Source organism: Nostoc sp., from assembly GCF_036917135.1.
In the GTDB taxonomy this organism is placed as follows: Bacteria; Cyanobacteriota; Cyanobacteriia; order Cyanobacteriales; family Nostocaceae; genus Nostoc.
The window spans coordinates 173,015-219,272 of the sequence record NZ_JBALEA010000077.1 but is presented as its reverse complement, the minus strand read 5'-3'; the positions used below and the strand labels follow the sequence as shown (position 1 = coordinate 219,272).

The following is a 46,258-nucleotide window of genomic DNA, read 5'->3' as shown; positions in this document are numbered from 1 at the left end:
AAATTATATTTGCTGATAGTTCATCCACAGGATTTTCTGTGGTGTCCATCTGAATATATGTAGAGTCGTTTGTTGCGACATCTTCAAACAGCAGTCGCGGATTTTCATCGAAGGAGTCAAACAAATCACTTGACTCTACTTGGGATGATGCTGAATCGGAAGTTTCCCCAAAAATTATATTTGCTGATAGTTCATCCACAGGATTTTCTGTGCTGTCCATCTGAATATATGTAGAGTCGTTTGTTGCGACATCTTCAAACAGCAGTCGCGGATTTTCATCGAAGGAGTCAAACAAATCACTTGACTCTACTTGGGATGATGCTGAATCGGAAGTTTCCCCAAAAATTATATTTGCTGATAGTTCATCCACAGGATTTTCTGTGCTGTCCATCTGAATATATGTAGAGTCGTTTGTTGCGACATCTTCAAACAGCAGTCGCGGATTTTCATCGAAGGAGCCTAATGAATTAACTTCCAGATCAACAGCAGATATCTCTGGAGGCTGATTAGTAAATTCTGGAGCAAAATCTAAAGCTTCTGGTTGTTGCGGCCTGATAATTTCTTCCTCTGGATGGGGCGCAAACAGAGGCGTTTCAGGGATAAAGGCATCGTTGATTGCAGGGGAAATAGTTGAGTTACTTGGTGCTAGCTCATCAAATAAATTACTTTCAGAATCTGATGATAATATCAAGTCTAGCTGTTCTTGGTGCTGGAAATTAATATCAAAATCTTCTTCTATGTCAAAACTGCCTATAGTAGAAGGTATGGGCTGCTGACTATCAGCAAAAATGTCATCAGCCGCCGGAGTAAACAAACTCTCCTCTAAAGCACTTTCCACATTCTGCCCAATTAAGGAATCGAATTCTTTCTGTTTCTCCGTGGTTTCTTGGTTCCAGAAGTTGCTTGGATCATTTTCAGATTGAGAAAACTCAGGTGCTGTGGCTGGAGATATATCAAATAAATCACCGATTTCTGGTTCACTTGTCGGCAGTAGTGTCTGTTCTTCCATATCAGCAAATAAGTTGTCCAAAGACAAGCCAGTTTGCTGGGGTAATTCTATGTAGTCACTAGGGGAAATTTCTTCTACCCAATTTGCCTTTCTAGTTTCTAAGAATAAGTTATCAAAACTGTTTTGTTGGTTGGTAGATAGTTCTACAGCGACAAATGGCTCAGTTTCCGGTTGAATTGCTTCAACTGTTGGCAATAGTTCTTCATCATCATCAACTATATTATTTTGGGAAATCTCGCCAGGAGCCTGGTTTGGATCGCTAGGAATATCAATAAACTCTTGTAAATTTTCAGAAGAAGAAGAGTCTAAATTTATATCAAATTCGTTAATATCACTCAAATCGAGAGTGGTAGCAGATGTATCTTGATTTTGCGGTTCTGAATTCTCTTTTTCTAGGAAATTGTCGCCAAATAACAGGGATAAATCTTCTGTTGTGGCTGTGGTTGTTGGCTGCTGCGCGTTGCTTGTCTCTTGATCAAAGGAGAGGAAATCGGATAAATCGCCATCAGCAGCCTCAGCGTCAGTGCTGCTGAAATCAATTCCAAAATCATCGGTGGCAACAATATCTAAGGTTTCTTCTTGATGCCAGCTTTCATCTAGTTCGGGACTCTCACCATCAAATAAATCGGCAAGGGTATTTAACTCAGCTATTCCTACCTCTGGCCCATTGGGGTCAAGATTGTTACTGATTGGATGTGCTTCGTCATGTGTGGTGAAAGCAAGACTGGTGTGAGTTGCAGCGTTTAGTGGTGTTCCTTGTAACTGAATATAGGGGCGATCGCGATCGCTACTATTCTCGTTTAGATTCAGTTCTTCAGTTGTCTGGGCTAACGGTTCGGCGTTACTAGATGGAATTGGCTCTGATTCTGTCAAAGGCGCAGAATCTTCATTAAATAAATCCGGGTTAATTTCTAATAACTCAATTTCTGCCAAGCTCAAAAGTGCTTCTAGTTGCTGACTAATTGCAATTTCGGCTTCCCTACCTTGCAGAACTAATTCTTGAGCTTGCTTGATTTCGGTAATGACAATTTTAGCTAAAGTTAGATAAGTATTTTCGGGATTAGCGATCGCACTAGCTGCTGCTTGACACAAACCACACCACTTGGACAACTTCCAAGTTTCACCAAGTTTGACTAACTGGTAACAGCATTGCTGGAGATTTTGCCGAGTTGACGGGGTTGTGGTTTGCTTAAATAGTTGCAACATTTCCCGCAATGTTTGCAGCACTTGGGCTTGAAACTCGCCCCAGTTATTATTTTCTTGAGCGGTAACTGGCGATCGCCCAGCGTTAGCGAGTCTGGGAGTATCTCGCATCTCTTGGGGTTGGGGTGCTACCGAGTCTGAAGATTCCTGATGGGTGTCTTCTGCCAAACTGGGAATATCTCGCCGCAGGAAAAGTTCTGTAAGTGTGGAGACATTCTCTACAGAATTTGTGTGTAGTTCTGTTGCGGCGACTCCACTGTTCGCTTGTTGTACAAGTAGTTCCAGATGCTGATACAGCCATTGAAAGACTGGCTCAGTTTCAGACATCAAAGTATTAGCTGCATCTTCAGAAAGACCATAAGGGCCGCTCAAATGCTCTAACAGCGATTTTAGGGTATCAGATACACCAAGAAATAAAGACTCTAACTTTTGGTCAATCTGAACCGGATTATCTTTAAGAACTTTAAAACAATCTTCCAGACGGTGGGAGGTATGCTGGATGCTAGTCAATCCCAGCATCGCCGCTCCTCCTTTGATAGAGTGAGCCGCTCGGAAGACCTCACTGATCATTTCCGGGTCGTTCAGGGTACCCTCTAAATTCAGCAAGCCTTGCTCAATGGTATTCAGGTGATCCCTGGCTTCTTCAATAAAGTAACCCAAAATCCGCTGTTGTTGTTCCGGCAGCATAGCAAAAGTTATGAGTTATGAGTTATGAGTTATGAATTATGAGTTATGAATTATGAGTTACGAGTTGTGATTTTTATTTCTAACTCCTCACTCCTAACTCCTAACTTTGTTACCTGGTTTCCATAGTTTCCACTCGGAAACGTTCAACGGAGGCGATCAAGTCACGGGATACACCTACTAAGTGTTGTAGGGCACCTGAAACTCGCTGTGCTTCCTGGGAAGTTTCTTGTGCAGTCAGTTCTACTGATTGCATTACGTGAGCGACGGCGCGGGAGGTTTCAGTTTGTTCCACAGTGTCGCTAGTAATAGAGCGCACAAGAATATCGATGCGATTCGCTACTTGAATAATGTTTTCGAGCGATCGCTTGGCTTCTTCTGCCAATTTTGTCCCTTTAATTACTTGTTGTGTGCCTTCTTCCATTGCGGTCATTACTGAACCTGTTTCGCTTTGGATTTGCATCACAATTTGTTCAATTTCCTTCAGGGATTTAGCAGATTTATCTGCTAGCTGGCGCACTTCATCTGCCACGATCGCAAACCCGCGTCCAGCTTCTCCGGCTCTTGCCGCCTCAATACTAGCATTGAGTGCTAACAAGTTTGTTCTGGAAGCAATTTGAGAAATCAACGCCACAATTTTAGAAATTTCTTGGGAAGATTCCGCCAACCGCTTCACTTTGCGAGTGGTTTCGGCAACGGTTTCCCGAATTTCTAAAATCCCTGCTACGGTATTTTCTACTGCTTCGCCACCTTTGAGAGCGATCGTACTAGCATCGCGGGCAACGATTTCAGCTTCCCGCGCCGCCTCTGCTACCCGTTGAATCGAGTCAGTCATCACCTGTACAGAATTCAGCGTCACTACCAACTCTTCTGCTTGGCGCAAAGCATCACTAGATAAGGCTCTAGCAAAGGTTTCGGAGTTGGTTGCACCTTTTGTTACATCCTTCGCCGCCACTTTTACCTGTTGAACGATATCCCGCAAGTTTTGAATTGTCAGGTTAAAGGCATCAGCTACGGCTCCCAGTACGTCGGCTGTCACTTCAGCTTGGACTGTTAAATCGCCTCTAGCAGCTCCTTCCACATCATCCAAGAGACGAATCACCTGGCGTTGGAGGTTTTCTTTGGCTTCCTCTTGTTCATCGGCTTTCCGTTGGGCTTCACTTGTGGTTGTGAAAATTACCCGCGCCATTTCATTAAAGGCACTGGCTAAATGCCCCAATTCATCTTCGGAAAACACTGTGGCTTGAGCATTGAGATTTCCTTGACGTACAGCCTCAAACTGATTTTGCAGATCATCAGTTGTGCGCCGAATTTGTTTAAGCGCCAGATTACCCATGAAGCCTGCGGTAGCAAAACCTGCAATCCCAGCTGCTAGTGACATTGCCCAACCGGTATCGCGTACAGATTCTCGTTGTTGGGGTGGCGAAAATGTGGTAGCAACAAAGCTAACTGTGGCGACAACCAACGCCGAAACAATGCCCACACTTCCAGCAATTAACCATTGCTTCCTCTCAATGGAGGCATTCTCTAATGGTGCTAACCATCCTTGTTCGATGCTGACATTGGGTTCTAGTTTTGAGACATCTGTTTGGCTAAAGACTGGAACCGCTTCATGGGAACCAGTCATTGAGAATAGTTCTTCTTCGCGATCGGCTGTATTACTTGAAAAACCCTCTGCTACTTGAGAGCGTCCACTGTCACGAGCTTCTGCTGGAGAAGAATGCATTGCTAGATCGCCGAAGCTAGAATCTCCTTCGAGCATATCAAACCCGGGAATATTGCCTAAATCGTCAAATTCCTCAAAGTCATCTAAAAACTCGATATTGCTCTTAGAATTTTCTCCATTTAGTATAGTAGCTGAGTCTTCATAAGAGCTTAAACCCTCTGAACCAAAGGCAGACTCAAATGCTTCCATATCAAAATTTTCATCGCCATCTAAGCTATTTTGGCTGATTAATTCATCTGATTTAAACTGCTTTTCTTTTTGAGGTAACTTGCTACTAAAAGATGAAGATTCCTTAGATAAATCTGGCTGGAAAGCTTCCTCTTTTTGAAAATTTGTTGGTTTCAACCAATTATGCGCTTCTGTTTCAGGTAAATTATCCTGACTGTCGTATTCCAATTTGTTTGTTGTTGGCGAATCATTTCTCAGTTCTGCTGCAACAATCAGTAAGGTTTCGTCCCCAAAACTAGATTTGTTATATTCTAAATTGACAATACTCTGCTCTGGTGACTTTGACTCACTCAACAAATCAGGGAAATTATTCTCGCTATTACTAGGTTGTGAATTAGAAACCGAAGAGTTATTATTGTCAATAGTTGAATTTCCGTAAGGAGAATTTATCTCATTATCTGAGAATTGACTATTTACTAATGATTCTTCCAGAATATCTTCTGAGATATCTTCCTGCCAAAAAGCAGGCAATTCTAATTCTGTGTTCTCCTCCAAATTGCTATTTGTCCCTTGTTCCTGTAATTCTTCATCCAAGGCAAAGGGATCGTCACCAAAAGGTGTAGAAGAATCTGATATTTTTACTGTTCCAATACTATCTTCTGTAGGCAGATCAAATGGACTTTTTGAAGATAGCTCTTCAACCCCATTCACAGTCTCTTGATGCTCTCCAAAAAAGTTCAAATCCAGGTTCTTGCTGTCAAACTCTTCACTAGCCCCCAAATCTTCTAATTCTGGTTCGCTATATGCCAGTGCATCAGAAATCTGTGAGGAATTTATTTGTTCTTCACTTTCTGATGTATCAATCTCACCACTGAATGACTGTAAATATTGATCGATATTCTCAATTCCATTATTGGCAAAACCAATAATTTCTTGATCGTTAGTCAAGCCCAATACCTGTTGATATTCTTCTTTTGCTACATCATACTGCTGTAAAACATAGTAGATGTGACCCCTTAACAAATGGGAGTTGGGGTCATCTGGTAAATTTTGCACCACTTGGTCAACTAAAGTGGCGGCAACCTCATAATCCCTTTGAACATAGGCGGTCATCGCCTGTTGATATGTTGGCTCGTAATTATCAATACTTGCTGCCATTTCCTCCTCCAATTTCATCCTGCCCACCTAGCACTCCGTACAATTGCCATTTGATCGAGCAGTCGTAAACACTGATTGTTTTTAGTACCTAATGACCACTCTCCACGTAAAAAGGGAGCCATAGTATCTGGAACACCAGTTGGTGGCATGAGATTTTGGACATCTAACCAGTCCATACCACCGATTTCCTCTACTGCTAAACCCACTATTATGTCTTGCTCTTCAATGGCAATCACCGAAATTTCAGCTCTATCCGTGTTTAATGCACTTGCTTCCCCCAGAAATTGACCCAAGTCGGCCACCCAAATAACTCGACCTCGTAAATTTAGAGTACCCAAAAGTAAAGGAGAAGCATTAGGAATCGGGGTGATTCTATCAGGACTTAGTTCAATTACCTCCCGGATGCCAGTCGCTTGTAGTGCAAACTCCTGATGCGAGGGAATGTAAAACCTCAAATGTAACTCACCTTCAGGACTTTCTACTTGTAATTCTGGTCGGAAGTGGTCTTGACCGTTGCCACCTAAAAAGTCCGGTTTGCTGACCATGTTGTTTTTATCCTTATCCTCGCAGCAGTTGTTTGACTGTTCCTACCAACTCGGTTGGTTGAAACGGTTTGGCTATGTAAGCGTCTGCACCCTGCTTCATCCCCCAGTAGCGATCAAATTCTTCGCCTTTAGAAGAACACATAACCACAGGGACATTTTGGGTTTTTGGATCGGATTTTAACCGCCGACAAACTTCGTAGCCATTCATCCGGGGCATGACAATATCCAATACCACTAAATCGGGAGGTGCTATTTGAATTGCCTCTAATGCTTCTAATCCGTCACTGGCGTGGGTGACTGTTAGGCCAGTTGCTTTCAGGAGGTCTGTAATCATCTCCCTTTGCGCGATACTGTCTTCCACAATCAGAACTGTACTCATAAGTATCTATTTACCTCCTGATGTAGACGTTCCTAATTGGAACATTCCCTGATTCCTCCGCAAGTATTAACTGTATAAATTAATTGTAGGTTCTCACTATTTTCCTGGATATTGACATTTCACGAAGTTAGCTGACTCTGTGATAACATCTTTTAACTCATCTTTTAGTAGATCAACAAATCTTTGATCTCTTTATATGCCCCATAGATGAGGAAGACTAGGGAGATGAGGGAGATAAATTAATTCAAAATTCAAAATGACGCTCTCTTCAAGACGCTAAAAGCGTAGCTTGCTTCTCTGAAAGAGTACGCGGACTCGCTTGCCGTCGGCGCTAACAAAATTCAAAATTAAAGAACTTCTGCCCAATGCCCCATGCCCAATACTTCTCTACGAGAGGCTGCGCCAACGACTTCTCTACGAGACGCTACGCGTAGCTTGCTTCCCCATTCGCGTAGCGTCCCGTAGGGAAGGGGTACGCTCAGTACAAGTGCCCAATGCCCAATGCCCTATTTTCATTGGTTGTTGATATATTTCTCTACAAGCATGAGTAACTCAGTGTCTGTAAACGGTTTTGTTAAATAATCTGTTGCCCCGACCATACTAGCTTTGACTCGATCAATAAACCCATCTTTCCCAGTAAGCATGATAATTGGTGTGAGTCGAAATGCTGTTGAATGTCGCAGCATGGCGCAAACCTCGTACCCCTCCAATTCCGACATAGCAATGTCGCATAAAATTAAGTCGGGTTTGAGTTGAAAAACCAGACTCAATGCCTCCAAAGGATTGGTGAGAGCGATCGCTTCATAACCTTGTGGTTGTAAGATGGAATTTATAGTCTCACCGATGGCGATCGCATCGTCAATACATACTATCCGCCCCATCGGTTTTCCCTTCAATTCCCAACTATCCGTATGGGCATCTGTTTTGTTTGTCTCTGAATATACTAACTGTAGCCAACTTTGTTGCAAATAAGGATATATTGCCTTAGCGACTGTCAAAATATCTCGGTTGAGATGGCGAGCCAGTTGACGCAAGGATGTTTTACCATCAGCCCAATGTTTTAGCTTATTCACGGTTGCTTCTGGTAGGGAAGATTGCAAGTGAACTTTGTCAGATAGTACTGGCAATTGTTCTGGGGACTGAATGTGTGGATAGAGTTGCTTCCACTCTTGCACCTGTTTGGTAATTTTTGTCACAAATGGAGAAATCTCAAAAGTGTTTAATTGCGGGGCAAGTGCCACACCCTGATGGAAAATGAAGTTGCCTTGGCGTAAACTCAGCAGGTCAAAGAGAGTTTCATGCACCAAGCCCTGAATGATACTACCAGCGATTTTTGGGTTGATAATATTCCGCTCCAAGAGTGCCCAAAGATAGGCATACTCTGGCGCGTCGGTTGGTGGTAGGGAGGCAATTTGTTTGTCGGTGAGTCGCATTTCAACTTGGTAATGACGTAAATAATCGCTAATTCTGGCTAAACTACTCTCACCTTCTTGGCAATAGATAATTTGACCATTCAAGAAAAATACGAACCAAGACTGTTGTTTCGGGGGATAAATGCTTACTCCCTCTCCACCCAGTTTGTTGTTATAGTGGCAACTATGAGCTTCCACCCATAGTTGCCCAGTTCGCTGTCCCAACTCAATCAATTGCAAGATACTGCAAATATCAATTTCACTTAAATTTCCCTGCATTTATCTAAAAAGTACTCCTTAAGTATTGCTGAATTCTCAATTCTGAATTCTGACTTCTTCTTTAAGTATTGATTATGTAGTATTGGAAAGATTTTTACTCTCTTCCTTGTTCTCACAGGAGAATACATTAAACTATAAACCTTTATTTTTCGTAATACACTTTGACAAAGCTAGTGTTAACACGGAAGTCATCATCACTGTCATCAGTACAAAATATAAAGGCGCGACTAGGTCGCTTGTATAAGTATCAAGACGTAATATCTCACGTCTATAGTTTTGTCTGTCTTGTTCTCCTAAACCTCGGTTCAGTGAGACAAGTTAACAGAATTATTTAAGATATATCCCAAAAAATGAAGTTTAAGTGCATCAATAAAGGACTAACGGTGTGCTGTATTTAGCAGAAGTACAAAAACAGAAAGGTGGTTTACTCAGTGGCGGTGCCAAAACCGAACTGAAACTGCTAGCTTGTCAGCGAACTGACCAGAATTGGAGTACTGTGTCAGAAGAAGTGATTGCAGCTGAGGACGCAAGCAAGTTAAATGATGGCGCTCTGGTATTGGTTGAACTGAATCCGAATCGTCAAGTGCAACGGGTTCAAGAAGCAGGGCGGCCATTAGTCAATATTTTGCAGAATTTTTCCCGCCAGTTGGAGAAGTTTAAGCTCAAGGAAGATGAGATTGATCAGTGGAAACAGTCGCTAACGTTTCAGGCGCAAGAGTTGAATCGCCGTGAAATGGACATGGAGGTACGCTCAGAACAGTTGCAAGAAATGGAGGATGAGTCGCAACGTCTGGAGGAGCAAAAACAGGAAGTTGACACCTCGCGCCAGGAAATTGAACGATTGCAAGCAGAAATTGATCGCAACCGCCAGGAGTTGGAAGGCGCTTGGGATCATTTACGGGGTGAACAGCGTCGCCTAGATGAACGTCTTGCGGATTTTAAATCAGGGACGGTTTTGGATGAAGAACAAAGTCGGGTAATGAGTGAGTTGCTCGATCGCTTGTCTAGTCGTGTTGTTCCCACGGAAAAAGTCAGAGAACATCTGCATTTGGCCTTTGAATTGGTGGAAAACCAGCAAGCTACTCTTACCCCACACTGGCAAAAACTGGAGGAGCAAAAAACCGCGATCGCTCAACAGCAAGAAGAAGTAGAGCGTTTGTCACAAACTTTTAGCGATCGCCAAAATGCATTACAAGAAGCCCAAAATTCTCTAGTTCAGCAAACAGCCCAATTGGAGATAAATACAGCAAACCTTACTAACAAGCAAGAGTATGCTCGGATCATCAAAGAGCAGTTACGAAACGCCGAAGAGTTATATCAACAAATGCACTCTTTAGCTGCAACATCTGGTGATGTAGTTCTCGGCCAGCAAGTTGATGTGGAAGCTTTGAATAAATTGCCTTTAGAAGAACTACAAAAAATAGTGCAAGACTTGCAGCATAAGGTGCAAATAGACGCTAGCTTTGTTCACGATCAAGAACAAGAACTGATATATAAACAAGAAGCTATAGAAGAACTCCAAACTAAAATAAATAAGGCATCTGACCATGACCACATTAATTTGGAACTCGAACTAACGGATGAAAAAGACCTCTATCAGATGCTAAATTCCAGTTTGGTGGGACAACGCCGCAATATGCTACAGCATCAGAAGTTTCTCAAGCAACACCAAGCTGTACTGCTGAGACGGCAAGGACATACTGTTGCTGAGGAAGCAGAAAGTAACAACAAAATTAATTTAGAACCGATTCTGTTACAAATTGAAACCCAGCGACAACAATATTCACAGGAAATCCAAAAACTGGAACGCGAGATTGAGCAGATTCGTTCTGGTATTGAGCTAAATCAGGGAATGATTGACAATCAAGCTCACGATTTAGATGAAAAGCGTCGTGAACTGAAAGCGATCGAGGAAAACTTGCTATCTCTACGAAGAACAACTGCTGAATACTTTGGTCGAGTGAATCTTTATCAAGAAGCATTACAACCAATTCAGGATTCTTTAGATGGATTACGGCAAAAGTTGCAAGGAATTGGCGAATCTTTGGATCAATTCCAAGAAACTGGTGATGATCAAGTCCAAGCGATCGCACAGTTGCGCCATACTCTCCAGAGTTTAATGCCTCAGCCGGAATTACTGGCGTCTTAACAAGTTAGGAGTTAGGAGTGATGAATTCAAGAAACTTCATAACTCAAATCTCAAGACAGAAAACCAAAAACTCATAACTTTTAACTCCTAACTCCTAACTATTTCAAACAGATCCAGTCGCCTTCTACTTGAGCGATCGCACCACCGGGAAATGGATCAGTTTGCGATCAGGCTTCAGCCCTAACTTATTTTTTTGTGCTAAAGCCCAAGTACGAACTACGAGCTTAGTTATTCCATGAATAAACTAGATTCTACATGAAAAAAGTCTCCCAGTCTACGCGCTTGTTCTGTATTTATCTTCTCTTGTCCATTTAAAATCTTATCAACCAAATATTCTGTTCCTAAAACCGCTACTAAATCATTTCTGCTTCTCTCAGATTCCTCTAAAATAAATAACAACATAGATAGAGGATTATTCTGCTGGCTTGGTTGATAATATTCTTGTTCAAATTTTTCGATTAAAGTAATTAATAACTGATAAAGTTCGTCTTCTTCTGGGGTGCGTTGCCGGTGCATTAAATCTTCTACTATCGCTAAAGCTTGCTCATTTTCAGCTTCACTTTTTATCAGCTTGGGAAGATAAGCTGTTAATAGTTCTTTGTATTTATCTGGATTAAAAGTAAGGGTCATTCTTCCAGTTCTCCTTATCGTATTCCGCATGGGTGAGGATATACTTAATATAAATTAACTGCCCTTCATAATCTATACTAACAATCAAGCGATATTTATTTCCTTTAATATTGAAAACTGTAAAATTACTAACAGCTTCAGCTTTAGGAAAAACCTGCTGTACTTCAACTAAATTTGGCCATCTCGCTTTAGTAGCAACTTTATACCAATTGCTTAATGCTTCCTGACAATCTGTATGGCTTTCCGCATATTCTCTTAATATCCTAAAACTGATAATGTGCATCGTCCCCGATCGCAAAAAGACTTTAAATAATTATTTCAAACAGATCCAGTCGCCTTCTACTTGAGCGATCGCACCACCAGGAAAGGGATCAGTTTGCGATCGGTTCGGCGCTATAATTAAAGCCGTTAATTTTTCGATGTGTTCAAAACTAGGGGCATCAGTCAATATTTGCTGCAATACCTGACGCATTACCCGACGTTGCAGTGCCAGTGGTGCTTTCTGCAATACCCGACGATTTAGCCTCAAGGGAAGAAGAGTAAGGGAATCTTCTTCATCCCCCATACTTCGGCTTACCTCGGCTTCGCTCGGCACAAGTCGCTCAGTACAAGTGTCCAATGCCCCATCCCGTAACTGCTGGGCAGCTTTTTCTAAATATTCCACTTCCGCTTGGAGAAGTTCTGCTGTTTGGGCTAAAGCTGATTCTACTTGGGGGTTGAAATTATCTCGCAAATATGGTATTAACTCTTGGCGAATGCGGTTGCGGGCATATTGCAAATCTTGATTGGTGGAATCTTGCCAAATTGGTAATTTAAATTCTTGACAAAATTGCTCTGTTTGTATTCGCGTGATTTCTAAAAGTGGACGCACTAACATAATCTCTGTAGTTAGAGGACGTTGCCAAGTTAGGGCTTGTAAGCCATCAGCACCAGTACCGCGAATTAAATTGTAGAGGAGAGTTTCGGCGCGATCGCTGGCGGTGTGTCCTGTAACTATATATTGATAATTATTTACCTGTGCGATCGCACTTAAAGCTTGATACCGCCAATCCCGTGCAGTCGCTTCACTATTTATCGGTTTGTTGGCTGTTTCTAAATAAAAGGATATACCCCAAGTTTTCGCTAAATTTTCGACGTGGTGAGCATTCGCTTGGGAGTCAGAACGCCAGCGATGATCGCAGTGAGCGATACCTAAAGACCATCGCCATTTGGATTGTAAATCTAAAAGTAACTTTATTAAACACAGAGAATCTTGTCCGCCGGAGACAGCGATTAATAGGCGCTGGTTGCGGTCAAATAAGTGGCGCGATCGGATGGTGCGATGTATTTTTGCATGTACGGGAGTCCATACCATATAGAAATAATTTACTCGTAGCTGAATGTGTGCTAATTAAAACCGAGTATATATCTCCCACCCAAGGCTGAGGGACATTATACATCATAAATTTTTGTTGTAATTAGTGCAGAGTAAAACTAGCGTCAAGTGGACAATTTGACAATCTTTAATACTAAAACTACTTAGCGTATAGTCATAATCTGTCCGCATGCAAGAAGAACGCAAGACACTTAATATATGGTTCAGAATCTCGAAAGAACACGCCAGAGTGCAAGGTTTCCAGAAACGGCACCGGCTGCTAATCCCGTATTTTTTAGAACCTATAGCCGCCGTACCAAGGCGGGACTAAGGGAAACATGGGATGAGGTGTGCGATCGCACTATACTCGGCTTAATTGAGTTAGGAAAACTAACTCCAGAAGAAGTTGCCATCCTATCCAGGATGCAGCGTAACTTAAAAGCCATGCCCAGTGGACGCTGGCTGTGGGTTGGTGGTACAGACTGGATAACCAAGCCAAAGAACTTTTCCGGGGCTTATAATTGCACCTCCACCAATCTCGAAGATTGGAGTGCCTTCGGATTAATGATGGATTTGGCAATGATGGGCTGTGGTACTGGAGCCGTTCTAGAACCACAATTTATTAACGTCACTATTTACGTTGGAGATAGTCGTGAAGGTTGGGTTGAATCATATCAAACCCTATTAGAACTCTCTACTGATGAACAATTTTCAGCAGAAGTTGAAGTATTAGTTGATATCAGTGATGTTAGAAAAGCCGGAGAAACTCTCAGCAGCTTTGGAGGAGTCGTTAATCCTGTAAAATTGCCTGGACTTTATCAGCGTTGTGCTTTCATCCTGAATAAAGCTATGGGAGGACAATTAAATTCAGTTGAATGCTGCCTGTTAATTGATCAAGCTGCTGTACAGTGTCTGCATGGAAAGCTTGTTGCAGAACAAGCTAACTTCTTAGCAACTGTTACTGCGGGAAAGTCAGCCTACATAAATAAGCAGAGTCAGTCTGGTGTTTATCAGGCTCCCAGACTGACTCCTAAGTTCAAAAACATAGAAGGACTGAACGATGATGAAACCTAAAATTCCATCTACTATCCAACCCCATTTAAAGGTTAAACCAATGGAGACAGAAAGAAAAGCCCCAGAGGAACCCTTCTGGAAGAAACTTCCAAAACCCATTATTAATGCTACCGTTATTGGTTCATTGGCTGCTTTTGTAATAGCACTCTCAGCTTTGGGAGTGTTGGCAGGAGCCAACTGTGGGAGCCTGCACGTTCAACTTAGCCCTTTTGAATTGCAACTCATAAAAGGAAGTTGTACGCTATCTGGTCAACAAATGAAATAACCTTCTGCTAGGGCAGGTTTATGATGCCTGCCCTTACCTGGGCGATCGCTCCTTAGTTTTAGGGGGTGGTTTTGGCTAAAGATCAATGTTGATCCGATCGGATTGTGCAGTGTATTTTTGCATGTAGGGGAGTCCATACCATATAGAAATAATTTACTCGTAGCTGAATGTGTGCTAATTAAAACCGACTATATATCTACCACCCAAGGCTGAGGGACATTATACATCATAAATTTATGTTGCAAATAGTCCGGTCTAGAGGTAGCGTAAAGTGGACAATTTGACAATCTTTAATACTCAAACTACTTAGCGTATAGTCATAATCTATCCGCAAGCAAGAAGAACGCAAGACACTTAATATATGGTTCAGAATCTCGAAAAAACACGCCAGAGTGCAAGGTTTCCAGAAACGGCACCGGCTGCTAATCCCGTATTTTTTAGAACCTATAGCCGCCGCACCAAGGCGGGACTAAGGGAAACATGGGATGAGGTGTGCGATCGCACTATACTCGGTTTAATTGAGTTAGGAAAACTAACTCCAGAAGAAGTTGCCATCTTATCCAGGATGCAGCGTAACTTAAAAGCTATGCCCAGTGGACGCTGGCTATGGGTTGGTGGTACAGACTGGATAACCAAGCCAAAGAACTTTTCCGGGGCTTATAATTGCACCTCTACCAATCTCCAAGACTGGAGTGCCTTCGGCTTAATGATGGATTTGGCAATGATGGGCTGTGGTACTGGAGCGGTTCTAGAACCACAATTTATTAACAAGTTGCCCTCCATCCGTAATCAACTGAATGTCACTGTACAAGGTGAAATTGGCAGCACTCCTGTGCAACAGCGACGTGAATATACTGAAACTAATATAGAAGACAATAAGGTCACTATTCACGTTGGAGATAGCCGTGAAGGTTGGGTTGAATCATATCAAGCCCTATTAGAACTCTCCACTAATGAACAATTTTCAGCAGAAGTTGAAGTATTAGTTGATATCAGTGATGTGAGAAAAGCCGGAGAAACTCTCAACGGCTTTGGAGGAGTTGCTAATCCTGTAAAATTGCCCGGACTTTATCAGCGTTGTGCATCTATTCTGAATAAAGCTTTAGGACGACAATTAAATTCAGTTGAATCTTGTCTGTTAATTGATCAAGCTGCTGTCACAATTGTTGCCGGTAACATTAGGCGATCAGCTGGGATGAGGCAAGGTTCTAACGAAGATAGTTTGTTCGCCGATGCCAAAGATAATTTATGGCAGCAAGATGAAAGTGGCAATTGGCGAATCGATCCAGAGCGCGATGCTCTAAGAATGGCAAATCATACGAGAGTTTTTCACCGCAAGCCAACCTTAGAAGAATGTATTGGTGCTGTCGGCAAACAATATTACAGTGGCGAGGGAGCGATTCAATGGGCTGGTGAAGCTGTGGCGCGATCGAACATTGATTTGCTGCCAACTCCTAACTTAAAAATTGATTTCTTGAAAGCTTATGAACAGGGAACAGCAAAACAATGGTTACAGGAACGCTATCCCCAACTCGATGCTAATGAGCTAGAACATCGTTTAGCTCGTTACGCTTTAAATCCGTGTGGTAAGTGATTTTGCCTCACGTTAAAAACCTCGCAAAAACGGGGAAAGCTGAGATGCTAATCCCGTGGTAATCAAAGGAAGTAAAAAGCCTTTGACACCGTACAGCGTAGAGAGTGAAACTAGATTACATTGAAAATTGGTGTCTAGAATATAATCTCTCCAAGAGTGCGGGGGCGGATGTGAAAAAAACTTTTATGATCTAAAGTCACATCTGCAAAATGTACGCGGAGCTACTGCAAATAATCAAGCAGTAGAACTAGGGGATAAAAAGCCTCTAGGGTAACAAGTCTGGAAATCATCGGTAGTAACTTCCACTGTAATTTGTCAGAGGTTCACCTGAATCAAATCGACCCACATAATTACAAAGAACAAGAGGAAGCTTTCACTGCTGGGGCATTATCTGTAGCAGCACTTTTAAATCACAAATTCCTGGAACCACGCTATCAATACAGCCGTGAATTAGACCCGATTGTGGGAGTTTCTTTTACTGGCTTATTTGATTTCTTTGTCCATGCATTTGGTGTTGATTGGCTGCGCTGGTGGGAAGCAGGAAGACCTGCTACTCCACAAGGATTAGCTTTCAAGCGTGAGGAAGAGAAATACCTAAGTTCTTGGAAAGATATTGTACATCGGGTGGTTTGGGATTACTGCGATCGCCACAATCTCAAACGTCCAAATCGCTGTACCACAGTCCAACCCAGTGGTACTAAGGCTTTATTAACTAACGCTAGTTCAGGCTGGCATCCCCCCAAAGCCCAAAGATTCATTCGCCGGATCACTTTTGGGAAAAATGACCCAGTAGCCTTAGCTTGTATTGACTATGGTTATAATGTCATTCCCTCACAATCTGACAAAGATGAACAAGGCAATTTGCTCAACGATCCCTTTGATCCACGGGTGACTGAGTGGCTAGTAGAAATCCCTGTTTCTGTAACTTGGGCTGATTTATCTGGGGCTGATGAAATTGATATTTCTAAGTTTTCAGTCTTATCCCAATTTGATTTTGTCCTCCAAGTTCAGCGTTGGTACGTGACTCACAACACATCAGCTACTTTGGAACTTCGCTCTGATGAAATCGAGCCTTTGGGACAGCGCATCTACGAAACCATTCAGAATGATGAGGGATATATTTCAGCAGCTCTTTTAGCCCGTTTTGACGATTTGCAATCATTCCCACGTTTACCGTTTGAACCAATAGATAAATCAACCTACGATCGCTTAACTCAAGAGGTGAAAGCGCGGCGCAAAACAGATGACTTCTGTGCAGTGTTAAGCCGCTACGATTTAGGCGAAATGGCAGAGGCCGGCCCTAGTGGCTGTGATTCTGATAAGTGTATGTTTCCCGATCAGCAACCAAGCTCATAAGGAGTAGGGAGTGGGGAGTGGGGATGAGGGAGATGAGGGGGATGAGGGAGATTACTTAATAATCAATGCCCAATACAACTCTTGGAGAGGCTGCGCCAACGACTTCTCTACGAGACGCTACGCGAACGCGGTAGTTGAGCGTAGCGATGCACTGAGCGTAGCCGAACTGTCAAACTCAGTACAAGTGCCCAATACTTCGACTCCTTTCGACTTCGCTCAAGGCAAGTCGCTCAGTACAAGTGCCCAATGCCCCATACCCAACATCCCTCAACACGTTACGATCAATTAAGAAGTAATAATTTTTTACGGCAGTGCCAGGAGTCTTTATATGTTCATTAATGAATTGTCACCTATATTCAGAGAATTTACTCAGCATCCAGTCTCATTTGTGAGTGGGTTATTCTCTGGTGTGCTTCGGCTCAATCTGGCAGACGATCCCGTTAAAAGCTGGCTGGATAAACAGATCCGCTCAAATAGCTACGCCAGCACCACAACAGATGCACATAACGGCAAAGCCAATAGCCCTCAGCAGATTTCCATTGACTAAAAACTCCAACCATACATAGTTGAATTTACTACAAAACAGAGATTCAGTAATGCCGACGGCATTACTGAATCCTACCTTATACAAGGATTATTTAATTTTTTGGACGTCACTTAGGAACTAACAAATAAAAAACATCCCAAATTTTCTTGTGGGATGGATGTCCGCACTACGTGCCGCTACGAGAACAGTTGTCGTATATTCAGGGCGCTCATGTTGCCCACCCCACAAGAGGGGTAATTTATTTTTTGGAAATCACTTACTAGTTGATTGGCACTCTGAGCATGAGGGCACCCACTTGGTCTGGTGTGGGGCCGGGCTTGAAATTGACATGGCAGAGCGCACATTCCGCCCTGAAGTTGCTGAGGGGGATCGAGCGTCGATAGTACCATTGAGCATTCACACGTTGTACGGACGTGTATGGCTGCCCCGCCATCGCCAGCGTGTTTGCCTGACGCTCAAAGTCGTCGCTGGGGCGATCGTTTTGCCGAAGCGGGCCAACGGTGCCGACTAACCGCATATCTTTGTTTTGATCGTTAAATATCAGCGAAATGGAGTGTTTACCCTGCTCCACGTTATTCACCGTAGTCTCGTCGAACTCCTGCGTCAGCGCTGCGAACAACGTGTTGAACATGAGATCGCTCGTCTGTTGGGCGATCGCAACCTGCCCAGTTGGAGGTGGATAGTCAAAAGCACGGGCAATTCCCGTGAAACTGAAGCCGATGACGAGCATCAGCACAAAAATTCCATAGCTGACTAGCTTTTTCAGACGCATTCTCTTACTCTTTTGGTTTTGTATTGTTTCTGACTCATACCAATTCTGTGTGAAGATACACATAACAAAATCCCTATGTAGTCTTCCCTTGGCAAGGGGAACATAGCTGGGGGTAGATATATGCAACTTCACAAAGAAACGATATCAGTAACTCCGTGTTACGGACAAAACCTTTACCGAAGCAAAGCAGAGAACACAAGAGAAGAATTTATTTTTTACTTGCCTAAAGGGTATGTTCGCGTAGTATCTCGTACAATCTTATCATATCGCTCAGGGAAAATACTAGTACATAACTGCGTAAATCTAACTACCATCTCAATTAACCTCAATTAACTAGACAAGACGCAGACAAGCAGCTTGAGCAACTGGTTAAAGCTAGGCAAACTTCCGTCACAGTGTACTAGTTGCCTGTCTGTTTGATACCGCAAGTCCCCAAAGTACCTTCTTTAACGATCGCAACGCAAGGCTAGACTTTTTATCCTATTCCAAAGATACTAAGACCAGGTTTATAAGCATCGAAATATGGAATCCCTAACCTCTCGTATGCACGCGGTGCAGTCGCCGATTATTCCTGTGGTTGGGGAACTGATTAAAAATTCTCCTGGAACAATTTCTTTAGGACAAGGTGTTGTTTCTTACAACCCACCACCGGAAGCGATAGAATTTTTAGCCAAATTCCTGGCTGAACCAACCAATAATCTATACAAACCAGTTGAGGGAATTCCCCTTTTGCTGACAGCACTTGCAGAAAAATTGCAATCCTTCAACGGGATTGAAATCAATGAGGAAAACTGCATCGTCGTCACAGCAGGGAGCAATATGGGATTTATGAATACCATTCTGGCGATCACCAACCCCGGCGACGAAATTATTCTGAATACGCCCTACTATTTCAACCATGAAATGGCGATCGCAATGGCTGGTTGTCGTGCTGTGTTAGTGGCGACGGATGAAAATTACCAACTGCGAAAAGAAGCGATCGCTCAAGCAATTACTCCCAAAACACGGGCTGTGGTGACAATTTCACCAAATAATCCCACTGGAGTCGTGTATGATGAAGCGACATTGCGCGAAGTAAATCAAATTTGTGGCGATCGCAGCATTTATCACATCAGCGATGAAGCATATCAATATTTTACTTATAACGGCGTAAAACATATTTCACCTGCGGCCTTTCCTAGTAGTAGCAAGTACACCATTTCTCTTTATAGCCTTTCCAAAGCCTACGGTTTTGCCAGTTGGCGCATTGGCTACATGGTGATTCCCAAACACTTACTTGTCGCCGTCAAAAAAGTCCAGGATACGATTTTGATTTGTCCGCCAGTAGTTTCCCAATATGCCGCTTTAGGAGCATTGCAAGCAAAAGAAGAGTATTTCCAGAGTAATATTGGGGCGATTGCTCAAGTGCGAGAACTAGTATTAGACTCCCTTAATCGTCTACAAGGTTTATGTACCATTACACCCGCCAATGGCGCTTTTTATTTTTTCCTAAAAGTTCATACCCAAATGGATGCTTTGGAATTAGTTAAAAGACTTATCCAGGAATATAAAGTAGCAGTTATTCCAGGCACAACCTTTGGCATGGATAATGGATGCTATCTACGAGTTGCTTATGGGGCGCTGCAAAAAGAGACGGCAAAAGAAGGTATAGATAGATTAGTGCAGGGTTTGCAAAATATAGTTAGGAGTTAGGAGTCATCCAATTTTGGATTTAGGATACTTCGACTTCGCTCAGTACAAGTTTTAGATTTTAGATTTTTCCTTCAATCCAAAATGTCAGAATTCAGGATTCAAAATTACATTGAAATGTTAAACTATACCCTCTAACCAAAAGATTTCACAAAGGCGTTATGAAAAATAACGATAATTTTTTCTTGCGTAATACTTGGTACTATGCTTTGCCTAGTAATCAGATTAAGCCAGGTATGATGATCAGCCGCATTTTCTTGGGAGAGCCAGTGCTGCTAATTCGCGATCGGGATGGGAAAGTGTCTGCGATGACAGACATTTGTCCTCATCGCGGTGTGCCCTTGAGTTGTGGTAGATTCGATGGGCAGGAAGTGGAATGCTGCTACCACGGTTGGCGCTTTAACTCTGGTGGAGGGTGTAGTGCAATACCTTCTCTTGTAGAAGGACAGGAGATGGATTTGAGTCGCTTCGACGTACAATCATACACAATCCGGGAAGCCCAAGGGAATATCTGGATATATATGGCTGATGCCGATAACCCTCAACCTGCTTTGGATATGGATATTCCGGTGATTCCAGGATTTGATGAGCGATCGCTACGGGGGGCTACGTCAACGCCGCAGTTCGTAAAGGTCGTGAAATTCCCCTGTTTTGTGGATCATGCAGTGGTAGGTTTGATGGACCCGGCTCATTCACCTTATGTTCATCGCGCTTGGTGGTGGCGAAATGAGCAATTGCATGAAGAAGTGAAGCAATTTGATGCTTCGCCCTATGGCTTCACCATGCGAAGACACCGATTACCAGCCAATGGGGGTCGATTGTACTGGCTGATTGGTGGTGGTGTGCCGGAAACGGAGATTTCTTTTCGTTTACCTGGAGTCAGAATAGAAGAAACCACAATTGGCAATAATCGAGTCGTTAATTTGACAGCAGTTACACCGATTTCAGAGACGGAAACTGAGGTAACTTTTCTTCTTTACTGGACACTTCCTTGGGTGGGATTTTTCAAGCCACTAATACATCTGCTAGCGGGGAGTTTCATTGACCAAGACCGAACGGTTGTGGAAAAGCAACAGATTGGACTCAAGTATAATCCTGTACTGCGACTGATTAAAGACTCAGATATACAGGCGCAGTGGTACTACCAGTTGAAGCGGGAGTACGCTCGATCTGTCGCTGAAGGACGAGAATTTTTGAATCCTGTCAAGGGTCAAATACTCCGGTGGCGTGGTTAAATTACTCCAAATTAAATTCTGCAAATTCTGTTTGCTCAAATAGCATATTTCGGTCTACGGCTGACAGGATTTTATTATTAGCACGTTGGCTATTTAAACAGCGAACGACTAACTGCGCCACATCTGCACGATTGATGCTACCAATAATTTGGGGATCTTCAGTCAAAACGCCATTACCGGTTGCTGGTTCTGACTTGAGTCCACCTGGACGGATGATTGTATAGGTGAGTCCACTGGCAATTAAGTGTTGTTCGGCTTTGTCTTTTTCAACTAAAACTGTTCCCAGTGCTGCCAAAACTTGGGGTGACAGAGCCACAACACTATTGCCAGCACCAATGGAAGATATCAGAATAAACTTTTGGACTCCAGCTTTAACTGCTGCATCAATCAAATTTCTATTACCAGGGTAATCCGCTCTTTCTCCGTCTGTAGGTAAACCGCCAATTGTACTGATAACGGTGTGAATCGGTTCATCTGTCAAGATTGCGCGTTCTACATCCTCAACATTCAAAGCATCTCCCACAACTACTTCGATACCTGTTTTCTCTAGTTCACTAGCAACTGCTGCTGTTCTCAGGAGTGCTTTGACTTTTAGCTGTTGGGCTGTCAGATATTGAGCAATTTCTCGACCAACACCGCGACTTGCTCCAGCCAGAAAAATATAAGATGCACTTGTCATAATCAATTTAACTATTTACGCTCAAAGGATTTTATCAGAGGATTGGCAGTATTTCCAGGACTTATACCATAGCGATCGCTATTGAGTAACTATAAATTACAAAAATATTAAAATAGCAATTATACCTAACCCAAATGTAGGAAGTATTTCAGGAAACAATTGTGCCAGTGTAGCAAATAACTTTTCAATGGATTTAATTATGGCTAAAAAATCTCAACCAAATCTAGAACAATACCAAGATGTCAGATTATCTGCCACTACAAGAATTTGGGGAATTACAGTAGCTATTCTCGGAGTTTGCGTCCCGCTTTCAGAGGTTACTAGAAGCGGTGCTATTATTCCTTTAGCTGCTATTGGTGGCGCAGCTGTTGGGACAGTTGCTATTTGGCGTTCTGATGAACGAAAATCAAAAACTAACTATTTGCAACAGCAGCAAATAGAACTGTTAGAGCAAAGATTAGCGAATTTAGAAACAATTGTTAGCAGTGATGACTTGAACTTGCAAATGAAAATTAAACAGATCGAAGCAAGAGATACTTTTGGCGACTCCTCTAATGTCAGTACCACACCCGGACAACCAAAACGCAAAGGTTAAATTTAGCCAATCTTCAACATTTATGGCGATTTCAGATGATCTACCCCAGAATTATCGCTACTAAGTCGTTTTTGTGTAGGCATTTGTTGACTTGACGTTACCGCAACCTTGGAAATCTCTCTCAGATTAAACTTTTCTTGGCAGTGATAACTGTTTCCCTAGAAACAGTATCTCCTTCGACCTGTCCGTTAGAATTAACAGACATCATCTAATTCTATATACTTCAGCTGCATCAGTTCATGAAACGTCTAATTGCTATCCATCTATCTCTTTCCCAGAAACATCTGCTAATGGCTATGTTTTATTAGACTGCTAAGATTACTGAATTTTTAATAAACTCAGGTTATAAACTTGAGTAATTGCATTGGTATAGTTTGCCGCAGGAATGCAGATGGATTGGATTAGCTTACTCAAAGCTCAACAAACTGACTTCCTTCAACGTGTGAAAAAACCTAAAACTTATGACTTATCTTTGCTAGAAAGTCAAGTTAAAGGTTGTCACACTGAGATTATGGCATTTTGGGGCGAGCCATTGGCTAGACTCCAAGAGCTTTCTCGCCAACAAGCAGAAGTTCTCGCCAGAAATCCGCCGCCCACACCGCCAGAATATCCTGAACCTCCCGACTGGACGATACCTTTTCCTAAACACTTCCAGGAACAAGCCCAAGATTATCTTTTACGGGAGCATATTGTTGATCGAGTAATTACTGAACGCTTGGGCAAATTGGTAAAAAAGGTGTCACAAGATACCGTGCAAAATATGATTTTAGATGATGAGGGAAATTTGTCTGGTGAAAGCAAATTCTCTTATGTACTGAAAGATCATCCTCAGCTAAGTGTTCAAGTTTACGTTGCTGATGGAGAAAGTTTTAATGGGATTAAGAAAGACAAAATTAGGTGGTCGGTTACTCAAGAGGATTTGAAAAATCACCAAGTATTAATTTTTCTATGTTTGTTTTATCCATCTACAGGTAATTTAGGTTACGAGAAGCAAAGTATAATAACAGGCTTTTTACCGACAAATCAACTTGAACTTACTGAACCAAAACTGTATGTAACTCCGAGTAACTTGTTGTATGCAGGGGGGTTGAGTTGGTATTTAGAATCACTTATTGGCAAGAAAGACACGTCGCCATTAATTAATGAGAGAGCGATCGCAGATACAATACAAACTCTACCATCAGACCATTGTCTCAAGGATCTAGTCGGTGACTGGGAATGTTGGCAGACTTTACAAGGACACAACAGAGGGATTAATTGCCTAGCTTTTAGTTCTGGGTGTAAGAATGGCAACCCTTTACCCATATTGGCAAGTGGTAGTCGTGGCGAGACGAAACTCTGGGATTTAAGCAAGGGTGAATTAATCGAGACATTATCAGAGTCTCCTTGGGTGATATCTGGGCTGGTGGATGAAGTGAATTCCCTGGCTTTTAGTTCCGATGGCCAGACTTTAGTGAGTTGTGGTGCAGACTCCACAATTAAGCTTTGGCATGTCGGCGCTTTAGACTTGATAGATATTTTGCACAAACATAATGGGGTAGTGCGGTGTGCTGCCTTCACCCCAGATGGCAGAATGTTAGCGACAGGTGGAGATGACAGAAAAATTCTGTTTTGGGATTTGATGCATCGTCAGGTTGCGATCGCACTCTCTTTAGATGATACAGCTGCTCATTCCCTAGTTTTGAGCCGAGATGGTCAAACTCTGGTTACAGGTAGCTACCGCAAAATCAAAGTCTGGCGCACCTCACCCCAGACGGGGATCAAAACTTTAAAGGATGCACAACCTCTGCATACGCTCATGGGTCATTCTCACATCGTGGGTTCCTTAGCAATCAGTGCAGATGGTAAACTGCTGGTGAGTGGTAGCTGGGATCAAACCATTAAAATCTGGCAATTGGAGACTGGGGAATTATTGCATACTCTTAAAGGACATGAAGATAGAGTATATGCGATCGCGTTAAGTCCCGATGGACAAATTATCGCTAGCGGTAGTGCTGATAAAACCATCAAATTGTGGCATCTCCAAACCGGGGAATTGTTGGGTACCTTTACAGGTCATGGCAATATAGTCACAGCATTGGCCTTCACAACTTCCGGTGAGATGTTGGTAAGCGGGAGTTTGGATAAGACAATTAAAATTTGGCAGAGAAGTTAGCGGTAAACCAATTACCTGCTAACTCTTAAACTGGGCAGTGGATACGATTGGTGCTGCTTAAAATCGGCAAATTCACATATTGAATTAAATGGACAAAAGCGGCAGTGAGATCCAGGATTTGGAGGAAAGATTTTACTAAAATTACTAGCTTCTTCCTGATATTTTTGCAAATCGTGCTGGTGCTTGTGGGCAATATTCGCTAACTCAAATTTTAACGATTCTAACTCACAATTATTGATGCTAATTAACTCAGATTTTTTACATATTTCTAAATTATAAAATGATGCAACAGCTTCTCGTCCAGGGTAAAGATAACGAGCCGCTAACAAATAAACTAATGCCTGTCGTCTGTCAAAAGCCGACTTACCAGTTTTGAAATCTAAAATATGTAAAGTGCTATCAGATTCAATGAAAACGCAGTCCATAGCCGCATATAAGCGGAAACAATAATCTTCTTGTTCAACTACTATCGGTTTAGGAAAGCCTTCATCACCCGGAGTTAATTGGATAATATTTTTATCCAAAAGCAACGGCGCATTATGATATCTTTGCAAAATTTGCAGCACACGTTGCTGCACTTGAACGCTGGAGTTGGCTAATTTCAGTAGCCGTGCAACTCTTTCTACACCATCTGATTGCTTCAACAGATGCCTGTGATGATGAAACTCATAAACGCCTTTTTGGGCGAGTATCCCAATCCTCTGGGGTGCGGTGGCTTGCCCTAAAAGGACTTTAACTTGTGGTTCGTGTTGCCGCGCTTTGATAAACCCCCGTCTCATCTGGCAATGCCAGCGTTCTTGCCCAGTCGCTGGGGCAACTAGAGACCAAAGGTGATAACTGGCAAAAGGTCGATCGGGGGTTGACATTGCTCAGAAACAGTGAGAGAAAATACGGTGGGGAGAAGTTTAAGCGAAGGCTTTCTTAGGAAAGAACTTCGGAGGATAGTTGCTGCTACACACTCTTTGCGGGAAGCTTTTAGTAGTACTGATAATGTACGGAAGCAAGTGGCACAAATGAGTATTAGTAGCAATTCTAGCAAGATAAAATTTGGCACTGATGGATGGCGAGGGATTATTGCCGATGATTTTACTTTCCCCAATGTGCGGAAAGTAACAAGGGCGATCGCCATTTATTTAGAAAAAGCCTATACAAAAGATAGACCAGTACTTATTGCCTACGATACTCGTTTTTTAGCTGACCAGTTTGCCCAAACAGCCGCCCAAGTCCTCGCAGACTGGGGTTGGACTGTGAAAATTACTGATGGTGATTGCCCCACACCAGTAATTGCCTACAACGCCCGTTACCTAAATTCCGCAGGGGCGTTGATGTTTACTGCTAGCCATAATCCAGCACGCTACTGTGGAATTAAATATATCCCCGATTATGCTGGGCCTGCCACTCCAGAGATTACTGATATTATTGTGGCAAATATAGAAAGTGCATCGGATGAGTTGCCTGGGAGCAACCCATCGGGTTCAATTTCAATTTTCGATCCGAAACCTAATTACCTGCAATCTATCTACACCCTACTTGATCTAGAAAAAATCAAAAGCGCTAATTTAAAGGTAAAGTATGATGCTTTGTATTCTACCTCTCGCGGCTATTTAGATGAAGTTTTGCAACATTGTGGCGTTCAGTTAGAAAGTTTCCACGATTGGAGGGATGTTTTATTTGGGGGTGGAATGCCAGAACCCAAGGAAGAACAATTAGTTGAGTTAGTGTCAGCAGTACTTTACGATCGCGCTGATTTGGGTTTGGCGACAGATGGAGATAGCGATCGCTTTGGTATCGTTGATGAACAAGGAACTTTCCTCACTCCCAATACTGTGTTGTTAGTTCTAGCACGACATTTAATCAAAAATAAAGGTAAAACTGGCGCCATCGTCCGCACTGTGGCGACAACCCACTTGCTGGATAATTTCGCTGCTAAAAATGGGCTGGAAATTTACGAAACACCAGTCGGCTTTAAATACATCGGCGAAAAAATGCGCGAAACTGCCGTACTAATTGGTGGAGAAGAATCAGGCGGTTTGAGTATTATCGGGCATATTCCCGAAAAAGACGGGATTTTAGCCGATATGCTGGTGGCAGAAGCGATCGCTTATGAAGGCAAACCTTTAAGTCAGATGGTGGCAGAAGCGATCGCCGAAGCCGATGGGCCACTTTACAACAACCGCCTAGACTTGCACCTGTCAGAGGCGCACAAAATCGCCGTCATCGACTCCTTTACTAAAAATCCACCTACAGAGGTCGCAGGAATTAAAGTCAAGGAAGTGGGGCGTAAAGATGGTATTAAGCTGTATTTAGAAGAAGGTAGCTGGGTTTTATTGCGCCCTTCCGGTACAGAACCTCTGGTGCGCGTCTACCTAGAAACCAACACTCCCGAAAAACTCACCCGAATCGCCCAAGAGTTAGAGATTGCCATTGCTAAACTAGAGGCAGTAGCTGTTTAATAATTCAAAGTTAGGAGTTATAAGTTATAGCGGTTATCGTTTACGTGAGTTACACCCGTAGGGGCACGGCAGTGCCCCTACACCTCGTGATGTAACGTTGTACCCCATCTGAATGGGAACCGCTATAAGAATTATTAACTCCTAAATTTTATTAAGATATGAAAACTTTCGCTCCTTTTTTGACATCTCTAGTTGTAGCGGTTTGGGTAATTGCGATCGCGGTTATTTCAGTCCAAAATGCCACACCCGTATCGTTAAAATTCTTAACATTCCAATCGATTCAGATACCAATGGGTTTAGTGATGGCTTTTAGTGCCGGTATAGGGTTAATTGGCATGGCACTGCTGCAACCTCTGTGGGGAGTTGCTGGTTCTGGGCGGGTTAATTCTCGATTAGAAGACGATGCCGAGTTTTTTGTTGATGATGAAGATTTTTGAGGCTTGAATAGCTGTGCAGTATCAAAATATTATTACAATCGAACCAGGAAAACGAGGTGGTAAGCCTTGTATTCGAGGAATGCGAATTACTGTATACGATGTTTTATCTTATCTTGCCTCTGGTATGACCTACGAGGAATTGCTTGATGACTTTCCTTATTTGACACAAGAGGATATTTTGGCTTGCCTAAGCTAGAGAACGGCTATGAGTGCAGCTTATAAAGCAGATTTTAACTTGTGGATTGAACAGACAGCCCAACTATTGCGATCGCATCATTGGCATGAAGTTGATGTAGAACATCTGATTGAAGAAGTTGAAGGCTTGGGCAAAAGTGAACGGCGGGCTATTACCAGTCAACTAACTCGCTTACTCTTGCATCTGCTCAAGTGGCAATATCAACCCCAGCGTCGCTCAGATAGTTGGCTCGATTCTATAACCGATTCTCGCACCCAGATTGAGTTAGCAATAGAAGATAGTCCTAGTCTTAAGAGCTATCCTACAGAGCAACTTGAGGAAAGTTATCAAAGGGCGCGTCGCCAAGCAGCCAAACAAACGGGAATACTTATATCCGTGTTTCCAGAAGAGTGCCCATATTCTGTAGAGTTAGTGTTGGATGAAGACTGGCTACCGGAAGTAAGCGATATTTGATAAGTGTATTGGTAGCTGTGTGGTGTTAAGTTAGAGGATGTTTGAAAAGTTTTTTTGTATATCCCTAACCCTTGGAGATCCCTAAATCCCCCTTAAAAAGGGGGACTTTGATTCCGGTTCCCCCCTTTTTAAGGGGGGTTAGGGGGGATCAATCAGTGACTAAAATTACAGTCAACCACTTTTCAAACAACCTCTTAGAGACTATAAGCCTCGTACTACATGAAAAAAGCCTACTAACGTAGGCTTTTTTGAAAGATTTTAGAAGAGCGATCGCGCTGTTATAAAATTAAAATTTCCATTCATGATCTGGATCATCTAGGGCAGCACGAACAGAAGCTAAATTTGCAAGTTCTTTGAATGGGCAGGATTTAGCTATTTCTGTGATTGAGTTTAATGTCAGGGCTAGTTGTTCATTATTACCGGATACGATCGCATTATCAACGACAGCAAATAAAGCCCGAAAGTTTTCTGCACGTTCATCAAAAGAGCGATCTAGATACGCCATCAGCAACTCTCGCTCGGCGTTAATCTTGGTGATTGTTTCGTTTTCCCAAGCTTCAATCTCTCGTCTCTTTGTCTGTTCTTGTTCAGCAATTATTTTATATTCAGTATAGGCTGAAGAAACTGTGTCAACACATTGTGTTTTTTCCAAAGCTGCTATCTCACGCCTTTTAGTCCGTTCTTGCTCTCCAATTTGCTTGTAACTGGAAACAATGGTTACTAACGATTTTGTGGCGTTAACCGCAGTACATATTGTACCGATACTTGGTAAAACCATTGTTAAATACCTCCTAGAGTTTTGTATTTAGCTTGGATGGTTAAAGTAGAAGGGTTTAACAGTCCTTCATTATCTAAAATAGGAATTTTCATAATTTCTGCAAGTGCTTTAATTAAAAGTGCTACCTCTTGAAATTTGCTAGCATCGCGATCGCGATTAAAAGGTTGGGCTTCAAGCTCTTGAAGTGCAGATTTAGCACGGTTGTTTAAATTACATATTAAATTAGCCAATTCCACTGTTCGCCGTTTAACTTGTAATAAAAAATCTTGAGCTGCTTCAATATTGGCAATCTCTACGTTGACATTAGCTTCATATTCTCGCGCTTTAGTCAAAGCTTCCTCACCCTTACCAGCAAGTTTAAAACCCCCAACCATCAACATTGGGGCGAGTGTAATACCTCCCAATACAGTACCACCAAGCGCCATACTACCACCACCTAACCAACCTATGGCTCCAGTCCAAGCCGCAGCACCACCAACTTGTGAGATAGCGACTTCAGTAGTACACAATCCAAAGAAGCTGGAAACAGTAACTGTACCTACATTGCTTGCTAAGGTAACTGCACTAGAACCTGCTGCTAAGGCCGCAACGGCTGCTGACACACCACCTTTCACCCACTGTTGAGCTTTGATAACTTCTGTTTTGTACTCCTGAATTTGCTGAGTGGAGATGTCTAATCCAGTCACAATGTCCAGATTGTTTTGGGAAGCTCGCTGACCAATTCTCTCAATAAAAGCTATAAAGTTGGAAATTGTACCCTGTTTAATACGAAGTTGCATTTGACCATAAACTTCTGCTGACTGGTTGGTAATTTCCCAGGCTGCTTTTAAGTTTTGCAAGCTACTTTCGTATTTTTGTTGAGCCTGTTCACCAATTTCCTTTGCCTGATTCATATTGCCAAAGCCTTTAGCACCTTTTACAGTTCCCAAGGCTCCAGTAGCCAAAGCAGCACCCAAAATCAGTGGAATCATGAAATACTCCTGATTATGATTAGTATTTGGTTAGTACTTGTCTATGGGTTAAACATAAAAGCGAGGCATCACCTTATACTTATACTTCCCTGAGCTACCAACTAATAAACATTTGGAAGGTGTAAATTTGAGACTGCGATGAATCCAGTTGTCAATCCTTTTCGTGTTGAGTGTGATCGCACATTACTGTGGAGTACGCAGGCTTCAATGTCCCCTAAAAGCGTAGAATAAATAGTCAGCAGGTCTTTTTGACAGCAGCATAACAGCTATGACCAAGCTACTTGAACAAGCGATCGCATTAGTGAAACAGCTTCCTGAAACTGAGCAAGATGCAATTGCTGCGCTCATTCTGGAAGAACTGGAAGACGAAGCCCATTGGGACAAAGTATTTGCAAAGTCTCATGATCTACTAGCTGAACTGGCAACAGCAGCCTTGGCTGAAGACCAAGCAGGCAACCTAATACAATACTAAATTGGATGTCTTTAACAATAACCTCAGTGCAGCAAACAAGCGATGTCTACGACGGGCGTAGATGCAGCACTCGGCTTGACGCTAGAATATTAGTCGCAATCTTGTGGAGATGATTGGCAATGAAAATTAAAGCAGTTATCTGGCAAGAAGACGGTGTGTGGTGTGCTTCTGTACCCGCCCTACCCGGATGCCACACTTGGGGAGACAGCTATGAACATTTGTTAGAGATGCTGCAAGATGCAATTCAAGGTTGGTTGGAAGTTGCCAGCGAACGAGAAGAACTTGACCCGGAGAAACAGTTGGTTGAAATATCGCTATGAAAGCGGTTTCAGGTAAAGCACTTTGTAAAATTTTGCAACGGCAGGGTTGGGAATTGAAGCGCATTACTGGCAGTCATCACATTTATACAAAAGAAGGTTTTGATGTGATACTTTCCATTCCGGTTCATAGTAATCGAGATTTACCAATTGGAACTTTGAAAAGTATTATGAAAGATGCTGGACTTACCGAAGAAGATTTGGACTAAAAGCGATCGCAATTATCCAAAGTTCACATAACAGCACCTAATTTTTGATGTCGGTTTTGGTAAATAATATTTATTGAGCAACCAGCCTTTACGATTTGTACCGTCAAGAGATGAGTTGCTTTATAGATATAATTCCCTAACCAGGAAGCAAATTAACATTAAGGCAGCGAAAACCACAAAACTTGCTAAATCTATGACAAAGTTTCTGGATCAACACCAAGTACCCTCAACCTTTCCGCTAACATTTTCACTTGTTGTTCTGCTTCCACACGTTGCTGTTGTTCAAAAGCTGTGCGTTCTTCCGCTTCCCTGATGCGTTCTTCTGGTGTCAGCAATCTTTGCCCTTCTTCATCATACCAGTACAACCACTCCCGCACGATACCTTGATAAATTCCCCGTTCTCCCCCAATTCCTAAACCAATCTCTGGTAGCCAAACGGGATTTCCTGACATTAAGATATATTCCCCATCAACTAGGCGATACACTTCCAAAGGTGGATTTTTACGCCGAAGGGGACTATATACAACGTAGTATAAAATTCCTAATTCTTTGGCATAAAATTCTTTCTTGGTAGTATATTCTTCCCGATATATTTGGGAAAGAACTTCTAGTGCTAAAATCGGTGGTTTATTTTCTTCCCACAGTACATAACTTAGGCGCAAATCCTCATCAATGAAGCGTTTAACTCCTAGGCTGAGAAACCCATCAGGGACAATGGCTGGTTTGTCTGGGTCAAAATAAATACCCATGTCAACACCAAAGAACCAATCCCAACGATCGCACCAAACCAAAGCCAGCGTCGTTTTCAGCAAGCCGGGAATTAAATTTTGGAGTTCATTATCCACAGGGGTATCATTTGAGTCGGGTAATTCTTCGGAAGATGGCAAACAATGGAGCGGATTGTAGTTTAACATGAGCGGTTTTGCCAAATCTGATTCTAGATAGATTGTACGTAATCTATTGATGTGCGATCGCAGCGCCAGAATAAAGAACCATTTTTAGCGTCGGCGTAGCCATCGTAAACATCGCCTTATGTCTTTCTTCTCAGTATGAAAATACTGAAAAGTGTAAAATCCTTACATCAGATTCGTGGTTTTTCGGTACTGATTACCAGAGTGTCTAACTGACAATAGCAAAAAAGGGTGGAATATTGTTCAACTAGAACATTCCAGAAGTCGCAGAGTATTGAATTTCATGGTGAATTTGGTAGCTGGGCTGATTACCTATATCTACCAAGGAGAAAAAGTTTTCTCTCAACCTTGACTCAAAAAATATGGCGCAGCTGGATCTAAGATTTTGAGTACAGTAGTGGGTGAAGTTCGAGAACTGCTCCAGATTGATCGATGCCAGTTTCTTTGGTGTCAAATAGAAGATGAATCTACTAGCTTTGAACTGAGTCAGTAAGCCTGCGCTCCCGACTTGCCAGAACCTTTAGGCGATTCTCCTATTCAGAAGGTGGAAGCACTGAGTGAGGCTGTTTTAAGAGGGAATTTGCTTTGCTTGGATGACATTGCGACAGATTCCTGGCTTGATTCCAAGAATCGGGATTTCTTGGTGAGTTTGGGCTTTAAGTCTCTACTCACAGTTTCAGTTAAAACTCAGTCGGGTTGCTTAGGTGTGATTGTCTGCGAACATAGTAGAGCGCTGCATTCTTGGAGTGATGATGAGGTAGAACTGATTCGAGGTGTGGCTGACCAGTTAGCGATCGCCATTGACCAGGCACAATTGTATAATCAAAGCCGCGCTGCTACCGTTGCTGCTACTACTCAAGCAGAACAACTGAACCAAGTTTTGCACAATCTCAAACAGACTCAAGCTCAACTGATTCAAACCGAAAAAATGTCGAGTTTAGGTCAATTAGTGGCTGGTGTCGCTCACGAAATCAATAATCCAGTTAACTTTATCTACGGCAATTTGACCCATGTAAGTGAATATACCCTGGGCTTGTTGGAACTAGTAGAACTCCATCAAAAGTCTAATGTTAATTCAACACCTGAAGTACAAGCTCATATAGAAGCCATCGACCTTGACTTTATCGCTGAGGATCTCCCGAAAATATTAGTTTCAATGAAAATGGGAGCTAATCGCATTCGGGAAATAGTTTTATCCTTGCGGAATTTTTCTCGACTTGACGAAGCTTTATTAGATTTTACTGCTATGGAAGATTTACTTAACTGGTTGCAAACAAATCAATCAGCTTAAAATCTATTTTTATGAAATTTGAGCAGGAGCGGACTATGAGATACGTAACTACAGGTGAGCGCATCGGCTACGAGCGCGGAAAACAAGAAGGTGAACAACGGCTTATTTTAAGGTTATTACAAAGACGAGTGGGAGAATTATCACCAGAATTGCAAGAGCGCATCCAATCTCTTTCTTTAAATCAATTAGAAACCCTTGGGGAAGCTTTGTTAGATTTTACTGCTATGGAAGATTTGCTTAACTGGTTGCAAACAAATAAATCAGCCTAAAATAAAAAGGGCAGGTACAAAAACCGCCCTCAAAGTAATTTGAAACTAAACTAGCGATCGCAACTTAATTACCAATTTCCGGCGCACTCAAAGAAACCTTTAGTGCATCGTCTTTTTGCTGTGCTAATGTCGGCACGGAATCACGCAACCTTGCCGTCAATTGTACAGTTGTAGCGTCGTACATCTGAGTCAGCAATTTTGGATAGAAACCAACACCAATAATTGGAATTAACAAACAGGCAATGATAAATACTTCACGGGGTTCGGCATCTATCAAAGCTTGGTGAGAAACTAATTCTTTGTTCTCCTCTCCGTAGAAAATCTCTCGCAACATAGACAGCAGATAAATTGGAGTTAAAATCACTCCAACTGCCATTAAAAACACCACAATGACTTTGAAGGTAGAGCTATAAGCATCACTAGTAGCAAAGCCCACAAATACCATTAATTCTGCTACGAAACCGCTCATCCCTGGCAATGCTAAAGAAGCCATTGAACAGGTAGTGAACATGGCGAAAATCTTCGGCATTCTCTTAGCGACACCGCCCATTTCATCCAACATTAGGGTGTGGGTGCGATCGTAAGTTGCGCCAACAAGGAAGAATAAACTCGCCCCAATTAACCCGTGAGAAACCATTTGCAATACTGCTCCACTCAATCCTAAATCGGTGAAGGAGGCAATACCAATCATCACAAAGCCCATGTGAGAAATTGAGGAGTAAGCAATTTTTCGCTTCAGGTTGCGCTGGGCAAAGGATGTTAAGGCAGCGTAGATGATATTAACTACCCCCAAAACTACCAACACTGGTGCAAAATAAGCGTGGGCATCGGGGAGCATTTGAGCATTCATCCGAACTAAGGCGTAACCGCCCATTTTCAGGAGAATACCTGCCAATAGCATGTGTACGGGCGCTGTAGCCTCACCGTGGGCATCAGGTAGCCAGGTGTGTAAGGGAATAATCGGCAACTTGACGGCGTAGGCAATGAGGAAGCCAGCATAGAGGGCAAGTTGCAAATTGAGGGCGAAATCTTTGAGGGCGAGCGATCGCATATCAAACGTGACCGTATCGCCGTAAAATGCCATTGTCAGGGCAGACAGCAAAATAAACAGCGACCCGCCAGCAGTGTATAAAATGAATTTGGTCGCTGCATATTGTCGTCTTTTGCCTCCCCAAATCGACAGCAGAAAGTATATCGGTACTAGTTCCAGTTCCCACACTAGGAAAAACAACAGCATGTCCTGGACAGCGAACACTGCAATTTGACCGCCATACATCGCCAAAATCAAGAAGAAAAATAGCTTGGGCTTGAAGGTAACAGGCCAAGCTGCTAAAATCGCCAGCGTGGTAATGAATCCAGTCAAAATAATTAGGGGCATGGACAAGCCATCAGCCCCTACTGACCAATTCAAACCCAATTGTGGTACCCAGGGGTAACTTTCCACCAACTGTAAATCTGGATTGGAGAAATCATACCCAGTATAAAAAGCGTAAACAATTAGTGCAAAATCTATCAGCCCTACGATGAGGGAGTACCAGCGCACTGTTTTGCCTTCTTTGTCAGGGATGATGGGAAGAAGTAGCGACGCCGCTATCGGAAACAGAATAATCGTCGTCAGCCACGGAAAATTAGCTGTATTCATCACAATTCGTCTGCTATCAAAATCATGTTTGGCAAAAAGTCACTAGTTATTAAGTAACAGCTTTTTGAGGATTTCGTCTTCCTCGTTAGGTTGATTTAATTAAATTAGCAATCCCCGATTTTTTCTCTTGGGAGTCTTTTTTGACACTTTGGGGTGCGGAATGTGCGTTGTGATACTTCCAGTCAAGTCAAAAATTTACCCTCAAAAAGTTGGTTAAATTATAGTTTAGGGGTGCGATATCTACGACAATCCGCTCCGCGTCTACGCGTAATCCAAGCCATCCCTAAAAATACAAGATGCTGTTTGATGGTTGTTGAAAAAAGCGATTTGGTACAAAAAATCATCACAGGAGAACTAACCATAATGATAATCGCACAAATTGAAAGTCAGATTCGTTATGTCACCAATGTAAATGGAGAAACAACAGATGTACTCGTCCCTGTAGAACTTTGGCAACAGCTTATAAGTTCGATAAATTCTGATAACGTCAGTGGTTTAGCTTGGATTGATGAACAAGAGCCAAAAGTACAAATATTAGCCGATTTGCAAGAGTCCGTGCGACAAGCAGCATTAGGACAAACTTTCCCAATTTCAGAGCTTTGGGACTACAGTAGGCGATTTGATTGAGTTTTTTTAGTAAAATAGACAGGGAAAGTTGATAAGGGAAATTCGATTATGTCATCTCCAGCGATCGCTACTGTAATTAAGATGATGGAATCTTTACCTGAAGATGTGCAAGAAAGAGTTGCAGAACATCTCCAAGAGCACCTGGAAGATTTGCAAGATGAATTGAAATGGAATAAATCATTTAACAAAACTCAACAACAACTGATTGCATCTGCCCAATCTGCTAAAAGAGAGATTGCAGAAGGACTTGCAAAACCAATGAACTATGAAAACTTATGAAGTCTGCAACTCTTCCTTAGTTTTGGGATTAAGATTATATTATTATTTTTTTTTTTTGATAAGTACTGAGAAATGGATTTTACTTTATCAAATGCGCCTGAATATGTGATAAGAAACATTGAGAATTTACAACAAATATGGTTGGAAAGATGCGATGCAATTGAAAACAATCAAAAAGGATCTTATAGTCGCCATTTATTATTAATTTTATACGATTTGCGTGAAGAGATACAGAATAATAAAAATCGATTTTCTCAAAATGCTTACGGAAAAAAATTCTTTAAAATTCAATTTTCTAGTTACTGTAGTTTTAAAAAAGAGCAACTTGATGATCTAGACAAAATTAAAAAATCCTGGACAAGAGAAGTAGATCAAGAACTATATTTCATTACTGAAGCTCTATCCGACAATAAGAGTAAATTTGAATTAGACGATATTTTAATATTCATTCAACGTATAGAAGAAAAAATAACGTCAGAAAATAGCTTGAGGCAAGTTATTAATCTTTTGTACGAAAAAATACTTGAAAAAGACTTAAATGATAGTCATCATATAGAATTTATTGTAGATACAATAATTTTATTATTTAATTTTAAGGGAATGTTGGAATTAAAATCAAGATTAGATGATCAATTTCAAAAATTTGAAGATATAGCAACATATCCTGAGCAAGGTAATTTATATCCTGCCCTATTTGGATCACCATCAAGAGATGCAAAATCAATTGATGAACATAAGGAAGAGCTTAGAAAATATTATGAGGCTTCAAGTATTAAACAGAGACTTAATTTCTTAACAGGAATTTATTGTCTAGAACCTCAAACTTATACAGTTATTTTCAAGATAACAGGTGTTGAGTTCAAAAACAAAATTAATATAGGTAAAGTTGAACTATATCGTCCTAGAATAGATGGAAAATACATTCAAAAAAATGAGATTTTAAGCATAAATGTTGAAGATAATTCGGATTACTGCATTGCAGTCAATATCCAAGGTGTAGATAGTAAATTTATGAAAATTAAAGCCCAACAAATGGCTGAAAGAACGATAGCTGTTCTCTCAACACGAAATAGGAAAGACCAGGCTATTATTTTATCAAGTGATTGGGTTATTTGTGATTCTCAAGGAGAAATTCGAGCTTTTAACTTTAAAGGTAGGGATAAGCCGCAAACTATCAGATATAACTCTATTGACTCACAAAATAATCAACAAAGGCTTGGCCAGTGGATATCTTCTGAAGATAAATGTCATCCAACTGTAGCAAAATGGCTTGCTTCTATCGACTGGTATAGACGAGCAACTGAAGCTTCACAAAGTTCTGAAGAAATATTAAACTCATGGTTTGCTGTAGAAAAGTTTTCTGATGATTCTAAAACAATTTCTAAAAAACTTCCTGAACTATCAGATGATCTTAGGAATAAAAAGAAGATTCTTAAAGAAAATATAGATTTATGGCTTGATGGTGAAGGTATTAGAACAGTACAGTTACTTCTTACTTTGAGTGAATTAAAATTTAATTTATATCATGAAGTAAGACAAGTTGGACGTGTTTTTACTACACCTCTAACATTTGCTGAAATGGATATATCTAAGTCTATAGACCAGGATTTACAAGACTATTTATCTTCTAATAAAGATAAAATAGATTTTTTAGAAAAATTTATAGAAAAAGCTCCTGAAATAAAGAAACAATTAGATTCTAAAAACATAGTGTTGCCAGATTTAAATCAAGTCAATGAAATTTTTTATAATAATGATTATTGTGAAAAATACTTGGTTGAGAAAATTATTGACCTCAAAGATGATGTTTATAACATATATCGTATTCGTAATATGCTAGTTCATTCTAGTAGTACTACTAGTAAACTATTAGATTATTATGGAAAACGTAGCCGAGAGTATTGTCACTCTTTGTTAGATGCCATTGCATATAAAATATATCAGACTTCTAACGACGATCAAATTATGCCTTTGGAGTCTTATTTTAGAGAAATGGTAATTGATGCAAATATTGCTTTAGAGGCGGTAAAATACAATAAGATGGACAACTTTATAAATTGGGCTTTATCGTAAATAATTTTAATACTGACTTTTCAGGCAGGTTATACTTTTTGAATAATATTATTTACCATCTTTGTTCCTCGTAATAACTTGCGACATCAACCAGCTCTTGCTCTGCCAATGGATGAAATACAATTCTTTTGATTGTAAAGATGCACGAACTCTTTGAAACACTTCTTCAGCCGGAATACCAGTAATTTGATTGGTGTTCATATCTTCATCACGCTTCTGGGCTTCTTCAGCCCAACTAGCCGCAATTTCTTGATCTATTCCACTTTCTTGACCCAATCTTTCCAGTAATCTTGCTAATAAAATCACTTGAGAATCTTTTGGAACGGCTTCAAGCTGTTCAAGGGTCATAGTGGGTACCTAAACTCTCTAGTACAGTACCTCTTATTCTAAGCATTAGCCTGCTTCATCGTTAAGCATCTTAATAATATGTTTTGCAAGTTGCTCCTTAATTTCCCTATGTCTAGGAACAGCTTGAGATATTTTTGTTATTGGATTCTGCTACCAATCATGTTTGCCACCATAACGAACGAAGATACAACCCATTTCTTCAAGTTTACTGATTAAGTCTCTTCGTTTCATGAGACTTCAAGTTCTGCAACTCTACGAATATTTTGGATAGTTCCACTTGTTAATTCATTGTAAATATCGAGTAGATTTTCTCTTAGCTCCTCTTCAGTTTCACCTTGAGTCCAATAGTCGGGATATTCTTCGAGATAACCTAACCACATATCATCATCTTGCCAGTAAATGTATTTCTTCTTTATCATTCGCCTATTCGCTACTTTTAAAAAACTTAGGGGTGGACGATCGCCCACCCCGATTAAAATTAGGTGACACCAAAGACAATCACTAAGCCCAAAACCGCCCCAAACACAATCAAGGCATAGAATTGAGCGCGACCATTTTCTAGGTACTTCAGACCTTCACCGCTAACAAGGGTGAAAAAGCCTGTGAGGTTAACAGCACCATCTACAACGCGGAAGTCAACTTCCATAACTTGTCTAGCTAGGCGACGCAAGCCGACAACAAAAACCCGATGGTAAATGTCATCAAAGTACCACTTGTTGAGGGATAACTCGTAAAGTGGTTGGATTTTAGCAGCGATCGCACCCGGATCAATTTTACGGCGCAAATACATCAGCGAAGCCAGGGTAATCGCAATCAAAGAAATTCCGACTGAGGCACCCGCCATAATGTAGAATTCCGTCGGATTGAACTCGGCAGCCTTTTCTATAACTTCAGTGAGGGTTTCGCTAGGAGGAAAGATAAACTCTTCAAAATAATTGGCGTAGGGAGTTCCCACCAAACCAATCAAAATCGAAGGCACAGCCAACAGTGCCAACGGCAGGGTCATTGTCCACGGCGATTCGTGGGGGGAGTCGCTATGATGCCCGTGGGAGTCATGGGAATCATGATGCTCACTAGTTGCCGCCAATTCTCCTTTCTTCATCGCCCCAGGCCCAAAATTCGGGGCTGGTTCTTGTGACTCTAATTCCAGGACGATTGTCGCTGTCGCCTTTTTGAGTTTTTGCTTGATTTTCTCGTCATTACCCCGGAATTCGCCTTCAAATGTTGAGAAATACATCCTAAACATATAGAAAGCAGTAATCCCGGCAGTTAGCCAGCCAATCAACCAGAGAAATGGGTTAGCCTCAAAAGCTTTCCCTAGAATTTCATCTTTTGACCAGAAACCAGCAAAGGGCGGAATCCCAGAAATTGCCAAGCAACCAATCAAAAAGGTAATTGACGTGACGGGCATATACTTTCGCAGTCCGCCCATCAAGCGCATATCTTGAGCTAAGGCGGGGTCGTGTCCAACGACACCTTCCATACCATGAATGACTGAACCGGAACCCAAGAACAGCATCGCCTTAAAATAGGCGTGGGTCATGAGGTGGAATAGTCCAGCACTGTAGGAACCTATTCCCATCGCCATCACCATGTAACCGAGTTGGGAAATGGTGGAATAAGCCAAGCCCTTTTTGATGTCGTTTTGGGTAATGGCAATGGTTGCCCCCAAAAACGCCGTAAAGGCGCCAGTAAAGGCAATGACGTTCATTGCAACTGGAACGTGTTCAAATACTGGGTACATCCGAGCAATCAGGAAAACACCCGCCGCCACCATTGTTGCCGCGTGAATCAAGGCAGAAATGGGGGTGGGGCCTTCCATCGCATCTGGTAGCCAGACATGGAGAGGGAATTGGGCTGATTTTGCAACTGGCCCTAAGAAAACTAAAATCGCCAACAGGACAGCGAGAAAATTGCTGATCGAACCTGATTCGACGAGTTGGGCGAGGCGATCGCCCATGATATTAAAATCAAAGCTTCCCGTTGCCCAGAACAGCCCCAGAATGCCCAACAGCAAACCAAAGTCACCTACTCGGTTGGTGACAAATGCTTTTTGAGCGGCATCGGCTGCTGACTTGCGATCGAACCAAAAGCCGACCAGCAAGTAAGAACACATCCCCACCAGTTCCCAGAATACATACACCTGTACTAGGTTGGGGCTGATCACCAGACCTAACATTGAGGAGCCAAATAAACTGAGATAGGCGTAAAACCTCACATAACTGGGATCGTGAGCCATGTAGCCATCGGTGTAAAGCATGACTAAGCAGGCTACCGTTGTGACAATCACCAGCATTAGGGCTGTCAGGTGGTCAATAGTGTAGCCCATGCTCAGGTGGAAATTACCTGCTGCCGCCCACTCAAAGGTGCGAATATAAGCCGCGTGTCCTTGAATTTGACTCCACAACAAGGCAAAGGACAGCCCCATTGCTGCTGCCATCATGGAGATAATCACCACAGCGTTAAGCTGGCGGAGGCGGTTTGTCACCTGATTCAACGAGATTAACCCTAGACCGACCAGCATTGCCCCAAAAAGAGGGAACACCGGAATCAGCCAGGCATACTGATAGATTACTTCCATCACTGACGCCTACTTTTAGAATTCTTGATTAGCGTGTCGAAACTGTTAATAATTGTGACACACGCCCTTTAGGATAAAATAACCCACCCAAAGGTCTTTGGGTGGGGTGTTAAGCATGGTTTTAGATTTGGTCACTGGTCATTTGTCATTGGTCACTGGTCATTTGTCATTAGTCATTGGTCATTTGTCATTAGTCCAATGCCACATAGACCATACCCAATGCCAATACCCATCAAGCTGACCGATATTCTAAGTCCAGTGTTTTTGAACTTTTGTAGATTTTGGGGCAACTGCTGTAGTTGGCTTTAATCTCTTCTAAAGCTAGACGTAAATCTTCTCTGCCGCGAAAGCATTCCAAGCGATGGCGAACAGTGCCATTTTCAATCAATAGTAAAGTGGGTAGTGATTTTAGCTTATAAGTAGTAGACAATTTAAAATTTTGATCGGCGTTAACCCCAACTAATTTAATTTCTTCCCCGCATTGGGCTTGAAATTGCAACAACAGTGGGTGGATAATCCGACACAAGCCACACCAAGGGGCTTCAAAATTAACTAAAACAGGAATAGGAGATTCTAAAACTTCTTGAGTAAATGTCCGCTCACTAACCAAAAACACCATGATGCCTCTTGGATTATAAGGTTTTTATATCAAACTAGCTATCAGCACTGAATTCAGTGGTGCTGAGTTCCGGTAGCGGGGCGTTGAGCCAGTGCTGAGTAAAAGTCACGTCGCTTCTCTACGAGACGCTCCGCGAACGCTCCGAATTCAAAATTCAAAATTCAAAATTCAATAATTTTTGATCCCCATAAATAAATTTAGTTGCTCTGTAAACGGACTTCGTATTTCTTGCGCTGTGCCACTCGAAATACATACATTTTTTTGCTTCTCCATAAATAAATTTAGGGGCTTGTATCATGAGTCGTTTTCGGTCAATAACTAAAGTTAGGGCATTGAATGAGAAGCAACTCGTCTCTTTTGCTTTGAGAGTCAAGTCTGGTATTGGGACTAATTGCCATGCGATAATCTGTCTCTAACCAAAAAGCTACTGTGGAATTCGCGCTGGCTTTTTTGGATATTAAACTCCTGATTGCGGTGGCCGCCTGGGATTTGACTGAATTTGCCATTTTCTCGCAAGGAAAGGCAACTGACCAATGACTAGCAATATAAAATCTCAAGCTGACTGAACGCACCCTCGCTGATAGATGTTTGAGTTTATCCTACATTGATTTGGGTCAATTGATAAGCGGAAATTTTCATCTATTTAGGATTTTTCCTGACACTGGGGATCACCTAAATTTACCATGCTATCTTACTAGTCGCTTCCAGCAACAGAGGATGTGACCACCAAAGCAAAGCTGTAAAAATGGCAACTCCCAAATAGGCGGGGCGAATAAATTCCTGCCATTTGATAGATTGACGTCCGTCAATAATTGCTTTAAAGGGAATAATTGAAGTCCTCTGTTTGGCAATTTCAAAGGCTTCCCCGTAGCGATGCAAGAGACGGCGATCGCCATGCCAAACCCCAAACAAGTGATGCAACACCAATCCGATAGAAGTCACAAGGGTAAAGGTAGTGCCCAGCCAGAGAGTATGAGCAACACACCAAATTATTTGTCCCACCATCTGGGGATGACGCGTAATCCGCATAATTCCTGTTTCGTAGAGATGAACTTGGGGCTTTTGAATGGCAGCAATTTCTAGTAAATTGAAGGTAGCAGGATATAAAAACAAAAACGAAATCGCTGACAGCAGCCAAACAAATTCTTGTACTCCTGGCACTCCTTGTACTTGCCAAAGTTGCAAACCATCATAGCGGTGTCCAAAAAAGTAAATAATTAAGATCGCAGCCAACGGTAGGCTGACTAATGCAAAGAAAATCCGATAAAGCCTTGGGCCAATGTATTTTTCGGCCCTTGGGCGTAAAGCAGCGCCTCCACTATGAGCGATCGCAAAAACTATTTGTAACCCCAGTATGACAAAATGACTGGATGTAAACCAAGAAATCAGCAACATATAAACGGGTGAAGTAATTTAAAGAAAATTGAATTCAGTACAACCAATACCACAAAGTATTCAAAAGGGGACTTTAGTCAAGATGTTGTGCCGCTATCTTTTTCGAGTCAAGCCTTCAAGTTTAATATGCAACAAATCACGCCTAGCTGATTGCTGCCAAAGCTGATTTGTTGTGTGCATCCGCTCCTTTCAAAGTTTGTGGGTTGAGCCTTATGTCTGACCTTCCTTTCACTTTAGATCAGTTACGTATCCTGAAAGCGATCGCTCAAGAAGGAAGCTTCAAGCGTGCGGCTGATAGTCTTTACGTCTCCCAGCCCGCCGTCAGCTTGCAAGTCCAAAATCTCGAACGACAGCTCGATGTCCCCTTATTCGATCGTGGAGGACGACGCGCCCAATTAACCGAAGCCGGACATCTACTTTTAAGCTACGGTGAAAAAATCCTCAGTCTGTGTCAGGAAACCTGCCGCGCCATCGAGGATTTACAAAATCTCCAAGGCGGGACTTTAATTGTTGGTGCTTCTCAAACCACCGGCACTTATCTTTTGCCCAGAATGATCGGGATGTTCCGACAAAAATATCCAGATGTGGCTGTGCAATTGCACGTCCACTCCACTAGGCGAACTGCTTGGAGTGTCGCTAATGGACAAATTGATCTGGCGATTATCGGTGGTGAAATTCCCGGTGAACTCTCAGAATCTTTAGAAGTTATTCCTTACGCTGAGGACGAACTAGCGCTGATTCTACCTGTCTTTCATCCCTTTGCCAAACTTGAAAAAATCCAGAAAGACGACCTATATAAATTACAATTCATTGCCCTAGATTCCCAATCGACTATTCGCAAAGTAATTGACCAAGTGCTAGGACGCTGTGAAATTGATACCAGACGTTTTAAAGTTGAAATGGAATTGAATTCCATTGAGGCGATTAAGAATGCTGTGCAATCTGGTTTAGGGGCTGCCTTTGTTTCAACTAGTGCGATCGCTAAAGAATTACAAATGGGCGTTCTACACCGTACTCCCATTGAAGGCGTCGTTGTCAAACGGACGCTGTGGCTGATTTGTAATCCCAATCGTTATAGATCCAAGGCCGCAGAAGCCTTTAGCCAAGAAATTTTGCCCGAGTTTGCTAACCCAGGATGGAATCAAAATGTGTTAAAATTAGCACAAAAAAACATAGTGTTAACTACATTGGAGGTAGCAACACCCACCTCATCCGGCGAAGACTAAAATCAGGTTATTAATCCCTTGTAATTTGTCCTTTGTTTTTTTGTAAATAACCAAATAATTCGTAATAACGCTCATTTGCGTAGCGAGTCCCCATTCCCTTTTAGCGTCTCGTAGAGAGCGTCATCACGAATTATTTTGACTAATCACGAAAATGGAAGTTTACTGTACCCGTCCACGTTGCCCACGCCCACAAAACTATTTTGCCGATTTAGATGATATTACGACGCTGAAAACAATGCAGCAAAAGTACTGTACCAGCTGTGGTATGCCACTGATGCTAGATGGTCGGTACGTGACAACGAAACTGCTGGGAAGAGGCGGGTTTGGAGCAGCTTTTTTAGCACGCGATCGCCGAATACCAGGAATGCGCCAATGCGTGGTGAAACAGTTTCAACCAGCCGGGAATTTAAGCTTAACTCAATTGCAACAAGCGCAGTTAATGTTTGAGAGAGAAGCAGAAGTTCTAGCACAACTTGGTAACGATCACGAGCAAATTCCTGACTTGTTTGCCTTTTTTCCAGTCATAGTTAATAGTTTGCAACCAGGACAGCAAGACCAATTTTTTTACTTGGTGCAAGAATACATTGACGGAAAAAACTTAGAAGAAGAATTAGTTCAACAAGGCAAATTTTCTGAACAGCAAGTCTTAGAGATATTGCAAGCAATCCTGAGGGTACTAGAGTTTGTCCATGACAGAGGCATTATTCACAGAGACATCAAACCTTCAAACATCATGCGTCGTCGTGATGGTAAACTCTTCTTACTAGATTTTGGTGCAGTCAAGCAAGTAACAAACGCTGCATCTGGTTCTGCGGCTTCTTCCACAGGAATTTATTCTATGGGATTTGCACCGCCTGAGCAAATGGCTGGGGGGCAAGTATTTCCATCTACAGACTTATACGCCTTGGCTGTAACTCTTATTACCTTGTTAACAAATCAGGAGGCAATTCAACTATTTGATGCCTATAGCAACCAGTGGAAATGGCGAAACCAAGTAAGTGTCACCCCTCACCTTGCTGATATTTTGGATAAGATGCTGCTACCTGCTGCTAATCAACGCTTTCAGTCAGCCCAGGAGGTTTTACGCGCACTTAACTCACAAGCGGCTCAAGCCGCTACACAACTTAATTCGCCCTCTGTAACCCTCCCACCACAACCAAATAGTTCTAGTCCCGTCGTCCCCCGCCATTCACCGACTCAACCAGCGTTTTCTACATTGGAATTATTGGGTGGGGCGGGATTTAGTGGATTTGAAGGTGCATTAATCGCGATCGCGCTCTTCAGTCTAATAAAATCTCCAATAGTTACTTTCATTGTTGCATCTGTAATTTTAGGGATACTAATTTTCACTCAAACCAGGCGGTGGATTGAAAAGTTCGATTTATTAATTATTCCCACAATTACTTTTGCGATTATTTTTTTTCTCCCCTTTTTACGAGGGGGATTTGACATTCAGACAGTGGTTATTTTAGCAGTTGCAGCAGGCTTAGTAGCTATTTCACTCACAGCCGTATTTCGACTTATTTATAAATTATTATCTCTGATACTTTAAAAAACTCTTGATGCTAACAGTTACATAATGTCTCAAAAAAACGAAACACTTAGTCTTTTCTCAGCCGTTGTCATCACCATTGGTTTAATCTTTGGTGGTTTATGGTTCCTTATGGAAAGGTGGGCACAATTAAGTGGAACTGTTCCTAAAGCTTCGGAGAGTAGCAACACAGATAATCCCATAAACCAGTTTGTCAACAACAATAGATGTAACGTGCCAAATCTCCCAGAAGGGACATTTAACTATGGTGGTAGTACAACTTGGGCACCCATCCGTAAAGAGGCAGACTCGGTACTGCAAAACCAGTGCCCTCAATTTATTTTACGCTACACTCAATCCCCTTCAGCTGAACCAGGATCTGGAACTGGTATTCGGATGTTGATAGATAATCAACTAGCTTTTTCTCAATCTTCTCGCTCAGTTAAAGCTGAAGAAAATACAGAAGCTAAACAAAAAGGATTTAGTTTGAAAGAAATTCCGGTGGCCATTGATGGGATTGCGA

The 46,258-nt window shown here is 42.0% G+C and carries 41 protein-coding genes and 4 pseudogenes (1 of these 45 only partly in view); 25 read left to right on the top strand and 20 right to left on the bottom strand.

Annotation, left to right across the window (positions count from 1 at the left end; translation table 11 throughout):
• The 5 genes from V7K50_RS25485 to V7K50_RS25465 all read right to left on the bottom strand — a co-directional run.
• The coding region (locus tag V7K50_RS25485) for an Hpt domain-containing protein (RefSeq protein ID WP_334964974.1) at positions 1 to 2,899 on the bottom strand (2,899 nt) is incomplete at its 3' end.
• A 109-nt stretch (positions 2,900 to 3,008) separates the two neighbouring features.
• A complete protein-coding gene (locus tag V7K50_RS25480) occupies positions 3,009 to 5,948 on the bottom strand; it encodes a methyl-accepting chemotaxis protein (RefSeq protein WP_334964972.1) in 2,940 nt (979 codons plus the stop codon).
• Between the two features lie 14 nt (positions 5,949 to 5,962).
• The gene (locus V7K50_RS25475) at positions 5,963 to 6,493 is read right to left on the bottom strand and encodes a chemotaxis protein CheW (RefSeq protein ID WP_334964970.1); all 531 of its coding nucleotides are present in this window, start codon (positions 6,491 to 6,493) and stop codon (positions 5,963 to 5,965) included.
• A gap of 13 nt (positions 6,494 to 6,506) precedes the next feature.
• Positions 6,507 to 6,872: a response regulator transcription factor gene (locus tag V7K50_RS25470; RefSeq protein ID WP_069073698.1), complete on the bottom strand. Its 366-nt coding sequence runs from the start codon at positions 6,870 to 6,872 to the stop codon at positions 6,507 to 6,509.
• A gap of 512 nt (positions 6,873 to 7,384) precedes the next feature.
• Entirely contained in the window at positions 7,385 to 8,563 is a 1,179-nt protein-coding gene (locus V7K50_RS25465) for a response regulator (protein WP_334964968.1), read from the bottom strand.
• Positions 8,564 to 8,948: 385 nt separating this feature from the next.
• On the opposite strand from V7K50_RS25465, the gene hmpF reads away from it, so the two are divergent.
• Entirely contained in the window at positions 8,949 to 10,712 is a 1,764-nt protein-coding gene (gene hmpF / locus V7K50_RS25460; RefSeq protein WP_334964966.1) for a pilus motility taxis protein HmpF, read from the top strand.
• 228 nt (positions 10,713 to 10,940) lie between these two features.
• Here the strand turns inward: hmpF and V7K50_RS25455 are convergent, their stop codons facing one another.
• The 3 genes from V7K50_RS25455 to tilS are packed head-to-tail and all read right to left on the bottom strand — an operon-like array spanning position 10,941 to position 12,696.
• Positions 10,941 to 11,342 carry a helix-turn-helix domain-containing protein gene (locus V7K50_RS25455; protein ID WP_334964964.1) on the bottom strand — a complete coding sequence of 134 codons (402 nt, stop codon included), beginning with the start codon at positions 11,340 to 11,342 and terminating at the stop codon, positions 10,941 to 10,943.
• On the bottom strand, positions 11,326 to 11,625 hold the full coding sequence (locus V7K50_RS25450; RefSeq protein ID WP_334964962.1) for a type II toxin-antitoxin system HigB family toxin: 300 nt from the start codon (positions 11,623 to 11,625) through the stop codon (positions 11,326 to 11,328). Before V7K50_RS25450 ends, V7K50_RS25455 begins: the two co-directional genes overlap by 17 nt.
• Positions 11,626 to 11,655: 30 nt before the next feature.
• A complete protein-coding gene (gene tilS, locus V7K50_RS25445) occupies positions 11,656 to 12,696 on the bottom strand; it encodes a tRNA lysidine(34) synthetase TilS (RefSeq protein WP_334964960.1) in 1,041 nt (346 codons plus the stop codon).
• Between the two features lie 219 nt (positions 12,697 to 12,915).
• Here tilS and V7K50_RS25440 point away from each other — a divergent pair.
• The 5 genes and pseudogenes from V7K50_RS25440 to V7K50_RS25420 all read left to right on the top strand — a co-directional run.
• Positions 12,916 to 13,623 (top strand): annotated as a pseudogene (locus V7K50_RS25440) (ribonucleoside-triphosphate reductase, adenosylcobalamin-dependent); the annotation flags it as partial.
• A 133-nt stretch (positions 13,624 to 13,756) separates the two neighbouring features.
• A complete protein-coding gene (locus V7K50_RS25435; RefSeq protein WP_334964958.1) occupies positions 13,757 to 14,035 on the top strand; it encodes a hypothetical protein in 279 nt (92 codons plus the stop codon).
• Positions 14,036 to 14,396: 361 nt separating this feature from the next.
• Positions 14,397 to 15,626 (top strand): annotated as a pseudogene (gene nrdJ / locus V7K50_RS25430) (ribonucleoside-triphosphate reductase, adenosylcobalamin-dependent); the annotation flags it as partial.
• A gap of 285 nt (positions 15,627 to 15,911) precedes the next feature.
• Positions 15,912 to 16,985 (top strand): annotated as a pseudogene (gene nrdJ, locus V7K50_RS25425) (ribonucleoside-triphosphate reductase, adenosylcobalamin-dependent); the annotation flags it as partial.
• A gap of 328 nt (positions 16,986 to 17,313) precedes the next feature.
• Entirely contained in the window at positions 17,314 to 17,532 is a 219-nt protein-coding gene (locus V7K50_RS25420; RefSeq protein WP_334964956.1) for a hypothetical protein, read from the top strand.
• 259 nt (positions 17,533 to 17,791) lie between these two features.
• Here the strand turns inward: V7K50_RS25420 and V7K50_RS25415 are convergent, their stop codons facing one another.
• The gene (locus tag V7K50_RS25415) at positions 17,792 to 18,304 is read right to left on the bottom strand and encodes a hypothetical protein (protein WP_334964954.1); all 513 of its coding nucleotides are present in this window, start codon (positions 18,302 to 18,304) and stop codon (positions 17,792 to 17,794) included.
• Positions 18,305 to 18,826: 522 nt separating this feature from the next.
• On the opposite strand from V7K50_RS25415, the gene V7K50_RS25410 reads away from it, so the two are divergent.
• Complete coding sequence (locus V7K50_RS25410; RefSeq protein ID WP_334964952.1) at positions 18,827 to 19,996, top strand: pyridoxal phosphate-dependent aminotransferase; 1,170 nt, start codon at positions 18,827 to 18,829, stop codon at positions 19,994 to 19,996.
• Positions 19,997 to 20,154: 158 nt separating this feature from the next.
• Positions 20,155 to 21,228 (top strand): aromatic ring-hydroxylating dioxygenase subunit alpha, encoded by a 1,074-nt coding sequence (locus tag V7K50_RS25405; RefSeq protein ID WP_334964950.1) that lies wholly within the window; start codon positions 20,155 to 20,157, stop codon positions 21,226 to 21,228.
• Position 21,229: 1 nt separating this feature from the next.
• Here the strand turns inward: V7K50_RS25405 and V7K50_RS25400 are convergent, their stop codons facing one another.
• Positions 21,230 to 21,907, bottom strand: coding sequence for an SDR family oxidoreductase (locus V7K50_RS25400; RefSeq protein ID WP_334964948.1), 678 nt, complete (start codon positions 21,905 to 21,907; stop codon positions 21,230 to 21,232).
• A 199-nt stretch (positions 21,908 to 22,106) separates the two neighbouring features.
• Here V7K50_RS25400 and V7K50_RS25395 point away from each other — a divergent pair, with 199 nt between their 5' ends.
• Complete coding sequence (locus tag V7K50_RS25395) at positions 22,107 to 22,502, top strand: hypothetical protein (RefSeq protein ID WP_334964946.1); 396 nt, start codon at positions 22,107 to 22,109, stop codon at positions 22,500 to 22,502.
• Positions 22,503 to 22,887: 385 nt separating this feature from the next.
• Complete coding sequence (locus V7K50_RS25390; RefSeq protein ID WP_334964944.1) at positions 22,888 to 24,657, top strand: WD40 repeat domain-containing protein; 1,770 nt, start codon at positions 22,888 to 22,890, stop codon at positions 24,655 to 24,657.
• Between the two features lie 11 nt (positions 24,658 to 24,668).
• Here V7K50_RS25390 and V7K50_RS25385 read toward each other — a convergent pair whose 3' ends face one another.
• Positions 24,669 to 25,523: a PD-(D/E)XK nuclease family protein gene (locus V7K50_RS25385; protein WP_334964942.1), complete on the bottom strand. Its 855-nt coding sequence runs from the start codon at positions 25,521 to 25,523 to the stop codon at positions 24,669 to 24,671.
• Positions 25,524 to 25,670: 147 nt separating this feature from the next.
• Here V7K50_RS25385 and V7K50_RS25380 point away from each other — a divergent pair, with 147 nt between their 5' ends.
• From V7K50_RS25380 to V7K50_RS25365, 4 genes are all read left to right on the top strand, one after another.
• Positions 25,671 to 27,110 carry a phosphoglucomutase/phosphomannomutase family protein gene (locus tag V7K50_RS25380; protein WP_334964985.1) on the top strand — a complete coding sequence of 480 codons (1,440 nt, stop codon included), beginning with the start codon at positions 25,671 to 25,673 and terminating at the stop codon, positions 27,108 to 27,110.
• A 158-nt stretch (positions 27,111 to 27,268) separates the two neighbouring features.
• On the top strand, positions 27,269 to 27,547 hold the full coding sequence (locus V7K50_RS25375; protein ID WP_334964940.1) for a LapA family protein: 279 nt from the start codon (positions 27,269 to 27,271) through the stop codon (positions 27,545 to 27,547).
• Positions 27,548 to 27,560: 13 nt separating this feature from the next.
• Positions 27,561 to 27,743, top strand: coding sequence for a DUF433 domain-containing protein (locus tag V7K50_RS25370; RefSeq protein WP_334964938.1), 183 nt, complete (start codon positions 27,561 to 27,563; stop codon positions 27,741 to 27,743).
• Positions 27,744 to 27,752: 9 nt separating this feature from the next.
• The gene (locus V7K50_RS25365) at positions 27,753 to 28,196 is read left to right on the top strand and encodes a DUF29 domain-containing protein (protein WP_334964936.1); all 444 of its coding nucleotides are present in this window, start codon (positions 27,753 to 27,755) and stop codon (positions 28,194 to 28,196) included.
• 286 nt (positions 28,197 to 28,482) lie between these two features.
• Here the strand turns inward: V7K50_RS25365 and V7K50_RS25360 are convergent, their stop codons facing one another.
• Both V7K50_RS25360 and V7K50_RS25355 read right to left on the bottom strand, forming a co-directional pair.
• Positions 28,483 to 28,974 carry a hypothetical protein gene (locus tag V7K50_RS25360; protein ID WP_334964934.1) on the bottom strand — a complete coding sequence of 164 codons (492 nt, stop codon included), beginning with the start codon at positions 28,972 to 28,974 and terminating at the stop codon, positions 28,483 to 28,485.
• A gap of 2 nt (positions 28,975 to 28,976) precedes the next feature.
• Positions 28,977 to 29,945, bottom strand: a complete 969-nt coding sequence (locus V7K50_RS25355) for a hypothetical protein (protein ID WP_334964932.1) — start codon at positions 29,943 to 29,945, stop codon at positions 28,977 to 28,979.
• 268 nt (positions 29,946 to 30,213) lie between these two features.
• Between V7K50_RS25355 and V7K50_RS25350 the strand changes: the two genes are divergently transcribed.
• The 3 genes from V7K50_RS25350 (at position 30,214) to V7K50_RS25340 (ending at position 30,943) form a co-directional block, all read left to right on the top strand.
• Positions 30,214 to 30,417: a hypothetical protein gene (locus V7K50_RS25350; RefSeq protein WP_334964930.1), complete on the top strand. Its 204-nt coding sequence runs from the start codon at positions 30,214 to 30,216 to the stop codon at positions 30,415 to 30,417.
• A 119-nt stretch (positions 30,418 to 30,536) separates the two neighbouring features.
• Positions 30,537 to 30,737, top strand: a complete 201-nt coding sequence (locus V7K50_RS25345; RefSeq protein WP_114084373.1) for a type II toxin-antitoxin system HicB family antitoxin — start codon at positions 30,537 to 30,539, stop codon at positions 30,735 to 30,737.
• On the top strand, positions 30,734 to 30,943 hold the full coding sequence (locus V7K50_RS25340; protein WP_334964928.1) for a type II toxin-antitoxin system HicA family toxin: 210 nt from the start codon (positions 30,734 to 30,736) through the stop codon (positions 30,941 to 30,943). Before V7K50_RS25345 ends, V7K50_RS25340 begins: the two co-directional genes overlap by 4 nt.
• Before the next feature lie 191 nt (positions 30,944 to 31,134).
• Here the strand turns inward: V7K50_RS25340 and V7K50_RS25335 are convergent, their stop codons facing one another.
• Positions 31,135 to 31,857, bottom strand: a complete 723-nt coding sequence (locus tag V7K50_RS25335) for a Uma2 family endonuclease (RefSeq protein WP_334964926.1) — start codon at positions 31,855 to 31,857, stop codon at positions 31,135 to 31,137.
• Positions 31,858 to 32,362: 505 nt separating this feature from the next.
• Here V7K50_RS25335 and V7K50_RS25330 point away from each other — a divergent pair.
• Complete coding sequence (locus tag V7K50_RS25330) at positions 32,363 to 33,145, top strand: GAF domain-containing protein (protein ID WP_334964924.1); 783 nt, start codon at positions 32,363 to 32,365, stop codon at positions 33,143 to 33,145.
• 8 nt (positions 33,146 to 33,153) lie between these two features.
• A pseudogene (locus V7K50_RS25325) lies at positions 33,154 to 33,414 on the top strand (DUF4351 domain-containing protein); the annotation flags it as partial.
• Positions 33,415 to 33,478: 64 nt separating this feature from the next.
• On the opposite strand, the gene V7K50_RS25320 reads toward V7K50_RS25325, so the two are convergent.
• A complete protein-coding gene (locus V7K50_RS25320) occupies positions 33,479 to 35,056 on the bottom strand; it encodes an NAD(P)H-quinone oxidoreductase subunit 4 (RefSeq protein WP_334964922.1) in 1,578 nt (525 codons plus the stop codon).
• 363 nt (positions 35,057 to 35,419) lie between these two features.
• Here V7K50_RS25320 and V7K50_RS25315 point away from each other — a divergent pair, with 363 nt between their 5' ends.
• The 3 genes from V7K50_RS25315 (at position 35,420) to V7K50_RS25305 (ending at position 38,035) form a co-directional block, all read left to right on the top strand.
• Positions 35,420 to 35,683, top strand: coding sequence for a hypothetical protein (locus V7K50_RS25315; RefSeq protein WP_334964920.1), 264 nt, complete (start codon positions 35,420 to 35,422; stop codon positions 35,681 to 35,683).
• A gap of 48 nt (positions 35,684 to 35,731) precedes the next feature.
• Positions 35,732 to 35,962 (top strand): hypothetical protein, encoded by a 231-nt coding sequence (locus tag V7K50_RS25310; RefSeq protein ID WP_334964918.1) that lies wholly within the window; start codon positions 35,732 to 35,734, stop codon positions 35,960 to 35,962.
• 72 nt (positions 35,963 to 36,034) lie between these two features.
• On the top strand, positions 36,035 to 38,035 hold the full coding sequence (locus V7K50_RS25305) for a hypothetical protein (protein WP_334964916.1): 2,001 nt from the start codon (positions 36,035 to 36,037) through the stop codon (positions 38,033 to 38,035).
• 48 nt (positions 38,036 to 38,083) lie between these two features.
• Here V7K50_RS25305 and V7K50_RS25300 read toward each other — a convergent pair whose 3' ends face one another.
• The 5 genes from V7K50_RS25300 to V7K50_RS25280 form a co-directional block, all read right to left on the bottom strand.
• Positions 38,084 to 38,383 carry an addiction module protein gene (locus V7K50_RS25300; RefSeq protein ID WP_334964914.1) on the bottom strand — a complete coding sequence of 100 codons (300 nt, stop codon included), beginning with the start codon at positions 38,381 to 38,383 and terminating at the stop codon, positions 38,084 to 38,086.
• Between the two features lie 227 nt (positions 38,384 to 38,610).
• Entirely contained in the window at positions 38,611 to 38,802 is a 192-nt protein-coding gene (locus tag V7K50_RS25295) for a type II toxin-antitoxin system HicB family antitoxin (RefSeq protein WP_094339619.1), read from the bottom strand.
• A 59-nt stretch (positions 38,803 to 38,861) separates the two neighbouring features.
• A complete protein-coding gene (locus V7K50_RS25290; protein WP_334964912.1) occupies positions 38,862 to 40,964 on the bottom strand; it encodes an NAD(P)H-quinone oxidoreductase subunit 5 in 2,103 nt (700 codons plus the stop codon).
• 232 nt (positions 40,965 to 41,196) lie between these two features.
• Complete coding sequence (locus V7K50_RS25285) at positions 41,197 to 41,583, bottom strand: thioredoxin family protein (protein WP_334964910.1); 387 nt, start codon at positions 41,581 to 41,583, stop codon at positions 41,197 to 41,199.
• Positions 41,584 to 42,261: 678 nt separating this feature from the next.
• Positions 42,262 to 42,978, bottom strand: a complete 717-nt coding sequence (locus tag V7K50_RS25280; protein WP_334964908.1) for an NnrU family protein — start codon at positions 42,976 to 42,978, stop codon at positions 42,262 to 42,264.
• Positions 42,979 to 43,190: 212 nt separating this feature from the next.
• On the opposite strand from V7K50_RS25280, the gene V7K50_RS25275 reads away from it, so the two are divergent.
• The 3 genes from V7K50_RS25275 to V7K50_RS25265 all read left to right on the top strand — a co-directional run.
• Entirely contained in the window at positions 43,191 to 44,204 is a 1,014-nt protein-coding gene (locus V7K50_RS25275; RefSeq protein WP_334964906.1) for a LysR family transcriptional regulator, read from the top strand.
• Between the two features lie 151 nt (positions 44,205 to 44,355).
• Positions 44,356 to 45,756 carry a serine/threonine-protein kinase gene (locus V7K50_RS25270; RefSeq protein WP_334964904.1) on the top strand — a complete coding sequence of 467 codons (1,401 nt, stop codon included), beginning with the start codon at positions 44,356 to 44,358 and terminating at the stop codon, positions 45,754 to 45,756.
• Between the two features lie 27 nt (positions 45,757 to 45,783).
• A protein-coding gene (locus V7K50_RS25265) for a substrate-binding domain-containing protein (protein ID WP_334964902.1) crosses the window boundary here: on the top strand, positions 45,784 to 46,258 show its 5' end (the start). 575 nt of this gene lie beyond the right edge of the window; 475 of the gene's 1,050 nt are visible here — the first part of the coding sequence; its start codon is at positions 45,784 to 45,786; its stop codon lies beyond the right edge, outside the window.

Bases quoted from the DNA above. Each gene is read 5' to 3' on its own strand.
- V7K50_RS25480 (WP_334964972.1), bottom strand. From the start codon at position 5,948: ATGGCAGCAAGTATTGATAATTACGAGCCAACATATCAACAGGCGATG.
- V7K50_RS25475 (WP_334964970.1), bottom strand. From the start codon at position 6,493: ATGGTCAGCAAACCGGACTTTTTAGGTGGCAACGGTCAAGACCACTTC.
- V7K50_RS25470 (WP_069073698.1), bottom strand. From the start codon at position 6,872: ATGAGTACAGTTCTGATTGTGGAAGACAGTATCGCGCAAAGGGAGATG.
- V7K50_RS25465 (WP_334964968.1), bottom strand. From the start codon at position 8,563: ATGCAGGGAAATTTAAGTGAAATTGATATTTGCAGTATCTTGCAATTG.
- V7K50_RS25455 (WP_334964964.1), bottom strand. From the start codon at position 11,342: ATGACCCTTACTTTTAATCCAGATAAATACAAAGAACTATTAACAGCT.
- V7K50_RS25450 (WP_334964962.1), bottom strand. From the start codon at position 11,625: ATGCACATTATCAGTTTTAGGATATTAAGAGAATATGCGGAAAGCCAT.
- tilS (WP_334964960.1), bottom strand. From the start codon at position 12,696: ATGGTATGGACTCCCGTACATGCAAAAATACATCGCACCATCCGATCG.
- V7K50_RS25435 (WP_334964958.1), top strand. From the start codon at position 13,757: ATGATGAAACCTAAAATTCCATCTACTATCCAACCCCATTTAAAGGTT.
- V7K50_RS25420 (WP_334964956.1), top strand. From the start codon at position 17,314: ATGTTCATTAATGAATTGTCACCTATATTCAGAGAATTTACTCAGCAT.
- V7K50_RS25415 (WP_334964954.1), bottom strand. From the start codon at position 18,304: ATGCGTCTGAAAAAGCTAGTCAGCTATGGAATTTTTGTGCTGATGCTC.
- V7K50_RS25410 (WP_334964952.1), top strand. From the start codon at position 18,827: ATGGAATCCCTAACCTCTCGTATGCACGCGGTGCAGTCGCCGATTATT.
- V7K50_RS25405 (WP_334964950.1), top strand. From the start codon at position 20,155: ATGAAAAATAACGATAATTTTTTCTTGCGTAATACTTGGTACTATGCT.
- V7K50_RS25400 (WP_334964948.1), bottom strand. From the start codon at position 21,907: ATGACAAGTGCATCTTATATTTTTCTGGCTGGAGCAAGTCGCGGTGTT.
- V7K50_RS25395 (WP_334964946.1), top strand. From the start codon at position 22,107: ATGGCTAAAAAATCTCAACCAAATCTAGAACAATACCAAGATGTCAGA.
- V7K50_RS25390 (WP_334964944.1), top strand. From the start codon at position 22,888: ATGCAGATGGATTGGATTAGCTTACTCAAAGCTCAACAAACTGACTTC.
- V7K50_RS25385 (WP_334964942.1), bottom strand. From the start codon at position 25,523: ATGTCAACCCCCGATCGACCTTTTGCCAGTTATCACCTTTGGTCTCTA.
- V7K50_RS25380 (WP_334964985.1), top strand. From the start codon at position 25,671: ATGAGTATTAGTAGCAATTCTAGCAAGATAAAATTTGGCACTGATGGA.
- V7K50_RS25375 (WP_334964940.1), top strand. From the start codon at position 27,269: ATGAAAACTTTCGCTCCTTTTTTGACATCTCTAGTTGTAGCGGTTTGG.
- V7K50_RS25365 (WP_334964936.1), top strand. From the start codon at position 27,753: ATGAGTGCAGCTTATAAAGCAGATTTTAACTTGTGGATTGAACAGACA.
- V7K50_RS25360 (WP_334964934.1), bottom strand. From the start codon at position 28,974: ATGGTTTTACCAAGTATCGGTACAATATGTACTGCGGTTAACGCCACA.
- V7K50_RS25355 (WP_334964932.1), bottom strand. From the start codon at position 29,945: ATGATTCCACTGATTTTGGGTGCTGCTTTGGCTACTGGAGCCTTGGGA.
- V7K50_RS25350 (WP_334964930.1), top strand. From the start codon at position 30,214: ATGACCAAGCTACTTGAACAAGCGATCGCATTAGTGAAACAGCTTCCT.
- V7K50_RS25345 (WP_114084373.1), top strand. From the start codon at position 30,537: ATGAAAATTAAAGCAGTTATCTGGCAAGAAGACGGTGTGTGGTGTGCT.
- V7K50_RS25340 (WP_334964928.1), top strand. From the start codon at position 30,734: ATGAAAGCGGTTTCAGGTAAAGCACTTTGTAAAATTTTGCAACGGCAG.
- V7K50_RS25335 (WP_334964926.1), bottom strand. From the start codon at position 31,857: ATGTTAAACTACAATCCGCTCCATTGTTTGCCATCTTCCGAAGAATTA.
- V7K50_RS25320 (WP_334964922.1), bottom strand. From the start codon at position 35,056: ATGAATACAGCTAATTTTCCGTGGCTGACGACGATTATTCTGTTTCCG.
- V7K50_RS25315 (WP_334964920.1), top strand. From the start codon at position 35,420: ATGATAATCGCACAAATTGAAAGTCAGATTCGTTATGTCACCAATGTA.
- V7K50_RS25310 (WP_334964918.1), top strand. From the start codon at position 35,732: ATGTCATCTCCAGCGATCGCTACTGTAATTAAGATGATGGAATCTTTA.
- V7K50_RS25305 (WP_334964916.1), top strand. From the start codon at position 36,035: ATGGATTTTACTTTATCAAATGCGCCTGAATATGTGATAAGAAACATT.
- V7K50_RS25300 (WP_334964914.1), bottom strand. From the start codon at position 38,383: ATGACCCTTGAACAGCTTGAAGCCGTTCCAAAAGATTCTCAAGTGATT.
- V7K50_RS25295 (WP_094339619.1), bottom strand. From the start codon at position 38,802: ATGATAAAGAAGAAATACATTTACTGGCAAGATGATGATATGTGGTTA.
- V7K50_RS25290 (WP_334964912.1), bottom strand. From the start codon at position 40,964: ATGGAAGTAATCTATCAGTATGCCTGGCTGATTCCGGTGTTCCCTCTT.
- V7K50_RS25285 (WP_334964910.1), bottom strand. From the start codon at position 41,583: ATGGTGTTTTTGGTTAGTGAGCGGACATTTACTCAAGAAGTTTTAGAA.
- V7K50_RS25280 (WP_334964908.1), bottom strand. From the start codon at position 42,978: ATGTTGCTGATTTCTTGGTTTACATCCAGTCATTTTGTCATACTGGGG.
- V7K50_RS25275 (WP_334964906.1), top strand. From the start codon at position 43,191: ATGTCTGACCTTCCTTTCACTTTAGATCAGTTACGTATCCTGAAAGCG.
- V7K50_RS25270 (WP_334964904.1), top strand. From the start codon at position 44,356: ATGGAAGTTTACTGTACCCGTCCACGTTGCCCACGCCCACAAAACTAT.